The organism is Bacillus sp. NPDC094064 (genome assembly GCF_050279585.1).
In the GTDB taxonomy this organism is placed as follows: Bacteria; Bacillota; Bacilli; order Bacillales; family Bacillaceae_G; genus Bacillus_A.
Window position 1 is genome coordinate 1 of record NZ_JBNNUI010000012.1, and the last position, 57,671, is coordinate 57,671.

The 57,671-nt window shown below is 35.2% G+C and carries 53 protein-coding genes, 4 tRNA genes and 1 pseudogene (1 of these 58 running past the window's edge); 42 read left to right on the plus strand and 16 right to left on the minus strand.

All coding sequences use genetic code 11. The annotated features are described in order from the left end of the window. Window positions 1–281: 281 nt before the first annotated feature. The 6 genes from gyrA to dnaA form a co-directional block, all read right to left on the minus strand. Window positions 282–2,753: a DNA gyrase subunit A gene (gene gyrA / locus ACQKNI_RS22515; RefSeq protein ID WP_427282695.1), complete on the minus strand. Its 2,472-nt coding sequence runs from the start codon at window positions 2,751–2,753 to the stop codon at window positions 282–284. 88 nt (window positions 2,754–2,841) lie between these two features. Next, entirely contained in the window at window positions 2,842–4,764 is a 1,923-nt protein-coding gene (gyrB, locus tag ACQKNI_RS22520; RefSeq protein WP_088233051.1) for a DNA topoisomerase (ATP-hydrolyzing) subunit B, read from the minus strand. A gap of 39 nt (window positions 4,765–4,803) precedes the next feature. After that, window positions 4,804–5,931: a DNA replication/repair protein RecF gene (gene recF / locus ACQKNI_RS22525; RefSeq protein ID WP_088233052.1), complete on the minus strand. Its 1,128-nt coding sequence runs from the start codon at window positions 5,929–5,931 to the stop codon at window positions 4,804–4,806. A 12-nt stretch (window positions 5,932–5,943) separates the two neighbouring features. Next, window positions 5,944–6,156, minus strand: a complete 213-nt coding sequence (yaaA, locus tag ACQKNI_RS22530) for a S4 domain-containing protein YaaA (protein WP_000821367.1) — start codon at window positions 6,154–6,156, stop codon at window positions 5,944–5,946. 128 nt (window positions 6,157–6,284) lie between these two features. Next, entirely contained in the window at window positions 6,285–7,430 is a 1,146-nt protein-coding gene (dnaN, locus tag ACQKNI_RS22535; protein WP_088233053.1) for a DNA polymerase III subunit beta, read from the minus strand. 178 nt (window positions 7,431–7,608) lie between these two features. Beyond that, a complete protein-coding gene (dnaA, locus tag ACQKNI_RS22540; protein ID WP_000428019.1) occupies window positions 7,609–8,949 on the minus strand; it encodes a chromosomal replication initiator protein DnaA in 1,341 nt (446 codons plus the stop codon). Between the two features lie 563 nt (window positions 8,950–9,512). On the opposite strand from dnaA, the gene rpmH reads away from it, so the two are divergent. The 10 genes from rpmH to spo0J all read left to right on the plus strand — a co-directional run bounded on the left by rpmH (window position 9,513) and on the right by spo0J (window position 18,557). After that, complete coding sequence (gene rpmH, locus ACQKNI_RS22545; RefSeq protein ID WP_000831901.1) at window positions 9,513–9,647, plus strand: 50S ribosomal protein L34; 135 nt, start codon at window positions 9,513–9,515, stop codon at window positions 9,645–9,647. A gap of 76 nt (window positions 9,648–9,723) precedes the next feature. Continuing rightward, entirely contained in the window at window positions 9,724–10,071 is a 348-nt protein-coding gene (gene rnpA / locus ACQKNI_RS22550) for a ribonuclease P protein component (RefSeq protein WP_088233054.1), read from the plus strand. A gap of 52 nt (window positions 10,072–10,123) precedes the next feature. Further along, window positions 10,124–10,891 carry a YidC family membrane integrase SpoIIIJ gene (gene spoIIIJ / locus ACQKNI_RS22555; RefSeq protein ID WP_088233055.1) on the plus strand — a complete coding sequence of 256 codons (768 nt, stop codon included), beginning with the start codon at window positions 10,124–10,126 and terminating at the stop codon, window positions 10,889–10,891. After that, complete coding sequence (gene jag / locus ACQKNI_RS22560; protein WP_088233056.1) at window positions 10,888–11,505, plus strand: RNA-binding cell elongation regulator Jag/EloR; 618 nt, start codon at window positions 10,888–10,890, stop codon at window positions 11,503–11,505. Before spoIIIJ ends, jag begins: the two co-directional genes overlap by 4 nt. A 226-nt stretch (window positions 11,506–11,731) precedes the next feature. Beyond that, window positions 11,732–13,108 carry a tRNA uridine-5-carboxymethylaminomethyl(34) synthesis GTPase MnmE gene (gene mnmE, locus ACQKNI_RS22565; protein WP_088233057.1) on the plus strand — a complete coding sequence of 459 codons (1,377 nt, stop codon included), beginning with the start codon at window positions 11,732–11,734 and terminating at the stop codon, window positions 13,106–13,108. Between the two features lie 46 nt (window positions 13,109–13,154). After that, complete coding sequence (mnmG, locus tag ACQKNI_RS22570) at window positions 13,155–15,044, plus strand: tRNA uridine-5-carboxymethylaminomethyl(34) synthesis enzyme MnmG (RefSeq protein WP_088233058.1); 1,890 nt, start codon at window positions 13,155–13,157, stop codon at window positions 15,042–15,044. 21 nt (window positions 15,045–15,065) lie between these two features. Beyond that, complete coding sequence (gene rsmG, locus ACQKNI_RS22575) at window positions 15,066–15,785, plus strand: 16S rRNA (guanine(527)-N(7))-methyltransferase RsmG (protein WP_088233059.1); 720 nt, start codon at window positions 15,066–15,068, stop codon at window positions 15,783–15,785. Window positions 15,786–15,889: 104 nt separating this feature from the next. After that, window positions 15,890–16,762, plus strand: coding sequence for a nucleoid occlusion protein (gene noc / locus ACQKNI_RS22580; RefSeq protein WP_000799026.1), 873 nt, complete (start codon window positions 15,890–15,892; stop codon window positions 16,760–16,762). A 189-nt stretch (window positions 16,763–16,951) separates the two neighbouring features. Beyond that, the gene (soj, locus tag ACQKNI_RS22585; RefSeq protein ID WP_000516111.1) at window positions 16,952–17,713 is read left to right on the plus strand and encodes a sporulation initiation inhibitor protein Soj; all 762 of its coding nucleotides are present in this window, start codon (window positions 16,952–16,954) and stop codon (window positions 17,711–17,713) included. Beyond that, entirely contained in the window at window positions 17,706–18,557 is an 852-nt protein-coding gene (gene spo0J, locus ACQKNI_RS22590) for a stage 0 sporulation protein Spo0J (RefSeq protein WP_088233060.1), read from the plus strand. Before soj ends, spo0J begins: the two co-directional genes overlap by 8 nt. Window positions 18,558–18,577: 20 nt before the next feature. Here the strand turns inward: spo0J and yyaC are convergent, their stop codons facing one another. Continuing rightward, entirely contained in the window at window positions 18,578–19,174 is a 597-nt protein-coding gene (gene yyaC / locus ACQKNI_RS22595) for a spore protease YyaC (protein WP_088233061.1), read from the minus strand. Between the two features lie 253 nt (window positions 19,175–19,427). On the opposite strand from yyaC, the gene ACQKNI_RS22600 reads away from it, so the two are divergent. From ACQKNI_RS22600 to ACQKNI_RS22715, 24 genes are all read left to right on the plus strand, one after another. After that, entirely contained in the window at window positions 19,428–20,285 is an 858-nt protein-coding gene (locus ACQKNI_RS22600; protein WP_088233062.1) for a mechanosensitive ion channel family protein, read from the plus strand. Between the two features lie 20 nt (window positions 20,286–20,305). After that, the gene (locus tag ACQKNI_RS22605) at window positions 20,306–20,503 is read left to right on the plus strand and encodes a DUF951 domain-containing protein (protein ID WP_000436051.1); all 198 of its coding nucleotides are present in this window, start codon (window positions 20,306–20,308) and stop codon (window positions 20,501–20,503) included. A 115-nt stretch (window positions 20,504–20,618) separates the two neighbouring features. Then, a complete protein-coding gene (gene ychF / locus ACQKNI_RS22610; protein ID WP_000524667.1) occupies window positions 20,619–21,719 on the plus strand; it encodes a redox-regulated ATPase YchF in 1,101 nt (366 codons plus the stop codon). 191 nt (window positions 21,720–21,910) lie between these two features. After that, the gene (gene rpsF / locus ACQKNI_RS22615; RefSeq protein ID WP_001233781.1) at window positions 21,911–22,201 is read left to right on the plus strand and encodes a 30S ribosomal protein S6; all 291 of its coding nucleotides are present in this window, start codon (window positions 21,911–21,913) and stop codon (window positions 22,199–22,201) included. 25 nt (window positions 22,202–22,226) lie between these two features. Continuing rightward, on the plus strand, window positions 22,227–22,739 hold the full coding sequence (ssb, locus tag ACQKNI_RS22620; RefSeq protein ID WP_088233063.1) for a single-stranded DNA-binding protein: 513 nt from the start codon (window positions 22,227–22,229) through the stop codon (window positions 22,737–22,739). Window positions 22,740–22,783: 44 nt separating this feature from the next. Continuing rightward, a complete protein-coding gene (gene rpsR, locus ACQKNI_RS22625; protein ID WP_000918873.1) occupies window positions 22,784–23,017 on the plus strand; it encodes a 30S ribosomal protein S18 in 234 nt (77 codons plus the stop codon). 79 nt (window positions 23,018–23,096) lie between these two features. After that, window positions 23,097–24,032 (plus strand): YybS family protein, encoded by a 936-nt coding sequence (locus ACQKNI_RS22630; protein WP_088233064.1) that lies wholly within the window; start codon window positions 23,097–23,099, stop codon window positions 24,030–24,032. Window positions 24,033–24,110: 78 nt separating this feature from the next. Further along, the gene (locus tag ACQKNI_RS22635; protein ID WP_088233065.1) at window positions 24,111–26,084 is read left to right on the plus strand and encodes a DHH family phosphoesterase; all 1,974 of its coding nucleotides are present in this window, start codon (window positions 24,111–24,113) and stop codon (window positions 26,082–26,084) included. Next, complete coding sequence (gene rplI, locus ACQKNI_RS22640; RefSeq protein ID WP_000864228.1) at window positions 26,081–26,527, plus strand: 50S ribosomal protein L9; 447 nt, start codon at window positions 26,081–26,083, stop codon at window positions 26,525–26,527. Before ACQKNI_RS22635 ends, rplI begins: the two co-directional genes overlap by 4 nt. Window positions 26,528–26,554: 27 nt before the next feature. Next, window positions 26,555–27,916, plus strand: a complete 1,362-nt coding sequence (gene dnaB, locus ACQKNI_RS22645) for a replicative DNA helicase (protein WP_001286148.1) — start codon at window positions 26,555–26,557, stop codon at window positions 27,914–27,916. Between the two features lie 215 nt (window positions 27,917–28,131). Then, the gene (locus tag ACQKNI_RS22650) at window positions 28,132–29,421 is read left to right on the plus strand and encodes an adenylosuccinate synthase (RefSeq protein ID WP_088233066.1); all 1,290 of its coding nucleotides are present in this window, start codon (window positions 28,132–28,134) and stop codon (window positions 29,419–29,421) included. Between the two features lie 141 nt (window positions 29,422–29,562). Further along, a tRNA-Lys gene (locus tag ACQKNI_RS22655) sits at window positions 29,563–29,638 on the plus strand. A 13-nt stretch (window positions 29,639–29,651) separates the two neighbouring features. After that, window positions 29,652–29,723: transfer RNA gene (locus ACQKNI_RS22660), tRNA-Glu, on the plus strand. Between the two features lie 22 nt (window positions 29,724–29,745). Beyond that, window positions 29,746–29,821 (plus strand) — tRNA-Asp (locus ACQKNI_RS22665). Window positions 29,822–29,862: 41 nt separating this feature from the next. Further along, window positions 29,863–29,935, plus strand: a tRNA-Phe gene (locus ACQKNI_RS22670). Window positions 29,936–30,372: 437 nt separating this feature from the next. After that, complete coding sequence (gene walR / locus ACQKNI_RS22675; protein ID WP_000971865.1) at window positions 30,373–31,080, plus strand: cell wall metabolism DNA-binding response regulator WalR; 708 nt, start codon at window positions 30,373–30,375, stop codon at window positions 31,078–31,080. Between the two features lie 3 nt (window positions 31,081–31,083). Continuing rightward, window positions 31,084–32,925: a cell wall metabolism sensor histidine kinase WalK gene (walK, locus tag ACQKNI_RS22680; protein ID WP_088233067.1), complete on the plus strand. Its 1,842-nt coding sequence runs from the start codon at window positions 31,084–31,086 to the stop codon at window positions 32,923–32,925. Then, window positions 32,922–34,238: a YycH family regulatory protein gene (locus ACQKNI_RS22685; protein WP_088233068.1), complete on the plus strand. Its 1,317-nt coding sequence runs from the start codon at window positions 32,922–32,924 to the stop codon at window positions 34,236–34,238. Before walK ends, ACQKNI_RS22685 begins: the two co-directional genes overlap by 4 nt. Next, window positions 34,219–35,061, plus strand: coding sequence for a two-component system regulatory protein YycI (locus ACQKNI_RS22690; protein ID WP_088233069.1), 843 nt, complete (start codon window positions 34,219–34,221; stop codon window positions 35,059–35,061). Before ACQKNI_RS22685 ends, ACQKNI_RS22690 begins: the two co-directional genes overlap by 20 nt. Continuing rightward, on the plus strand, window positions 35,045–35,839 hold the full coding sequence (locus ACQKNI_RS22695; RefSeq protein WP_000522832.1) for an MBL fold metallo-hydrolase: 795 nt from the start codon (window positions 35,045–35,047) through the stop codon (window positions 35,837–35,839). Before ACQKNI_RS22690 ends, ACQKNI_RS22695 begins: the two co-directional genes overlap by 17 nt. 63 nt (window positions 35,840–35,902) lie before the next feature. Beyond that, window positions 35,903–37,090, plus strand: coding sequence for a S1C family serine protease (locus tag ACQKNI_RS22700; protein WP_088233070.1), 1,188 nt, complete (start codon window positions 35,903–35,905; stop codon window positions 37,088–37,090). Between the two features lie 53 nt (window positions 37,091–37,143). Then, the gene (locus ACQKNI_RS22705; protein WP_098253418.1) at window positions 37,144–37,329 is read left to right on the plus strand and encodes a CxxH/CxxC protein; all 186 of its coding nucleotides are present in this window, start codon (window positions 37,144–37,146) and stop codon (window positions 37,327–37,329) included. A gap of 59 nt (window positions 37,330–37,388) precedes the next feature. Then, window positions 37,389–37,868: a 23S rRNA (pseudouridine(1915)-N(3))-methyltransferase RlmH gene (gene rlmH, locus ACQKNI_RS22710; protein WP_088233072.1), complete on the plus strand. Its 480-nt coding sequence runs from the start codon at window positions 37,389–37,391 to the stop codon at window positions 37,866–37,868. Between the two features lie 182 nt (window positions 37,869–38,050). Continuing rightward, window positions 38,051–38,929: a radical SAM/SPASM domain-containing protein gene (locus ACQKNI_RS22715; protein ID WP_088233073.1), complete on the plus strand. Its 879-nt coding sequence runs from the start codon at window positions 38,051–38,053 to the stop codon at window positions 38,927–38,929. A gap of 41 nt (window positions 38,930–38,970) precedes the next feature. On the opposite strand, the pseudogene ACQKNI_RS22720 reads toward ACQKNI_RS22715, so the two are convergent. After that, window positions 38,971–39,054, minus strand: a pseudogene (locus ACQKNI_RS22720) (oligoendopeptidase F); the annotation flags it as partial. Window positions 39,055–39,150: 96 nt separating this feature from the next. Next, window positions 39,151–40,134, minus strand: coding sequence for a GMP reductase (gene guaC, locus ACQKNI_RS22725; RefSeq protein ID WP_088233074.1), 984 nt, complete (start codon window positions 40,132–40,134; stop codon window positions 39,151–39,153). A 240-nt stretch (window positions 40,135–40,374) separates the two neighbouring features. On the opposite strand from guaC, the gene ACQKNI_RS22730 reads away from it, so the two are divergent. Both ACQKNI_RS22730 and dbpA read left to right on the plus strand, forming a co-directional pair. Beyond that, entirely contained in the window at window positions 40,375–41,406 is a 1,032-nt protein-coding gene (locus ACQKNI_RS22730; protein ID WP_088233075.1) for an acyltransferase, read from the plus strand. A 177-nt stretch (window positions 41,407–41,583) separates the two neighbouring features. Then, window positions 41,584–43,029, plus strand: coding sequence for an ATP-dependent RNA helicase DbpA (gene dbpA / locus ACQKNI_RS22735; protein WP_088233076.1), 1,446 nt, complete (start codon window positions 41,584–41,586; stop codon window positions 43,027–43,029). A 170-nt stretch (window positions 43,030–43,199) separates the two neighbouring features. Here dbpA and ACQKNI_RS22740 read toward each other — a convergent pair whose 3' ends face one another. Beyond that, window positions 43,200–43,763 carry a DUF1836 domain-containing protein gene (locus ACQKNI_RS22740; RefSeq protein WP_088233077.1) on the minus strand — a complete coding sequence of 188 codons (564 nt, stop codon included), beginning with the start codon at window positions 43,761–43,763 and terminating at the stop codon, window positions 43,200–43,202. 164 nt (window positions 43,764–43,927) lie between these two features. On the opposite strand from ACQKNI_RS22740, the gene trhA reads away from it, so the two are divergent. Both trhA and galE read left to right on the plus strand, forming a co-directional pair. Further along, the gene (gene trhA, locus ACQKNI_RS22745) at window positions 43,928–44,575 is read left to right on the plus strand and encodes a PAQR family membrane homeostasis protein TrhA (RefSeq protein WP_088233078.1); all 648 of its coding nucleotides are present in this window, start codon (window positions 43,928–43,930) and stop codon (window positions 44,573–44,575) included. A 171-nt stretch (window positions 44,576–44,746) separates the two neighbouring features. Then, window positions 44,747–45,763 (plus strand): UDP-glucose 4-epimerase GalE, encoded by a 1,017-nt coding sequence (galE, locus tag ACQKNI_RS22750; RefSeq protein WP_088231863.1) that lies wholly within the window; start codon window positions 44,747–44,749, stop codon window positions 45,761–45,763. 48 nt (window positions 45,764–45,811) lie between these two features. Here the strand turns inward: galE and pelG are convergent, their stop codons facing one another. The 5 genes from pelG to ACQKNI_RS22775 are packed head-to-tail and all read right to left on the minus strand — an operon-like array spanning window position 45,812 to window position 52,638. After that, window positions 45,812–47,266, minus strand: a complete 1,455-nt coding sequence (gene pelG / locus ACQKNI_RS22755; RefSeq protein WP_088231864.1) for an exopolysaccharide Pel transporter PelG — start codon at window positions 47,264–47,266, stop codon at window positions 45,812–45,814. Further along, on the minus strand, window positions 47,254–48,675 hold the full coding sequence (pelF, locus tag ACQKNI_RS22760; RefSeq protein ID WP_098840807.1) for a GT4 family glycosyltransferase PelF: 1,422 nt from the start codon (window positions 48,673–48,675) through the stop codon (window positions 47,254–47,256). The genes pelG and pelF overlap by 13 nt, the downstream gene beginning before the upstream one ends. A 3-nt stretch (window positions 48,676–48,678) precedes the next feature. After that, complete coding sequence (locus ACQKNI_RS22765) at window positions 48,679–50,511, minus strand: DUF2194 domain-containing protein (RefSeq protein WP_088231866.1); 1,833 nt, start codon at window positions 50,509–50,511, stop codon at window positions 48,679–48,681. Continuing rightward, the gene (locus tag ACQKNI_RS22770; RefSeq protein WP_088231867.1) at window positions 50,495–51,415 is read right to left on the minus strand and encodes a tetratricopeptide repeat protein; all 921 of its coding nucleotides are present in this window, start codon (window positions 51,413–51,415) and stop codon (window positions 50,495–50,497) included. Before ACQKNI_RS22770 ends, ACQKNI_RS22765 begins: the two co-directional genes overlap by 17 nt. Continuing rightward, window positions 51,415–52,638 (minus strand): GAF domain-containing protein, encoded by a 1,224-nt coding sequence (locus tag ACQKNI_RS22775; RefSeq protein ID WP_088231868.1) that lies wholly within the window; start codon window positions 52,636–52,638, stop codon window positions 51,415–51,417. Before ACQKNI_RS22775 ends, ACQKNI_RS22770 begins: the two co-directional genes overlap by 1 nt. Window positions 52,639–52,894: 256 nt before the next feature. Between ACQKNI_RS22775 and ACQKNI_RS22780 the strand changes: the two genes are divergently transcribed. After that, the gene (locus ACQKNI_RS22780; protein WP_088231869.1) at window positions 52,895–53,713 is read left to right on the plus strand and encodes an endo alpha-1,4 polygalactosaminidase; all 819 of its coding nucleotides are present in this window, start codon (window positions 52,895–52,897) and stop codon (window positions 53,711–53,713) included. Between the two features lie 90 nt (window positions 53,714–53,803). On the opposite strand, the gene ACQKNI_RS22785 is transcribed toward ACQKNI_RS22780, so the two are convergent. After that, window positions 53,804–54,235, minus strand: a complete 432-nt coding sequence (locus ACQKNI_RS22785) for a hypothetical protein (RefSeq protein WP_088231870.1) — start codon at window positions 54,233–54,235, stop codon at window positions 53,804–53,806. A 426-nt stretch (window positions 54,236–54,661) separates the two neighbouring features. On the opposite strand from ACQKNI_RS22785, the gene ACQKNI_RS22790 reads away from it, so the two are divergent. The 3 genes from ACQKNI_RS22790 to ACQKNI_RS22800 all read left to right on the plus strand — a co-directional run. Further along, complete coding sequence (locus ACQKNI_RS22790; RefSeq protein ID WP_088231871.1) at window positions 54,662–55,252, plus strand: AmiS/UreI family transporter; 591 nt, start codon at window positions 54,662–54,664, stop codon at window positions 55,250–55,252. A gap of 101 nt (window positions 55,253–55,353) precedes the next feature. Further along, a complete protein-coding gene (locus tag ACQKNI_RS22795; RefSeq protein WP_088232018.1) occupies window positions 55,354–56,235 on the plus strand; it encodes an NAD-dependent epimerase/dehydratase family protein in 882 nt (293 codons plus the stop codon). A gap of 442 nt (window positions 56,236–56,677) precedes the next feature. Continuing rightward, window positions 56,678–57,671: the 5' portion of a nitric oxide synthase oxygenase gene (locus ACQKNI_RS22800; RefSeq protein WP_088231872.1), read on the plus strand. 77 nt of this gene lie beyond the right edge of the window; only the first 994 of its 1,071 coding nucleotides appear in the window; the start codon lies at window positions 56,678–56,680; its stop codon lies off the right edge, out of view.

A 57,671-nucleotide genomic window follows, 5' to 3' on the forward strand; every position in this document is an offset into this window, starting at 1 on the left:
CAGCGTTCATCCTGAGCCAGGATCAAACTCTCCAATAAAGTTAGTTTGTCTAGCATCTAAAATAAAAATTGACGTTTCACGTTGTTTGTTTCGTTTAGTTTTCAAAGTTCAACATCGCGTTTCAGCGACTTTTATAATATATCATAGTATATTATTTTCGTCAACAAGTTTTTTTCGATAACTTGTATCTCTCATTTGCTGACTCTGCCTATTATATAAGCTTTCTCTTCTCTATGCAAGTATTATTATAAAAAAATAAAGAGGGGGGAAATCCCCCTCTCTTATTCTTCAGAAGAAACTTCTTCGCTCGTTTCTTCTTCCTCATCTTTTTGTGCTTTCGCTACCGTCGCTACCTCTTGCTCATCCTCTAATCGAATTAGACGAACACCTTGTGTATTACGTCCCATTTGAGAGATTTGATCAACTGGCATACGAATAATAACACCCGCTGCTGTAATTAACATGATATCTTCTTCACCTGTTACAGATTTAACAGCTACTAATTTACCGTTCTTATCTGTAATGTTACAAGTTTTCAGACCTTTACCACCGCGACTTTGTAGTCGGTACTCTTCAACCGGTGTACGCTTACCATACCCGTTTTTCGTTACGATTAAGACATTCGTATCTTCTTCAACAATTTCCATACCTACTACTTGGTCCTCTTCGCCTAGTGTAATAGCTTTTACACCAGCTGCATTACGACCCATAGAACGTACATCTTGTTCATTGAAGCGAATTAGCATACCGTTGCTTGTCCCTACGATAATATCTTTATCACCAGATGTTAAACGTACAGAAATCACCTCATCTTCTTCACGAAGCGAAATTGCAATTAAACCGTTTGTACGTATATTTGCAAACGATGACAGCGGCGTTCTCTTAGATATACCTTGTTTCGTCGTAAAGAATAAGAACTGATCGTCACCAAATTCACGAATTGGAATAATGGCGTTAATCCACTCACCCTTATCTACCCCTAATAGGTTAATAATCGGTAGTCCTTTTGCCGTACGACTATATTCTGGAATTTCATATCCCTTTGTACGGTATACTTTACCCTTGTTTGTAAAGAATAAAATATGATCATGAGTAGACGTTGTTAATAAGTGTTCAACAAAGTCATCATCATTCGTACCCATTCCTTGTACACCACGTCCCCCACGGTTCTGTGTTTTGTACGTAGAAGCTGGTAACCTCTTAATATAACCGTTATGAGTTAACGTAATCGCAATATTTTGCTCAGGAATTAAATCTTCATCTTCAATAAATTCCATACCACCGATTGTAATTTCTGTTCGTCTCTTATCATTGAAGCGATCTTTTACTTCTGTTAACTCTTCACGAATAATTTCAAGAACTTTTTCTTCATCTGCTAAGATTGCTTTTAATTCAGCAATTAACTTCATTAAGTCTTGATATTCCTGCTCGATTTTTTCACGCTCTAATCCCGTTAAACGTTGCAGACGCATATCTAAAATCGCTTGCGCTTGTTTCTCGCTTAAACCGAAACGTTCCATTAGGCCTTGCTTTGCAATATCCGCCGTTTTCGAACTACGAATTAACGTAATAACTTCATCCAGATGATCTAAAGCAATTCGTAACCCTTCTAAAATATGAGCACGCGCTTCTGCTTTCTCTAATTCATAAGCAGTACGTCTACGAATCACTACCTTTTGATGTTCTAAATAATAATATAGATTTTGTTTTAAATTTAGGACTTGTGGCTCTCCATTTACAAGAGACAACATATTAATACCGAAACTCGTTTGAAGTGCTGTATGTTTATATAGATTATTTAATAGTACATTGGCATTGGCATCACGACGTACTTCCATAACAATACGCATACCATTTCGATCCGATTCATCACGTAAATCTGTGATGCCTTCAATTTTCTTATCACGAACTAATTCTGCAATCTTTTCAATTAATCGCGCCTTATTCACTTGATAAGGTAGTTCTGTTACGATAATAGATTGTTTACCATTTGCTCTCTCTTCAATTTCAACTTTAGCACGAAGTATAATAGAACCGCGACCTGTTTCGTAAGCTCTTCGAATTCCACTTCGCCCTAAGATTAAACCTGATGTTGGGAAGTCTGGACCAGGAATATATTCCATTAATTCCGCGATAGTGATATCAGGGTTATGACTTAATGCCAACACACCGTCAATTACTTCTCCAAGTTGATGCGGTGGAATGTTTGTTGCCATACCAACCGCAATACCTGTCGTACCATTTACCAATAAGTTAGGAAAACGTGCTGGTAATACAACTGGTTCCCTTTCAGAGCCATCATAGTTATCTTGATAATCAATCGTATTTTTTGAAATATCGCGTATCAATTCCATAGAAATCTTAGACATTCTTGCTTCTGTATAACGCATTGCTGCCGCCGAATCTCCATCAACAGAACCAAAGTTACCATGCCCATCAACAAGCATATACCGTTGACTAAAATCTTGCGCCATACGTACCATCGTTTCATAAACCGCTAAATCACCGTGCGGGTGATACTTACCAATTACTTCGCCGACAATACGCGCTGACTTCTTATATGCTTTATCAGCTGTAATTCCTAAATCATTCATCGCATATAAAACCCTACGATGCACTGGCTTTAACCCATCACGAACATCCGGCAATGCACGAGATACGATAACACTCATTGCGTAATCTAAAAATGAGGTACGCATTTCATGACTAATATTAATTTCTCGAATTCGTGCTTGTTGTTGATTGTCTGACATCAACGAGCACCTCCTCTTACATTTCCGTTACACATACATTGATTTATATGTAGAAGACAGGAATACTTAAATTCCTGTCATTACTCACTTAAATATCAAGGTTTTTCACGTATTTTGCATTTTCTTGGATAAAGTTACGACGCGGCTCTACTTTATCTCCCATTAAAATTTCAAATGTTTCATCCGCTTCAATCGCATCTTGAAGAGAAACTTGAAGTAACGAACGTACCTCTGGATCCATTGTTGTCTCCCATAGCTGAGTTGGATTCATTTCCCCTAGACCTTTATAACGCTGAATCCCAGGCTTAGGTTGTGCCGGCAATTCAGCTAGTATTTTTTCAAGTTCTTTATCATTGTAAGCATATTGAATTTTTTTACCTTGTTGTACTTTAAACAATGGCGGCTGCGCAATATAGATATAACCACACTCAATTATTTGACGCATATAACGATAGAAGAACGTTAATAATAGGGTACGAATATGTGCACCATCTACGTCGGCGTCGGTCATAATGATAACCTTATGATAACGTGCCTTTTCAATATCGAAATCTCCACCAATGTTCGTACCAATAGCAGTAATGATTGTACGCACTTCATCATTAGATAAGATTTTATCTAATCGTGCCTTTTCAACGTTAATAATTTTACCTTTAAGTGGTAAGATCGCTTGGAAGTGACGATCACGCCCTTGTTTCGCTGATCCACCGGCAGAGTCACCCTCTACGATGTAAATTTCACTAATCGCTGGATCTTTCGAAGAGCAATCTGCTAATTTACCAGGTAAGCTTGAAACTTCTAGTGCACTCTTTCGGCGTGTCAATTCACGTGCTTTTTTCGCAGCTACACGTGCGCGTGCAGCCATTGTACCTTTTTCCACAATTTTTCGCGCAACATTTGGGTTTTCTAGTAAGAACTTTTCAAATGCCTCTGAGAATACAGACTCTGTAATCGTTCTCGCTTCACTATTCCCAAGTTTCGTCTTCGTTTGTCCTTCAAACTGTGGATTCGGATGTTTAATTGATACAATCGCAGTTAAACCTTCACGAACATCCTCACCCGTTAAATTGCTGTCCGCATCTTTTAAAATACTATTTTTACGACCATAATCGTTAATTACACGAGTTAAAGCTGTCTTAAACCCTACTTCATGTGTTCCACCTTCATACGTATGGATGTTATTCGTAAATGAGTAAATATTATTTGTATATCCTTCGTTATACTGCAAGGAAACCTCAACTTGAATACCATCTTTTGACCCTTCTACATACACAGGCTCTTCATGAATTGGTTGTTTTGAGCGATTTAAATGCTCAACATATGATTTAATTCCACCTTCATAATGGAATTCTTTCTTTTGCTTATGTTCACGCTTATCTTCAATTGTTAATTTAATATTACGATTTAAAAATGCTAATTCACGCATACGAGTCGCTAACGTATCAAATTCATATTCTGTCGTCTCTTTAAAAATCTCTGGGTCCGGCTTAAAGCGAGTTATTGTTCCCGTTTTATCTGTATCACCAATTACTTTTAAATCCGCAGCTGGAATACCTCTTTCGTACTTTTGGTAATGAATTTTACCATCACGATGTACAAATACTTCTAGTTCTGTTGATAAGGCATTTACAACAGATGCACCAACACCATGCAAACCGCCAGAAACTTTATAACCGCCGCCGCCAAATTTACCACCGGCATGAAGAACAGTCATAATAACCTCTACTGCAGGGCGTCCCATTTTTTCTTGTATACCAACTGGAATACCACGTCCATTATCAGTTACAAGAATACTATTATCTTCTTCGATGCTAACATTAATTTCATCGCAATATCCTGCTAATGCTTCATCGATACTATTATCGACAATTTCCCATACAAGGTGGTGAAGTCCTTTTCCACTTGTAGATCCAATATACATACCCGGACGTTTCCGAACTGCCTCTAGTCCCTCAAGCACCTGTATCTGGCTTTCATCATATGCATTCTCTTGCATTTGTTTTTGGTCCATTGACACAAAGATCACCTACTTTTCCATTTAAACAGGGAATTATGCCCTATCTATTTCACAATCTACCGTGCCGTTCGTTACATGAATTGTTTTCGCTTCTTTTAACGTTTCGTGTTCAATTCCGTCGACACTCGTCGTTGTCACAAATGTTTGCACTTTTCCTTGAATTGTATTTAACAGATGTGATTGACGATAATCATCTAACTCTGATAATACATCATCCAATAAAAGAATCGGATATTCCTTAACTTCTGAGTAAATCAATTCAATTTCAGCTAATTTTAGGGACAGTGCGGTCGTTCGTTGTTGTCCTTGTGAACCAAAGACTTGAACATTTTTACTATTAACGAAGAATTGTAAATCATCACGATGAGGACCAATTAAAGTCGTACCACGGAAAATTTCACGTTGTTTCACGGATTGAAAACTTTCATAGTATACTTCTTTTATTTTCGACAAATCCATTGATTCTGATACATCTACACTTGGTTTATAAACAATTTCTAATTCTTCTAAACCACGGCTTATACCGCGATGAATCGGAGCTGCCCATTCTTGTAGTAAGTGCAAAAATTCAAACCGTTTTTGCAATATTTTTGTACCATGCTCAATAAGTTGAAGTGTAAATACATCCAACATCGTTTCCTCATTCTTACTATTCCCTTGCATCTTCTTTAGCAAGTGATTTCGTTGCGTGAGCACCTTTTGATATTGACTCAATTCATACAAATAGACCGGAGCTATTTGACCTAATTCCATATCTAAAAAGCGTCTTCTTACTTGAGGGCTTCCTTTTACAAGATTTAAATCTTCTGGGGCAAACATGACAACATTCATCACGCCAATATATTGACTTAATTTCTGTTGTTCAAGTTGATTTAATTTTGCCTTTTTACCTTTTTTCGAAATATTTAATTCCAAAGACAAAGAACTATTTCTCTTTTGTAACTTCCCTTTAATTTGACCGAATTCTTCATCCCAACGGATAAGCTCACGATCATTAGAGGTTCTATGAGATTTCGCCATCGCTAAAACATAAATAGCTTCCATCAAATTCGTTTTCCCTTGCGCATTTTCGCCGATAATCACGTTTACTTTATCTTCAAAGGAAAGCTCTAACTTTTCATAATTGCGATAGTTTTTTAAATGTATTTCTGAAATAAACAAAGGGCTCCCCCTTTATGACTGAACTTGGAAACTTCCGCTTCCTGGAATTTCAATAATATCGTTCGCATATAATTTGCGACCTCTTCTATTTTCAAGTTCTTGATTCACGTACACTTCATATTCTTGTAAAAACCATTTTACAGCGCCACCTGTATCAATTACATCAGCTAACTTTAAAAATTGTCCTAGTGTAATATACTCTGTTGAAATTTTAATACGTTTCATAAAATCGCTCACTTTCTGAAAGTGTTCATTCTTTCATTGTACTAAATAAACTAACATTAGGAAAGTAATACCCAAAAATCAAATAAAGGGCTACTAGCATCTTTAAACTAGCAACCCTCAGTTCTTACTTAGTAAGTACGAACTGGTAAAATCAATTGAATAATGGACTCATCGTTTACTGTGCGAATTAAGAATGGTCTCATTGCCCCAGTAAAGCTAATTTTAATTTCTGTACTATCTAAGGCTTTTAGTGCATCCATCATATATTTTGCACTAAAAGATATTTTTAACTCTTCCCCATCTACTTTTTCACATTGAACTTCTTCTACTACTTTTCCGATTTCTGGTGAATTCGAAGAAATTTCTAGCATTTCTTGTTCTAAAGTTGATAATTTTACAACATTATTACGACCGTCTCTTGCTAACAGAGAGGCACGATCAATTGCTTGTAAGAATTCTTTTGTATTTACAAAAATATCAGTTTTACTCTCTGCTGGAATTAAACGAGTTGTATCAGGATAATTTCCTTCTAACAATCTTGAGAAGAATAATAAATGTTTCGTACGGAATAATACTTGATACTCCGTAATAACGATATCTACCATTTCTTCAGACTCATCTAGAATTTTGCTTAATTCATTTAAGCTTTTACCTGGAATAACAACATTCGCTTGAAACTCATCTGCAATATTATGTCCTTCAATTTTTGCTTTTCGAAGTGCTAGTCTGTGACTATCTGTTGCAATGCAAGTTAATTCGCTGTTATATACTTTCCAGTTTACACCTGTCAAGATTGGTCTTGTTTCAGAAGTTGAAACTGCAAATACAGTTTGCCTGATCATATGTTTAAGTAAATCTGTTGGAATCTTAAAAACATGATGTTCTTCAATTTGCGGCAATAATGGATATTCAGCGGAATCTAAACCATTTAAATTAAACTCTGATTTTCCAGATGTTATTTTTGTCATAAAATGATTTTCCACAGAAATTTCAACAGTTTCCTTCGGTAATTTTTTTACAATCTCACTGAAATACTTTGCTTGTAAAACAATACTTCCTGATTGTGCTACTTCTACAATTTCTTTTCCATCTTCTTCAACTGGGATAAAAGATTCGATAGAAATATCAGCATCGCTTCCTGTTAACGTAACTCCTTCTTCAGTAGCGACAACTTTAATTCCTGTAAGGATCGGAATTGTCGTACGAGAAGAAACTGCCTTCATTACATCTTGTACACTTCTTACAAGATAGTCTTTTTGTATTGTAAAACGCATAACGAAAAACCTCCGGTAAGTATAAGATTTTATTTAATTAATAAAGATAAAATATAGTAGTAATAGTAGTAGGGGCTGTGGATATGTGGATAACCCCATTAGAGGATGTAAAAACAGCCTATCTACATGTGGATAGACTGTGCGTAAAACAAGGGAAGTTATTCACACTATTCAGCTACTACTTTAAAATATCGTTAATTTCTTCGACTTGCTTTTGTAATTGCGTATCCGTTTTTAATAGCTTAGAAATTTTTTCATGAGCATGGATAACTGTTGTATGATCACGTCCGCCAAATTCTTCACCTATTTTAGGTAAAGAGGAGTCTGTAAGTTCGCGTGATAAATACATTGCAATTTGGCGAGGAAAGGCAACAGATTTTGTTCGCTTTTTCGCCTTAAAATCTTCCAACTTCACTTGATAAACGTCCCCAACAGCTTTTTGAATATCATAAATAGAGATAATTTTTGGTTTAGAATTTGGAATAATATCTTTAAGTGCTTCAGCTGCTAAATCAGCATTAATATCTTTGTTAATTAAAGATGAATAAGCTACAACTCGTATTAGTGCCCCTTCTAGTTCACGAATATTTGAATCAATTTGATTTGCGATATAAAGCATAACCTCATTTGGTATATCGAGCCCTTCAGCTTTTGCCTTTTTACGTAAAATTGCAATTCGTGTTTCTAAATCTGGTGGCGTAATATCTGTAATAAGTCCCCATTCAAAGCGAGAACGAAGACGATCTTCTAAAGTTGGAATTTCTTTTGGTGGCCGATCACTTGAAATTACAATTTGTTTACTTTCTTCGTGTAATGCATTAAATGTATGGAAAAACTCTTCTTGAGTTTGTTCTTTTCCAGCTAGAAATTGAATATCATCTATTAATAAAACATCTACATTGCGGTATTTATTACGAAAATCGACCGCTTTATTATCACGAATAGAGTTAATGAATTCATTTGTAAATTTTTCTGATGATAAATATACAACCTTCGCATTTGGATTGTGTTCAATTACATAATGGCCAATCGCATGCATTAAATGGGTCTTTCCAAGCCCAACTCCCCCATAAATAAAGAGGGGATTGTATGCTTTAGCGGGCGCTTCAGCCACGGCTAATGAAGCAGCGTGAGCAAAACGGTTACCAGAGCCAATAACAAACGTATCAAACGTATATTTTGGGTTTAGCATACTCTGTGGTAAATGATTCGAGTCATCTTGTGCTGCATTTGGTTTTGAAGGAGGAAAATCAATTTCCTCTTCAGCTTGACTTTGGGGAATGATAAAGCGAATAGCTAATTTTGCCCCTGTTAAATCATAAAGTGTTTCCGAAATTAGCTCTGAATAATGAGATTCTAACCAATCACGAGCGAATTCATTTGGAGCCGTAATTGTTAATACGTCCTTCTTCAAGTTATGTGCGGTTGTTGATTTTAACCATGTTTCATAACTAGGTTTACTGACCTTTTTTTCTAGTTCTTTTAAGGCACTATTCCATAAATCAGAGATGTTTTCCAAAGGTGTCCCTCCTTTACTAAGATGGTAAAAGAATAAGGTTGCGCAACAAATGTACAACCTAATAAATATAAAATGTATATTTATACGAAACGTATTTTAAAACCAAAAAACGTCGTTTGTATATGAGATAGGGTTTTCGACAAAAAAGTAAATGTGGATAATCATTTACCCACATGTGATTAAAACTGTCCACATGTTATACACAATTTGTGGATAAGATAAAGATGTGGAAAACTTATTCAAAGTGAAAACACAACTATAATATCAAAAAAAAGTAGCTATAGCAATGAAATTAAGAAAGTTATCCACAAAATCAATACCTTGTGGAATAAACTTGTCCACAACACGATATACTGTGTAAAAGTACAAAAAGAGTTTGTGGATATAAAAAACAAGAAAAAACATTTATCCACAAGAAAATATAGGGTCTGTGAAAAAGTATGTGAATAGGTTCAAAATGAATATTTGATGAAAATTTCGAGAAGCATTGACATTTTCCTATTTGATTTACTATAATTTATTAGACTGTCTTTAACAGATATTCCTCAGGGAGGTGTCATATAATGAAAAGAACTTACCAACCAAATAAACGTAAGCGCAGCAAAGTACATGGTTTCCGCAGCCGTATGAGCACAGCGAACGGACGTAAAGTGCTAGCAGCTCGTCGTCGTAAAGGAAGAAAAGTATTATCTGCGTAGACCACTGATCGTTCAGTGGTCTTTTTTTCTAATAATAATGAATTTCCGCTGATGAAATACAGGAGTGTCAATTGATATGAAGAAAAAAAATCGTATAAAAAAGAATGATGAATTTCAGGCGGTTTTTCAAAAAGGAAAATCGAATGCTAATCGTCAGTTTGTTGTATACCAATTAAATAAAGAAAAACAGCCATACTTTCGCATCGGCCTTTCTGTTAGCAAAAAAATAGGAAATGCAGTAGTTCGTAATCGTGTTAAGCGTATGATTCGCCAAGCGATTATAGAATTAAAAGATGAGATAGATTCTGGAAAAGATTTTGTTATAATAGCAAGGAAGCCTTGTGCAGAGATGACATATGAAGAAGTAAAGAAAAGCTTAATTCATGTCTTTAAACGCTCTGGTATGAAAAGAATAAAAAAGTAGCGTAAGGAAATGAATTACACTATATACATACCGAAACAAGGAGGAGCAGGATTTGAAAAAGAAACTAGGTTTACTAGCCATGGTTGTTTTATTAATGGCAATTGCTACTGGCTGTAGTGAAACGAATCAGCCGATTACACCGAAAAGTACTGGAATTTGGAATGAATATTTCGTATACCCGCTTTCTCAGTTAATCACGTATTTTGCAAAATTATTTGGTAATAATTACGGTTTAGCAATCGTGGTTACAACTCTTATCATTCGTTTTGCATTATTACCATTAATGATTAAACAAACGAAGAGCACAAAGGCAATGCAAGCGTTACAACCAGAAATGGTGAAATTGAAAGAGAAATATAGCTCAAAAGATCAAGCAACACAGCAAAAACTACAACAAGAAATGATGCAGTTATATCAAAAAAATGGTGTAAACCCATTAGCAGGTTGTTTACCAATATTTATTCAGATGCCTATTTTATTCGCGTTTTATCATGCGATTATGAGAACATCAGAAATTAGTAAACATACATTTTTATGGTTCGATTTAGGGCAGGCAGATCCGTATTATATCTTACCGGTTGTTGCGGCAATTACGACATTTATTCAGCAAAAGCTTGCAATGGCAGGAACAGCTGGTCAAAACCCGCAAATGGCAATGATGATTTGGCTTATGCCGATTATGATTTTAGTCTTTGCAATTAACTTCCCAGCTGCATTATCACTTTACTGGGTTGTTGGTAATATCTTTGGTATCGCTCAAATGTACTTGATCAAAGGGCCAGAAATTAAGGCTGGTAAGGCAGAAGGATCAAGCAAGTGAGTATAATTACTGCTAAAGGACAAACAGTCGAGCTGGCAGTACAAGATGCTTTAAGGCAGTTAAATGTTTCAAAAGACCGAGTAGATATAAAAATTATCGATGAAGGTAAAAGAGGGTTCTTAGGTTTATTTGGGAATCGTCCTGCAGTAGTAGAAGTTGTACTGAAGAAGGATCCAATTCAAGAATGTGAAGAATATTTGAAAAATGTTATTCGCAATATGGGTGTTGAGGTTGAGATTAGTAAAATTGTAAAAGGACGCGAAGTTGAATTTACAATTTTGGGTGATAATGTAGGTGTTTTGATTGGAAAAAGAGGTAATACTTTGAACTCTTTACAGTATTTAACAAAACTTGTCGCGAATCGTCATACGAAGCAGTATATTGGTATTACACTAGATGCTGAAAATTATCGTAGCAAAAGAAAAAGTACGTTAGAGTCGCTTTCTTATCGATTAGCAAAACAAGTGTCTAATACGAAAAAAAGAGTTGTTTTAGAGCCAATGCCATCTTTTGAACGAAAAATTATTCATCAAGCATTATCGAATCATCAAGGTATCAATACAACTTCTGAAGGAAATGAACCTCATCGGCATGTTGTAATATCTTCCAAATGACCGGTTACTCAAATGAGTGCCGGTTTTTTTGAGGGAAAAACGGCTGTGGATAACTAAAAAACACTAAACTTATCCACTGTGAATAAGTTTAGTGTTTTTTACATGAGGACATAATAAAATGAGTTATTATTCTTTTGTAGATAGGTTCGTTATGGTATCCTAATAATTTAGTGAAGAAAATAATCATGTTGAGATAGAGATAAATAAGCAAGTGAGGTGAAAGGACATGGAATTCGATACAATTGCCGCGATTTCCACAGCTCTTGGAGAGGGTGCAATTGCCATTGTTCGAGTAAGTGGGGATGATGCTGTTGAGAAAGTGAATCGTATTTTTAAAGGGAAGGATTTAACGGAAGTTCCTTCTCACACAATTCATTATGGTCATATTGTGGATTTAGATACAAATCAGGTTATTGAAGAAGTTATGGTATCCATTATGCGTGCACCAAGGACTTTTACACGTGAAAATATAGTAGAAATTAACTGTCACGGTGGACTTGTTTCGGTAAATAAAGTATTACAACTTATTTTAGCACAAGGAGTACGATTAGCAGAGCCTGGTGAATTTACAAAACGAGCTTTTTTAAATGGACGTATTGATTTATCACAAGCAGAAGCTGTTATGGATTTAATCCGTGCAAAAACAGATCGTGCGATGAATGTAGCAATTAATCAAATGGAAGGACGATTATCTAAATTAATCGGCCATTTGCGTCAAGAAATATTAGAAACATTAGCTCATGTTGAGGTAAATATAGATTATCCAGAATACGATGATGTGGAAGAAATGACACATAATATTTTAATTGAGAAAGCGACACATGTTCGTACTGAAATTGCAAAAATATTAGAAACGTCGAAGCAAGGAAAGATTTTGCGAGAAGGTATTGCAACTGCAATCATCGGTAGGCCTAACGTTGGGAAGTCATCGTTATTAAATAGTCTCGTTCAGGAGAAAAAAGCAATTGTAACCGATATTGCAGGAACAACTCGTGATGTTATTGAAGAGTACGTTAATGTGCGTGGTGTACCACTTAAACTTATAGATACAGCCGGAATTCGCGAAACAGAAGATGTTGTTGAACGAATTGGTGTAGAGCGTTCAAAAGAAATGATGAGCCAAGCTGATTTAGTGTTAGTTGTCGTTAATTATAGTGAAGTTTTAACGAATGAGGATGAAGATCTATTCCGTGCCGTACAAGGAAAAGATTTCATTGTTATTGTAAATAAGACAGATTTACCGCAAGCCATCGATATGGAACGTGTTACAGAATTGGCAGTAGGAAATCGTATTATTACAACGTCTTTAATTGAGGAGCAAGGAATAGATGAGCTTGAAAAGGCAATAGCTGAGTTATTCTTTGAAGGAACAATTGATTCTGCGGATATGACATATGTTTCTAACGCGAGGCATATTGGATTGCTAACACAAGCAGGAAAGACAATTGGAGATGCAATTGAGGCGATAGGAAATGGTGTTCCAATTGACATGGTGCAAATTGATTTAACAAGAACGTGGGAAATACTTGGTGAAATTACTGGTGATACCGTTCATGAAAGCTTAATTGACCAGTTGTTCTCTCAATTTTGTTTAGGAAAATAATATAAAAATGTTTTAGAAAGATAGTGATTATTAGGAGGAATAAGCAATGGGATACAATGCCGGTTCATACGATGTCATAGTAATCGGTGCAGGTCATGCAGGATGTGAAGCTGGTCTTGCGGCAGCACGAATGGGCTCCAAAACATTAATGTTAACAATTAACTTAGATATGGTAGCGTTTATGCCATGTAACCCTTCTGTTGGTGGACCAGCAAAAGGGATTGTTGTTCGTGAAATTGATGCATTAGGCGGAGAAATGGGACGCAACATTGATAAAACGCATATTCAAATGCGTATGTTAAATACAGGTAAAGGACCGGCTGTACGTGCACTTCGAGCACAAGCAGATAAGTTTTCTTACCAACATGAATTAAAGAAAACAATTGAAGAAACACCCAACTTAACGTTGTTCCAAGGAATGGTAGAACGCTTAATCGTTGAAGATGGCGAATGTAAAGGGGTAATTACGCAAGCTGGTGCTGAATATACAGCAAAAACAGTTGTAATTACGACTGGAACGTTTTTACGCGGTGAGATTATTATGGGAGATTTAAAATATTCGAGCGGTCCGAATAATCAACAACCATCTATTACTTTATCAGAACATTTAGAGGAGCTTGGATTTGATCTTGTTAGATTTAAAACAGGTACACCTCCTCGTGTAAATAGTAATACGATTGATTACAGTAAAACAGAAATTCAGCCAGGTGATGATAAACCACGTGCGTTTTCTTTTGAAACGACAAAATTTATTATGGATCAAATTCCATGTTGGTTGACGTATACAAGTACGGAAACACATCGTTTAATAGATGAAAACCTGCATCGTTCAGCTATGTATTCTGGTATGATTAAAGGAACAGGGCCTAGATATTGTCCTTCAATTGAAGACAAAGTAGTAAGGTTTAATGATAAGCCACGTCACCAAATTTTCTTAGAGCCAGAAGGACGTAATACACAAGAAGTGTATGTACAAGGTTTATCCACAAGCTTACCAGAAGACGTACAGCGTGATATGCTTAGAACAATTCCTGGTCTAGAAAACGTTGAAATGATGCGTACAGGTTATGCAATTGAATACGATGCAATCGTGCCAACACAACTATGGCCAACACTTGAAACGAAAAAAATTAAAAATTTATATACAGCAGGACAAATTAACGGAACTTCTGGTTACGAAGAGGCGGCAGGACAAGGACTTATGGCTGGAATTAATGCAGCATGTCGTTCTTTAGGCAAAAAAGAAGTTATTTTAGGTCGCGAGGATGCTTATATTGGTGTCTTAATTGATGATCTTGTAACGAAAGGTACAAATGAACCATATCGTTTACTAACGTCTCGTGCAGAATATCGTCTATTATTACGCCACGACAATGCAGATCTTCGTTTAACTGAAGTTGGTCGTGAAATTGGATTAATTAAAGAAGAGCGCTATGAGCGATTTACAAATAAAAAATTACAAATTGAACAGGAAAAGGAACGTTTAAGTAGCATTATTATTAAACCACGTCCTGAAGTTCAAGAATTAATTCGCGGTATTGGTGGAAGTGAATTGAAAGATGGAATACGTGCAAGTGACTTATTACGTCGTCCAGAGATGACATATGAGCATATTCACCTTTTAGTACCAAGTGAAGTAGAATTAAGTGATGAAGTTACAGAACAAGTTGAAATTCAGATTAAGTACGAAGGATATATCGAAAAATCGTTACAGCAAGTAGAGCGTATGAAGAAAATGGAAGGTAAAAAAATCCCTGTGGATATTGATTATGATGCGATTTCTAGCCTTGCCTCAGAAGCTAGACAGAAATTGAAAGATGTTCGTCCACTTTCAATGGGGCAGGCTTCACGTATTTCTGGCGTAAATCCAGCGGATATTTCCATCTTACTTGTTTATATTGAACAAGGAAAAATTGCGCGCGTATCGAACCAATAAATAGTAAGGAGCTATTGCTAGATGAACATAGAACAATTTCAATCTATGCTAGAAGAGAAGGGTATCATCCTCTCTTCTAGACAGTTAGAGCAGTTCAAAATCTACTTTGAAACATTAGTAGAGTGGAATGAAAAAATGAATTTAACGGCTATTACAGAGAAAGAAGAAGTATATTTAAAACACTTTTTTGATTCTATTACAGCTGCTTTTTATTATGATTTTTCAAAACCATTCTCAATTTGCGATGTTGGTGCAGGAGCTGGATTCCCAAGTATCCCTTTGAAAATCTGTTTCCCGCACCTAAAAGTAACAATTGTAGATTCATTGCAAAAACGTATTAATTTCTTAAATCACTTAGCACAAAAGTTAGAATTGAGTGATGTTGCATTTTGTCATGATCGTGCTGAAACATTTGGGAAAAAAGAAGGTGTACGTGAATCATACGATATTGTAATGGCACGGGCAGTTGCACGTCTTTCTGTATTAAGCGAGCTATGTTTACCGCTTGTAAAAGTTGGAGGAACATTCATTGCAATGAAAGGTGCAGCGGCGAATGAAGAAATCGAAAATGGCAAGTATGCTTTAGAGGTGCTAGGCGGGAATTTAAAAGAAATGTCTACATTCCAATTACCGTTTGAAGAAAGTGAACGTAATATTTTATTAATCGAGAAAAAGCGCAAGACACCAAAGAAATATCCACGCAAACCGGGAACACCCAATAAATTACCTATTGAAAAATAAATCTTATTAGACGTAAGATTAATTATATAAATGAAAACGTAAATGTTTCATAGGAAACATTTTATGGAGAACAGTCAATAGGCCCAAAAGGTGGTGGAATATGTATGAAAAATACGTTTTCTCGTTTATTTGGCTTTGGAGATAAAGAGAGCGAATTCGAATTACAAGACGAAAGCCATGAAGAAATAGATAAAAAGGTATATGAAGAAATACAAGAAATTCCGATAGTGAATATTACACCTAATCGTTATCAACCACGCACAGTTTTTGATGATGCGCGTATTGAGGAGCTAGCGTTAACGATCCGCACACATGGACTTATTCAACCAATTGTTGTGAGACAATATGAGGATGATAAGTACGAGATTATTGCTGGAGAAAGACGCTTCCGTGCGGCAACAAAGTTAGGATGGGAAAAAGTTCCGGCAATTATTAAGAACTTAAATGATACAGAGACGGCTTCTGTAGCTTTAATTGAAAACTTACAACGTGAGGAACTAACAGCGATCGAGGAAGCTGTGGCATATCAAAAGCTAATTGAGTTACATAATTTAACACAAGAAGCATTGGCACAACGACTTGGAAAAGGACAATCTACAATCGCAAATAAGTTGCGATTGTTAAAGTTGCCTGAAGAAATAAAAAGTGCATTATTAGAAAAGAGTATTACAGAGCGTCATGCCCGCGCCCTTATTCCTTTAAAAAATGAGGAATTACAGCTGAAGGTTTTACAGGAAATTGTGGAAAAACAACTGAATGTAAAGCAAACAGAAGAACGAATTGCAAAATTATTAGAGGAAGCAAAACCGAAGCGTAAGGCAAAGCAAAAAGCAGTAAGTCGAGATACGAGAATTGCCATGAATACAATTAGACAGTCATTACAAATGGTTGCTGACAGTGGTTTAAATGTCAATTCTGAGGAAGAAGAATTTGATGAATACTATCAAATTACAATTAAAATTCCAAAAAAGAAATAATAGTGGCGTGTTAGAGACCTTATCCTATCGGGGAGGTCTCTTTTGCTATATTTTCTTGTTAAATGAAGAAGGAGTTTAGAAATAAATTTTGAAGTTTAATAAGGACGTAAAAGAAAAACTTTTATTTCATGTTACAATAAACGTAATTATTACTAGAATAAGATAGAAAGGTTGAAAGTAGGTGACATCATGGGAAAAATCATTGCTATTGCCAATCAAAAAGGTGGTGTTGGTAAAACAACAACATCTGTTAATTTAGGGGCTGGATTGGCACAAGCAGGTAAAAAGGTCCTTCTTGTAGATATTGACGCTCAAGGAAATGCAACGACTGGTGTGGGAATTGAAAAATCCGAATTAGATCAATGTATTTACAACGTTCTTGTGGAAGATGCAGATGTTCAAGGGGTTATACGGAAAACCGCAACTGAAAACTTAGATGTTCTACCCGCTACAATTCAATTAGCAGGTGCTGAAATTGAATTGGTACCGACTATTTCCCGGGAAGTACGTTTGCAAAGGGCATTACAGCCAGTTCGTGATGAATATGATTATATTATTATCGACTGTCCACCGTCCTTAGGGTTATTAACGATTAATGCATTAACAGCAGCAGATTCTGTTATTATTCCTGTTCAATGCGAATATTACGCACTAGAAGGGTTAAGCCAGCTATTAAATACAGTTCGACTTGTGCAAAAGCACTTAAATAAAAATCTAGCAATTCAAGGTGTATTGCTAACAATGTTGGATGCCCGTACAAATTTAGGGATTCAAGTGATAGATGAAGTGAAAAAATACTTTAGAGATAAAGTATACCGCTCGATTATTCCTCGTAACGTGCGCTTAAGTGAGGCACCAAGTCATGGGAAACCGATTATGCAGTATGACGCTAAATCAAGAGGAGCAGAAGTGTATATAGATTTAGCAGAGGAAGTGATTGCAGGTGGCTAAGGGATTAGGAAGAGGAATTAATGTGTTTTTTCCTGATTTAGATGTGAAAGAAGAAGAAAAGATTCAGGAGATTATAGTAACCGAATTAAGGCCGAATCCATATCAACCACGTAAACACTTTAATAAAGAAGCGATTCAGGAATTAGCGACTTCTATTAAAGAACACGGCATATTACAACCGTTAATTGCTAGAAAGAGTATTAAAGGATATGAAATTGTTGCAGGTGAAAGAAGGTATCGTGCTGCCAAAGAGGCTGGGCTCGAAAAAGTACCTGCAGTTGTAAGGCAATTAAGTGAGCAGCAAATGATGGAGTTTGCATTGCTAGAAAACTTGCAACGGGAAGATTTAAATCCTATGGAAGAGGCAATGGCATATCAGATGTTAATGAATGAGTTGAATATAACACAAGAACAATTAGCAAAACGTCTTGGTAAAAGCCGGCCTTATATCGCAAATTATACTCGGTTACTAAGCCTCCCTTCGTTCGTGCAAGATATGATTGCAAATGGTCAACTTTCAATGGCTCATGGAAGAACTTTGCTTACAATAAAAGATGAAGAGCAATTGAAATCTTTATTGAAACGAATCGAAAAAGAAGGATTAAATGTTCGTCAATTAGAGAAAATTGTTCAGGAGATTAATCAAAGCGTTTCACGTGAAACAAAACAAGTAAAAAAAGAGAGAAATATATTTTTTGTAGAACGCGAAACGTTCTTAAGAGAAAAATTTGGTACAGATGTGAAAATTAAAGAAACGAAAAAAGAAAAAGGTAAGATTGAAATTGAATTTTTTAATAAAGAAGATTTAAATCGTATCTTAGAATTGTTATCGCAGGAAAATTAAAAAGCAAACCATCTTATTATTTATAGATGGTTTGCTTTTTTTAACACAGATAATTTTTGATCCGTTTCCTTTACGCTTTGTGCGATGACATCAGCCATTTTCATAACTAAACTTAACCTTGTATTTTGAAGCACGAAAAATTCCATGAAACCATTTAAATTTACGATGCCATGTATATGCAAATCGCCAACTGCAGGTAAATTTTTATTCATCGCAGCCCCAGGCTTACTTGGGCCCTTTCCGGTAGTGATTGAACCGATGCTTTGGGATTTTCCTAAGCATGCGTCAACAGCAATGATAAATGAAGCAGGATCACTTTTCTGTATATTCTGAATTTTCTCCTCTAAATTTAACGCATGTATTGGGTCATCTAGTGTGCCGAACACTTGGAAGTTTTTGATTTCTACTTGCTCTAGTTTTGAGCCAACTAAAGGACCTAGTGCATCGCCAGTGGAACGATCTGTTCCGATACAAACGAGAGTGAGTGGTATATTAGTTTTAATAGGAATGTGGGAAAGTAAGAAATTACTGATTGTCTCGGAGGCCTCTAAGTCTTGATGCATAACATTTAGGGTTTCTTTTTCAAAAAAAGGTAAGCGAAAACTTCTAATATTCATGAAGCACCCATCCTTTTAATAAATTTTCACAATACGTTAAGTGAAATGGAAAATTATAAGTGCATGCTTTTACAAACTATGAATGAAAACGGAAATAATAGTACTAGTATATATATATTCGCTCCATTTTATACCTGGATGGAAGTTAACAAATGGAATTAAAGTTATAAATTTTTTTTTAGCAATCAGAGAGACTTCTGATACAATAAAAAAGATAACTAAAAAGAAATTTTGGCTGGAGAGGTAGAGGTACATGGATTTAGCATTGAAATGGTTTGAGTCCATTGATTGGACAAATATAGGTGTGAAATCACTAAAAATAGTCGTTATTTTAATACTTGGTGCCATCGTTGTGCGAGTTGCAAGAGCGGTTGTACGAAATGCGTTTCGAATGGGAAGTCGTTCACCGATTCAAATTTCAGAACGTCGTACAGTTACAGTAGCGAAATTGCTTGAAAATATTGTGGCATATGTTGTTATGTTTATCATGTTAATAGCAATTTTAGGTGTATTTGAAATTAATGCATCGGGCTTATTAGCAGGTGCTGGGGTAGTTGGTTTAGCAGTCGGATTTGGTGCACAGAGTTTAGTGAAAGATGTCATTACAGGATTATTTATTTTACTAGAAGACCAGTTTTCAGTTGGAGACTATGTTAAAATTGGTCAATTTGAAGGAGTCGTTTTAGAAATTGGACTTCGTACAACAAAAATAAAGAGTTGGACAGGTGAAATTCATACCTTACCAAACGGAAGTATCATTCAAGTTACTAACTTCTCAGTAAGTAACAGTGTAGCATTTGTTGATGTATCTATTTCGTATGAGGCTGACATTGCAAAAGCTGAGCAAGTTATTGAAGATTTATTAGTAGAATTACCTGCAAAGTATGAGAAGATGGTAACAACGCCTCAATTGTTAGGTGTACAAACATTAGCTGCATCAGAAGTTATATTACGCGTTATTGCTGAAGTAGAGCCAATGCAACATGCAGTTATTGCAAGAGCCCTTCGTAAAGAAATTAAAAACCGTCTCGATTTACATGGAATTGAGATTCCATATCCACGTATGGTTTTATATAATCGTGAAGAGTTGGTTAGTGGAAAAGCAATTTAGTATGGAGAGGAGTTTGGAGAATGGAGCAAAAGCAATATAACTTGTACGATGTTGTGGAAATGAAGAAAGCCCACCCATGTGGTGAGAATCGATGGAAGATTATTCGTATGGGAATGGATATCCGCATTAAGTGCGAGGGATGTGACCATTCAGTAATGATTCCTCGAAGAGAGTTTGATCGTAAGGTGAAAAAAATACTTGTGAAGCATGAAGAATAGAGCGAAAGTAGCAGTTGCAGCGGGTAACTGTTACTTTTTTTCGTTTGGAGGAAACTTGTCATTTTTTTCGTTACTATCTATAATGATGAAAGATTGAGACATAGGAGTGAAAAATATGGGATTAACGGCTGGGATTGTTGGATTACCTAACGTAGGGAAGTCCACTTTATTTAATGCAATTACACAAGCAGGAGCAGAATCTGCGAACTATCCATTCTGTACAATTGATCCAAACGTAGGGATCGTAGAGGTACCAGATGAGCGTTTAAATAAATTAACGGAATTAGTAGAACCGAAAAAAACTGTTCCGACTGTATTTGAATTTACTGACATTGCAGGTATCGTAAAAGGCGCAAGTAAAGGTGAAGGATTAGGAAATAAATTCTTATCTCACATTCGCCAAGTAGATGCAATTTGCCAAGTTGTTCGTTGTTTTGAAGATGAAAATATTACGCACGTTTCAGGAAAAGTAGATCCAATTGATGATATCGAAACAATCAACTTAGAGCTAATCTTAGCAGATTTAGAATCTGTTGATAAACGTATCGAGCGTGTTGCAAAGTTAGCAAGACAAAAAGATAAAGAAGCAGTATATGAGCATGAAATTTTAGTACGTTTAAAAGAAGCGTTTGAAGAGGGAAAACCGGCTCGTACTGTTGAATTTACAGAAGAGCAAATGAAGATTGTTAAAGGCCTTCATTTACTTACAACGAAAGAAATGCTATATGTAGCGAACGTAAGTGAAGACGATGTTATTGACCCTTCTGAAAATAAATATGTACAAATGGTAAAAGAATTTGCTGCAAATGAAAATTCTCAAGTAATCGTTGTATGTGCAAAAATCGAATCAGAAATCGCTGAGTTAGATGAGGAAGAGAAAAAAGTATTCCTTGAAGAACTAGGTATTGAAGAATCTGGCTTAGATCAATTAATTCGTGCAGCATACGATTTATTAGGACTTGCTACTTACTTCACAGCTGGTGTGCAAGAAGTACGTGCATGGACGTTTAAACAAGGTATGAAAGCACCACAATGTGCTGGTGTTATTCATACAGACTTTGAGCGTGGATTTATTCGTGCGGAAACAGTGTCTTACGATGACTTAATGACAAATGGTTCTATGACAGCTGCAAAAGAAGCTGGTAAAGTACGTTTAGAAGGAAAAGAGTACATCGTAAAAGACGGAGATGTTATGCACTTCCGTTTTAATGTTTAATTTAATATTTCCTAGGAAAAATAAAGATATGAGCTTGGCAAATATATTATGTGTTTGCCAAGTTTTTTATGTATTGGTGAGTTGATTCATATAACTTACTATGATATAATCTAAACTCGTGAGTAATTACTATAAATTAATTGCTCCTTGCCCATTATGGGCCGTTTAGACCAAAAGGAGGTGAAAGTGTAATGAGAAAGTACGAAATTATGTACATCATTCGTCCTGGCGTTGAAGAAGAAGCTCAAAAAGCTTTAGTTGAACGTTTTGCAGGTGTTTTAACAAACAATGGTGCAGAAATCATTAACACGAAAGAGTGGGGTAAGCGTCGTCTAGCTTACGAAATCAACGACTTACGTGAAGGTTTCTACATGATCTTAAACGTGAACTCTAACGCAGAAGCGATTAACGAATTCGACCGTTTAGCTAAGATCAACGAAGACATCCTTCGTCATATCGTTGTTAAAGAAGAAGAAAAATAATTGATATATAGGGAGAGTGGTTCGATTGATGAATCGTGTTATCCTCGTTGGTCGTTTAACTAAGGACCCTGACTTACGTTACACGCCCAATGGTGTTGCAGTAGCTACTTTTACGTTAGCTGTGAATCGCGCATTTGCGAATCAACAAGGTGAGCGTGAAGCTGACTTTATTAATTGTGTAATATGGCGTAAACAAGCAGAAAACGTAGCAAATTATTTGAAAAAAGGTAGCTTAGCAGGCGTAGATGGACGTCTTCAAACTCGTAATTACGATGGACAAGATGGTAAACGTGTATATGTAACAGAAGTTCTTGCGGAGAGCGTACAATTTTTAGAGCCGCGTAATGGCGGTGGGGAGCAACGTGGTTCATTCAATCAGCAACCATCGGGAGCTGGTTTCGGTAACCAAAGCTCTAACCCATTTGGTCAATCTAGTAATCCGGGTAACTCAGGTAACTCTGGCTTTACGAAGAATGACGATCCATTTTCAAATGTAGGTCAACCGATCGACATTTCCGACGACGATTTACCGTTCTAATACAGTAAATTTGTTAGTTTTAACAAAGAATGGAGGGAATAGACATGGCAGGACGCAAAGGTGGACGTGCGAAACGTCGTAAGGTGTGTTTCTTCACAGCTAACGGCATCACTCGCATCGATTATAAAGATGTTGATTTATTAAAACGTTTCGTTTCTGAGCGTGGTAAAATTTTACCTCGTCGTGTAACAGGAACAAGCGCAAAATACCAACGCAAACTTACAGTTGCAATTAAACGTGCTCGTCAAATGGCACTTTTACCATATGTTGGTGAATAATAGCGTATGAAATGCACAGTAGAGTCGGACTCTACTGTGCATTTTGCTATGCTTTTCTTTTTGAAAGAGAGGTTAAACGATGAAACAAACAAAGTTTATTACTGAAGGTGCAGCATTGTTAGCGATATATGCAATTTTATTGCTTATATCTATGTATGTTCCTATTTTAGGTACTGTTGTAACGTTTGCGTTGCCGTTACCATTTATATTATTAGCGCTAAGACATAGACTATCCAATGTACTTGTAATTTTTGTAGCAGCACTTTTTATTACAGTTATCGTGAGTCAGCCACTTAGTCTCATAAAGACGGTCATGTTCGGATTAATAGGTGTTGTATTAGGGTACATGTATAAAAAAGGGAAAAAACCAGTGGAAATATTGATAGCTGGGACAATGGGATATTTAATCGGTATGATGCTTATTTATGTCGGAAGTATAAAGTTTTTTGACATAGATCTAATAAAGCAAATGCAAAAAATGTTTAGTGAAAGTATTGCACAAAGCGAGAAAATAGTAAGTGCAGCAGGTATGCCGATTAGTAAGGAACAAAAAGAGTTATTTGGGCAATTTAATGATATATTACAAACTTTATTCCCAAGTTTGCTTGTAATGGTTTCGGTATGTTTTTCTTGGATTACAGTTATGGTATCGGGTAGTGTTTTAAAAAAGTTAAAGTATGATGTTACACCTTGGCCTAAATTTAAGGATATACAATTGCCTAAGAGTATTGTCTGGTATTACGTTATATTTATTTTGTTAGCAACTTTTATAAAAGTAGAACCAACATCATATTTACATATGGTATTTTCTAACCTAAATGTCATATTTGCTCTACTACTCGTACTGCAAGGTCTGACATTTATCACCTTTTTAGCACATAGAAAAGGTTTTACTAAAGGGGTTCCTATTATTAGTTTTATTGCCTGTATGTTTATCCCGATGCTGTTTCCTCTTGTAACAATCTTAGGTATAATTGATTTAGGGATTTCATTACGTTCTAAAATAGGAGGATAAAATAATATTCCTTATACTATTTTAATCTGTTTAACTAACTGGAAGGTGAGTTAGTTTTACTTTATAGGAGTTGTATACATGCCTGAATTTTATAAGAAACAGTGGTTTTTATATCCTGTTTATGTATTGGCATTTTTCGTGTTTGTGCTGATTTCAATCCTCTGTTATTTTCATTTAATTATGGGGATATCTTCCTTTTTTATTTTTTGTATTGTGCTTTTTGTTGTTGTACGATTTGAACTTACCTTTCAAAGGAATTTCGAAAAAAATACGACAGATATGATTACAAGGGTAAAGAAAGTGAGTAATGAAGCATTTAACCAAATGCCTATTGGTATTTTGTTATACAATAAGGATTATGGGATTGATTGGGCGAATCCTTATTTATCGTCATGTCTGGGGCAACACGCATTAGCTGGATGGCACCTTTACGATGTATCAGAAACGTTACTTCTTTTTATTAAGGGGGAAACATCTGATGATATAGTCTCTTTGAATAATCGAAAGTTTCGTGTTTTTGTAAGAAAAGAAGAAAAGTTAATTTATTTCTTTGATGTAACGGAACAAACGGAGATCGAAAAGATGTATGAGGATCAACGTACTGTGTTAGCTGTCATTTATTTAGATAATTATGATGAGGTTACGCAAGGATTAGATGATCAATTACGTACGAATATAACAAGTCTTGTGACATCTAGATTAAATGAATGGGCTCTTAAGTATGGGGCGTATTTAAAACGTGCATCTTCAGAAAGATTCTTCGTTGTACTAAATGAAAGTATTTTAGCGCAAATGGAGAAAGGGAAATTTAGCATTTTAGATCAAGTACGTGAAGAAACATCCAAAAGGAATATTCCCCTTACATTAAGTGTAGGTGTCGGATCAGGTGATTTACCTTTATCAGAGCTTGGGGCAATGGCTCAATCTGGTTTAGACCTTGCGCTTGGCCGTGGTGGAGATCAAGTAGCTATTAAACAAGCGACAGGTAAAGTTAAATTTTATGGCGGTAAGACAAATCCGGTTGAAAAACGTACTCGTGTACGTGCTAGAGTTATTTCGCACGCATTAAAGGATTTAGTATTAGAAAGTAGTAATGTCATTATAATGGGGCATAGAGCTCCTGATATGGATGCAATTGGTGCTGCGATTGGTATTTTAAAGGTAGCTCAATTAAATGAGCGTAAAGGATATATTGTATTAGATGAAAATGATTCGGATAAGGGAATTAAGCGTTTGATGGATAAAGTGAAACAAAACGAAGAGTTATGGTCTCACTTTATTACACCAGTACAAGCGATGGAATTTGCAAATGAGGATTCCTTACTTGTTGTTGTTGATACGCATAAACCTTCCATGGTGATGGAGGAAAAACTGTTACATAAAATTGAAAATGTAGTGGTTATTGACCATCACCGCCGAGGGGAAGACTTTATTGAAGATCCATTGCTTGTTTATATGGAGCCATATGCTTCTTCGACGGCAGAACTTGTTACGGAACTACTTGAGTATCAACCAAAAAGTTTAAAAATGACAATGTTAGAAGCGACAGCGTTGTTAGCAGGTATTATTGTTGATACGAAAAGCTTTACATTCCGGACGGGAGCTCGTACATTTGATGCTGCTTCTTATTTACGCTCACATGGCGCAGACACTGTACTTGTACAAGAATTGTTAAAAGAAGATATGGATCAGTATTTACGAGTTGCAAAAGCTATTAAAAATGCGTACATTTATAAAAATGGAATTGCAATTGCAAAAGTTGATAGTAATGATTACTACGACCAAGTGCTTATTGCGCAATCAGCGGACACGTTATTAACAATGACGGGTATTATCGCATCATTTGTTATTGCGAAACGCGGAGAGAATTTCATTGGGATTAGCGGCAGGTCTTTAGGTGAAGTGAATGTGCAGCTAGTCATGGAAAATTTAGGAGGTGGCGGGCATTTGACGAATGCAGCCACACAAATGAAAAATGTTACAGTAGATGAAGCTGAGGAGAAGCTTCGATTTATTATTGATGACTATTTACAGGGAGGCACACAATCATGAAAGTAATTTTTCTAAAAGACGTAAAAGGTAAAGGTAAAAAAGGAGAAGTAAAAAACGTACCAGATGGCTATGCAAATAACTTCTTACTAAAACAAGGTTTAGCTGCTGAAGCGACAAATAGCAGTATGAAAACTTTAGAAGCTCAAAAGCGCAAAGAAGAAAAAGATGCGGCAGCAGAGCTTGAAAATGCAAAAGAATTAAAAGAAACATTAGAGAAACTAACTGTAGAATTAAAGGCTAAGTCTGGAGAAGGCGGCCGTTTATTCGGTTCTATCACAAGCAAACAAATCGTAGATGCTATGCAAAAATCACACAAGATTAAACTTGATAAACGTAAATTTGAAATGGATGATGCAATTCGTGCATTAGGCTATACAAACGTTACTGTGAAATTGCATCCGCAAGTAACAGCAACAGTAAAAGTTCATGTTAGTGAACAATAAAAATAAGTTAAGTAAGGAGGATTGCGTATGAGTGATGTACTTGCTGATCGTACCCCTCCGCATAATATAGAGGCTGAGCAGGCGGTTTTAGGGGCCATATTGATTGATCAAGATGCGTTAACATCAGCATCAGAGTTATTGGTACCTGATTCATTCTATCGAACGAAACATCAAAAGATTTTTGAAGTTATGCTTGGGCTGTCTGATAAGGGGGAACCAATCGACTTAGTAATGATGACGTCAGCAATGGCTGATCAAGGGTTACTAGAAGAAGTTGGCGGGGTTTCTTACTTAGCAGAGTTAGCGGAAGTTGTTCCAACTGCTGCTAACGTAGAATATTACGCACGCATCATCGCTGAAAAAGCGCTGTTACGTCGTTTAATTCGTACAGCGACTCATATCGTTTCTGATGGATATGAGAGAGAAGACGATGTGGATGGTCTTTTAAATGAGGCTGAGAAAAAAATACTAGAAGTATCACATCAAACGAATGCGAAAGCATTCCAAAATATTAAAGACGTTCTTGTAGATGCTTACGATAAAATTGAACTTTTGCATAATCAAAAAGGTGAAGTTACCGGGATACCAACTGGATTTACTGAATTAGATAAGATGACGGCGGGGTTCCAGCGAAATGATTTAATCATCGTGGCGGCACGTCCATCGGTAGGGAAAACGGCATTTTCATTAAATATCGCACAAAACGTAGCGACGAAAACAGATGAAAATGTAGCGATTTTTAGTCTAGAGATGGGTGCTGATCAGCTTGTTATGCGTATGCTTTGTGCAGAAGGAAATATTGATGCACAAAGACTTCGTACTGGATCATTAACTTCTGATGATTGGGCGAAATTAACAATGGCAATGGGTAGCCTTTCTAACGCCGGTATCTATATTGATGATACGCCAGGGATTAAAGTAAATGAGATTCGAGCAAAATGTCGTAGATTAAAACAAGAACAGGGTCTTGGTATGATCTTGATTGACTACTTGCAGCTTATTCAAGGGAGCGGAAAATCAGGAGAAAACCGTCAGCAGGAAGTATCTGAGATTTCACGTACATTAAAAGGAATCGCACGTGAATTGCAAGTGCCTGTTATTGCCTTATCGCAGTTATCTCGTGGTGTAGAATCTCGTCAAGATAAACGCCCGATGATGTCTGACATTCGTGAATCAGGAAGTATCGAGCAGGATGCTGATATTGTAGCCTTCTTATATCGTGAGGATTACTATGATCGCGAAACAGAAAACAAAAATACAATTGAGATTATTATTGCAAAGCAGCGTAACGGTCCCGTAGGCTCAGTAGAGCTTGCATTCGTTAAAGAGTTCAATAAGTTCGTTAACTTAGAACGTCGCTTCGAGGATGGACATGCGCCACCTGCATAAAGATAGTATAAAAAAGAAACGCATTTCTTATAATAAGATGTGTTTCTTTTTTTTTATAGTAAAGATAAGGCTTTCACAAGGGAAATTCATATTTCTTACGAACGAAAATGTTTTTTGATAAAAAAATGTTCGCTTTTTGGTTGACTTCTCTTTCGGTTTTGGTACAATTATATTGTTTGAATAGATCGTTTGAAAATTGCGGAGGTGCTTGAATAATGTCTTCAGTAGTAGTTGTAGGAACACAATGGGGCGATGAAGGAAAAGGTAAAATTACTGACTTTCTTTCTGAGCATGCGGAAGTAGTTGCAAGATATCAAGGTGGAAATAACGCGGGACATACAATTGTTTTCGGCGGAGTTAAATATAAATTACACTTAATCCCATCTGGTATTTTCTATAAAGAAAAAATTTGTGTAATCGGAAACGGCTTAGTAGTAGATCCGAAAGCATTACTTGAAGAGTTAAAATACTTACACGATCGTGGTGTAAGTACTGATAATTTACGCGTAAGTAACCGTGCGCACGTTATTTTACCTTATCACTTAAAACAAGATGAGTTAGAAGAAGCTAGCAAAGGTGATGACAAAATCGGTACAACGAAAAAAGGTATCGGTCCTGCATATATGGATAAAGCTGCTCGTATTGGTATTCGTATGGCTGATCTTTTAGACCGTGAAGCATTTAAAGAGAAGCTTGAGCGCAACTTAGCACAAAAAAATCGTTTATTTGAAAAAATGTACGATACAGAAGGTTTCAGTGTAGAGGAAATCTTCGAAGAGTACTTCGAGTACGGACAGCAAATCGCACAATATGTATGTGATACGTCTGTTGTATTAAATGATGCATTAGATAACAATCACCGTGTACTATTTGAAGGTGCACAAGGTGTTATGCTTGATATTGACCACGGTACGTACCCATTTGTTACATCTTCTAACCCGATTGCTGGTGGTGTAACAGTTGGAACTGGAGTTGGTCCTGCGAAAGTCACTCGCGTTGTAGGTGTATGTAAAGCATATACAAGCCGCGTTGGTGATGGCCCGTTCCCTACTGAGCTTCATGATGAAATTGGTCATCAAATTCGTGAAGTTGGTCGTGAGTATGGAACGACAACTGGTCGTCCTCGCCGTGTAGGTTGGTTCGATAGCGTTGTTGTAAGACATGCACGTCGTGTTAGTGGTTTAACGGATCTATCATTAAATTCTATCGACGTTCTAACAGGTATTCCAACTCTTAAAATCTGTGTTGGTTACAAATACAATGGCGAAGTTATTGATGAAGTTCCAGCAAACTTAAACATTTTAGCGAAATGTGAGCCTGTATATGAAGAGCTTCCAGGTTGGGAAGAAGATATTACTAGTGTAAGATCATTAGACGAACTTCCTGAAAATGCACGAAAATACGTAGAACGTGTTTCTGAGTTAACAGGAATTCAATTATCTATGTTCTCAGTTGGACCGGATCGTAACCAAACAAATATCGTTCGTAACGTATACGAAGCTTAATTGATATTTTTAAGAAAAAACTCATGTTTTCATGGGTTTTTTCTTATCTTTTATAAAAAAATAAAAAAAGGTATTGCAAAAATAAAAGATAATATGTTATGATACATCTTGTCGTCACGAAAATATGACGTTGGTGAGTATGAGCCATTAGCTCAGTTGGTAGAGCATCTGACTTTTAATCAGAGGGTCGAAGGTTCGAGTCCTTCATGGCTCACCATTTTATTTTTCGTGGCCCGTTGGTCAAGTGGTTAAGACACCGCCCTTTCACGGCGGTAACACGGGTTCGAATCCCGTACGGGTCATGTTTTTTTTATGTTCATTTTTGGTCCCGTGGTGTAGTGGTTAACATGCCTGCCTGTCACGCAGGAGATCGCCGGTTCGACCCCGGTCGGGACCGCCACTTTTGTTTATACCACCATTAGTGGTTTTATATATAGTTTTGGCTCGGTAGCTCAGTCGGTAGAGCAGAGGACTGAAAATCCTCGTGTCGGCGGTTCGATTCCGTCCCGAGCCACTCTCAGGATATTAAGTGGGCCCACTTAATATCCTTTTTATTTGTGTAATTTTACAAAAGTGAGTAGTTATTTTAAAATAGAACGAGGAGCCTCTAGCAGTTGAAGCTAGAGGTTTTTCTATAGATCGTATAGGATTCCGTGTAAAAGTGGATCATACGTGAGTCTGTGAGAATAGAGGAGAAGTACTTAAACAAGGGATGCGGTCATATAGGGGACATACTATGTAGACATCAATGTGTTTAGGGATTATTGACCATATTTTTACCCCGCTATTTACCGGGCAGTAAGACCCTACCTCAAAATTCAGCGGAGGTAAAGAAGTTAGCTGCGGGATCAACTGCCCGTAAATGCCCGATTGGTGCTGGCTAATAATCGGTGGGAGATGAAGAACCTCCCCGACCGATTAAAGTTTCACTTTATAAGGAGGAAATAGACGATGATGGGAAAGAAAATTTTAGTAGTTGATGATGAAAAGCCGATTGCGGATATTTTGAAGTTCAACCTAGAAAAAGAAGGCTTTGAAATTGTAATGGCGCATGATGGTGATGAAGCAATTGAGAAAGCAAATGAAGAACAGCCAGATATGGTTTTATTAGATATTATGCTACCAGGTAAAGATGGCTTAGAGGTTTGCCGTGAAATACGAAAAAGCTCAGAAATGCCGATTATTATGCTTACAGCAAAGGACTCTGAAATTGATAAAGTATTAGGGCTTGAGCTTGGAGCTGATGATTACGTAACAAAGCCATTTAGTACAAGGGAATTACTTGCTCGTGTTAAGGCGAATTTACGCCGTCATCAGCAAGGTGGTGCTGCAGAAAAAGAAGAAAATACGGAAATGGTTATTGGGCCAATTGTTATTAATCCAAATGCCTATAGTGTAACAAAGCGTGAAGAAAATATTGAGCTTACACATCGTGAATTTGAATTACTACATTATTTAGCCAAACATTTAGGACAAGTTATGACACGTGAACATTTATTACAAACAGTTTGGGGTTATGACTATTTTGGAGATGTTCGTACAGTAGACGTAACAGTACGTCGTTTACGTGAAAAAATTGAAGATAATCCAAGCCATCCTACTTTAATTGTAACTAGACGTGGAGTAGGGTATTACTTGCGTGACCCAGAGCAGGAATAGTATATGAAGAAAGTTGGTTTTTTTCAATCTATTCATTTAAAATTTGTGCTCATATATATGTTATTAATATTGATAGCTATGCAAGTTATTGGGGTATACTTCGTGAGGGAGTTAGAAAAGAGCCTTGTACAAGGTTTTAGGGATTCTTTAACACAGCAAACAAACTTATTAGCATATAACTTGAAACAAGAGTTTAAAAAAAGTTATACAAAAGGAGAAACAGAATCAACAGACGAAACGATAAAAACTTCCATTCGAAAATTTGCCTCTGATCGAAAGAAAGATATTCAAGAGGTAAGTGTATTTGATTCGAATAGGAAGTTAATAGCTATTTCAGATGAGTCGAAGCAAAATAAGGTGAATAGAACATCAACTGATATAGCTGTTCAGCGAGTATTGGTACAAAAAAAGCCGGAAGTGAAAATTGAGAAGGATGGTCGTACAGGTCATCGTGTACAAGTGATGATTACGCCTATTCTGGATGATAACGGCAAGGATGCACTTGGTGTTATTTACGTTGTTGCATCTATGGAAGATGTTTATAAACAAATGAAGGATATTAATCAAATTTTTGCAACTGGAACAGTTATTGCATTACTCGTAACAGCTGTACTTGGAATTTTGTTAGCTCAAACTATTACGAGACCAATTTCAGATATGCGAAGACAAGCAATTGAAATGGCAAAAGGAAACTATTCAAGAAAAGTAAAAGTGCATAGCCATGATGAAATTGGACAACTAGCATTATCTTTTAATAATTTATCAAAAAAACTACAACAAGCTCGCTCTTCAACAGAAAGCGAAAGACGTAAATTATCATCCGTTTTATCACATATGACAGATGGAGTAATTGCTACTGACCGAAAAGGAGATATTATTTTATTAAATGACCCTGCGGAAAAGATGCTAAATGTTTCGCGTGAAACAGCGCTCGACCAATCTGTTTTAGAGGTATTAGGGATACAGGAAGAATTTACGCTTGATCATTTATATGAAGAACCAGACTCTGTTTTATTAGATTTTAGTACAAGAAATGAACCATATATTTTACGTGCTAGTTTCTCTGTTATTCAAAAAGAGACAGGAAAGGCAAATGGTTTAATTGCTGTATTATATGATGTAACAGAGCAGGAGCGTATAGAGCGAGAACGCCGTGAATTTGTGGCGAACGTCTCTCATGAATTAAGAACGCCATTAACAACAATGCGTAGTTACTTAGAGGCGCTTACGGATGGCGCATGGCAAGATCCAAATATTGCGCCACAATTTTTAACAGTTACACAAGAAGAAACAGAAAGAATGATTAGACTTGTAAATGCGTTGTTGCAACTATCTAAACTCGATAGTACAGAACATCGTTTAATGAAAGAGTGGGTCGACTTTACTGACTTCTTTAATAACATTATTGATCGATTTGAAATGTCTAAAGAGCAAAATGTAAGTTTCAAACGATCTTTCTCTAAGAAATCCCGATTTATTGATATGGATACGGACAAAATTACCCAAGTTTTGTATAACATTATTTCTAATGCATTAAAGTATTCACCAGAAGGTGGAACGGTAACATATCGTTTGCGTGATCGCGGGGATTTATTAGAAATTAGTATAAGTGACCAAGGGATGGGTATTCCGAAAGAAAACGTTGATAAAATCTTTGAGCGCTTTTATCGCGTAGATAAAGCGCGCTCAAGGCAAATGGGTGGTACAGGACTTGGATTAGCAATTGCGAAAGAAATGATTGAGGCGCACGGTGGTTCGATTTGGGCGAAAAGTGAGGAAGGAAAAGGGACAACTATTTACTTCACATTGCCGATGGCAGCGGATGAAGAGGACGATTGGGAATGAGTATGGAAAACTTTAAAACGATAGTTTTAATTAATTTAGTTGTAATTAGTCTATTCCTTACCTTTAACTTATGGACATATGTGCCGGATTCCACGTCTATGCAAAATACAAAATTTGTGCAGGGGAATGAAGGAACTAGTCAAACGAAAATTTCTGATGTAATCCGTCCCAGTTCTATCATCGTGCATAAAGATAAAAATCATTATGGAAGCAGAAGAGAGGAAGATATAGAATCAATCTATAGACCCTTGGAAACAGGGGAGTTACATGATTTTAGAGAAATCTCGATCGCTAAGGGTGATTTCCTTTCTTATGTACATGGTGAAGGGAAAATTGAGCTTATTTTCCCTACCAATATCCCATTTGATGCAGTTAAATCTATGTTTAATCTGAAAGAAAAAAGTATAGATAGGCCTAAACATTTTAATCGCATTATTCTCGACCCTTCTAGAAGTAGGGATCAAGAAATTAAAATTAACTTTGTGTCTTATGACGATAACTTTAGAATATATGAAGCAAAATTAAGTGGTGTGTATTTAAAAGATATTGTTAATGCGCAAAATCAATTTATAGTATCAGCAAAACCATATTTTGATTATCAAATTAATGATACGAAAAAGATATTTTTACCAGATGGAACGACAGAATTAAACAATATCACATATATTTCATCTAATTTGGCAGTGGATACATTTAAGAATTCTCTTTTTAGTGATCCACGTTATTTAAGCCCTATTACCGAGGGATCGAAAGAAACATTTACAGATGGTATTAGGTCCATGGAGATTGAAAACGATCATCACATGCTAAAGTATAAAAACTCTTCTGTCTCAAGCGAGAAAGCTATAGATAATTTAATGCTTTTACAAAAAAGTTTTGAATTTGTGAGTGGTCACAGTGGGAGCTTGGATTCCTATCGTTTGGACTATGTGAATAAAGGCCATTCAGTATTTCGTTTGCATGAAGATGGATATTCCGTATTCAATACAGAGGGGTTAGCTGAATTGAAACAAGTATGGGGATCAGAAGAAGTGATGGAATATGAAAGACCATTGCTGTCTTTAAATACGAAGGGCATAGAACAAAATGTTACTCTTCCATCAGGGCATGTTGTAATAGCATCCTTAGAAAAGAATGCAGAGATAGATAAACGATTAATTAAAGACATTGGTATTGGATATAAGTTATCACTAGATGGGCAAGTAGTTCGACTACAGCCAATTTGGTATGTAAAGCTTGCTGAAGATGAAGCTGGTAAACAAAAAATATATGAGTGGAGTGAGGGAGGACTAAATGGATTGGGATCGGATTAAAACTATATTTATTGTGACCTTTTTTGTTTTGGACCTCTTTCTCATTTTTCAATTCATTCAAAAGCAAGATAGTAATCAATTGGAGCTTATTGCAGAAACAAAAATAGATCAAGAATTAAAAGCAAACAAAATTACAATGGGTAATTTCCCTAAAGAACCGAAAAAAGAGTCGTTTATTAGGGCGGAGAACAAGGCCTTTAAAGAAGAAGATATACAGTCTTTAAAAAATCAAACGGCGCATCTACAAAATATGTACAAGATAGAAAGTAAGTTAAAAGAACCGTTTTTAAATACAAAATCAGTATCAAAAGATAAGTATAATGAATTTTTGAAGAACTATGTATTGGATGGACAAAAGTATGAGTTTGGAGCGATGAAAGACTCTAAAATTTACTTCTTCCAGAAATATAAAGATAAGCCTATTTTCTATAATGATCAGGCAATGATTGTTGTGGAATTAAATGAAAAAAATGAGCTTGTTTCGTACACCCAGACGATGCTAACGGATTTAAAAGAAATGGGCGAGAGTGAGAAAACGAAACAGCAAGAAATTATTCCTGCTCAAACGGCTTTAGAAAATTTGTATTTAAAAAATAAAATTCATGGAAATACGCATGTAAAAGAAGCGCAAATTGGTTATGCCACACTTACCGCTTCTACTTCTAATAACCAAGTGCTCGCTCCAACATGGAATTTAAAAACGGATCAGAAGCAGGATTTCTTTGTGAATGCGATTGAAGGACAGGTTATGGAATTAGGAGAAAAGGAAAATCAAGTGGTTGATGAACATACTGGAGTGAGAAAGAATGGGGTTGCATTTTAGTGTACTTGCAAGTGGAAGTACAGGGAATATGTTATATGTAGGAACAGATGAAAAAAAATTACTCGTCGATGCAGGTTTAAGTGGTAAAGCTACAGAGGCTTTATTTAAGCAAGCTGAACTGAATATAAATGACATATCAGGCATCCTCGTGACACATGAGCATAGTGATCATATTAAGGGATTAGGTGTATTGGCGCGTAAATATGATTTACCGGTTTATGCGAACGAGAAAACATGGAATGCAATGGAACATTTAATAGGAAATATCCCAACTGAGCAAAAGTTTATTTTCTCAGTTGGAGATGTGAAAACATTTGGGGATATTGAGGTTGAATCATTTGGGGTCTCTCATGATGCGGCAGAACCGATGTTTTATGCTTTTCATAACAACAATAGAAAGTTAGCCCTTATTACAGATACAGGATACGTAAGTGACCGTATGAAAGGTGTTATTAAGGGAGCGAATGCTTTCGTATTTGAAAGTAATCATGATGTGGAAATGCTTCGTATGGGGCGTTACCCGTGGAGTATTAAACGACGTATTTTAAGCGATGTGGGACACGTTTGTAATGAGGATGCTGCATTGGCGATGGCAGATGTAATTACAGATGAAACAAAACATATTTATTTAGCCCATTTAAGCTTAGATAACAATATGAAAGAATTAGCACGTATGTCTGTATCACAAGTATTAGAGGAAAAGGGATTTGGAGTAGGAGAATCCTTTGAAATACATGATACAGATCCAAAAATGCCTACGAAAATTCAATACGTATAATTCTTCATTTTAGTAAACAATAAAGGTGAATATAGTTGTTTTCAGGAAGATAGGTGAACAAATATGTCCTTTATTGATGAAGAAAAATATCGTATTAAACGTGCAGGGAAAAAGAAACATAAAGGTATTGTTATTTCTAGTATAGCCGGAACAATTGTAGGGGCTTCATTGTTTGCATTTGGAGCTCCTTTATTTTCAAATGATGCAGGTAAGCTTCCGCAAGCTGAAGCAAGTGAAAAAAATATGGCTGAAGCTCAAAATGGAAATGTACCTGTTAAACAAGTTAGCTTTGTAGACGCTGTTGATCGTGCCTCGGAGGCTGTTGTTGGTGTTATTAATATTCAACGAGACGATTTTTCGGAGGCTGATTCGGAAGCCGGTACAGGCTCTGGTGTGATTTATAAGAAAACAGGTGGACATGCGTATATTGTAACAAATAACCACGTTGTTGCTGGGGCGAATCGCATTGAAGTGAGCTTAAGTGACGGTAAGAAAGTTCCAGGTAAAGTATTAGGAACTGATGTAGTCACGGACTTAGCAGTACTAGAAATAGATGCGAAGTATGTGAAAAAGGTAATTGAAATTGGCGATTCTAATACTGTTCGTAGAGGGGAACCAGTCATTGCGATTGGAAACCCGCTTGGACTGCAATTTTCTGGGACTGTTACACAAGGTATTATTTCAGCTAGTGAACGCATTGTTCCTGTAGATCTAGATCAAGATGGGCATTATGATTGGCAAGTAGAAGTATTGCAAACAGATGCAGCGATTAATCCAGGTAATAGTGGTGGTGCGCTTGTAAATGCAGCAGGACAATTAATCGGTATTAACTCAATGAAAATTGCTGCAAAGGAAGTAGAAGGAATTGGACTAGCAATTCCGGTTACTAGAGCGGTTCCGATTATGAATGAACTTGAGAAGTACGGAAAAGTAAGAAGACCTTATGTTGGCATTGAACTTAGGTCATTAAATGAAATTCCGAATTATTATTGGTCAAAAACATTACAGTTACCAGGAAATGTGACGGAGGGCGTTTGTATTTTAGATGTGAAAAGCCCTTCTCCAGGTGCAGAAGCTGGTTTACGAGAACATGATGTTATTGTGGCGGTAGATGGAAAACCGATCCGCGATATTATTGGGTTCCGCACGGCCTTATATGATAAGAAAATTAATGATAAAATGACTTTGACATTTTATCGTGGTACAAAACGAGCAACAACAACGGTGAAATTAGGCATTCAAAAGTATTAAAAACAGGAGGGCCTACCTCCTGTTTTCTATTGTAGAAAAGTGAGGTGAAGAATATGAATTTACCTTGTTGTTTAGAACACGTGGAATTAGCGCTAGATATTATTGTGGATGAATGTGAAGTCGCGCCGGTTATCAACAATGTGGATAACTCTGAAAATGAGAAAAAAACATGTGAATTTTGTCAAAATGAGGCGACATATGTTGTATCGAACACAGATTCCCACACAATATGTGGGTAACAATTGTGGATATGTGGATAAGTTGTGTGGATAACATGTTTGTAAGGTGGGGAATACGTGTGAATATCTCGATTATTTCAATTGGGAAATTAAAAGAAAAATATTTAAAACAAGGTATAGCAGAATACTTAAAACGATTATCTGCATACGCAAAAGTAGAAGTAATTGAATTGCCAGATGAAAAAGCACCAGAAAATTTAAGTGAAGCTGAAATGCTAATTGTAAAGGAAAAAGAAGGTATACGTATACTGGATAAAATTTCTGATGATACGCATGTGATTGCGTTAGCGATAGAAGGAAAACAAAAATCATCAGAAGAATTTGCGGTAAGTCTAGATCGTCTTGCTACATATGGAAAGAGTAAAGTGGCATTTGTAATTGGTGGATCACTTGGACTAAGTTCAGAAGTAATGAAGCGTTCAAATGAGTCACTTTCTTTTTCAAAGATGACATTGCCACACCAATTAATGCGATTAGTATTGCTTGAGCAAGTGTATAGAGCATATCGTATTAATCGCGGTGAACCGTATCATAAATAAAATTACTTTTTGTATATAAAAAGAGTAAAAAAGACCATTGGACAAAAATCACCGATGGTCTTTTACACATTAATAGGTGGTATATCGATTTCCTAAAATAAGTATGTTTCTATTTCTAAAAAAGTATGCTGTAATATGAAGAGGAAAAAATTATAAGTAGTCAGAGAAGTGAGGAATTAAAGGTGAAGAAGTTTAAAAAGTTTTACTTGGAGATTACGAGCGTATGTAATCTTGCGTGCAGCTTTTGTCCGCCGACGGAAAGGCAGAAGCAGTTCATTTCTGTGGAGGATTTTGCTAAAAGATTAGACCAAATTAAACCTCATACAGACTACATTTATTTGCACGTGAAGGGTGAGCCGTTGCTACATCCGAAAATAGATCAACTGTTAGATTTAAGCCATGAAAAAGGGTTTAAAGTTAATATTACAACGAACGGAACGTTAATTAATAAGAGAAGGCATAGACTGTTAAATAAGCCTGCTTTAAGACAAATGAATTTTTCACTGCACAGTTTTGATGGGCACCCAGGATCACAAGACAAAGAAGGATATGTAAGAAGTATACTTTCTTTCATTAGAGAGGCGACTAGCCAATCGGATTTAATTGTTTCATTAAGGTTATGGAATTTAACTCAGGATAATAAAACAAATGCCGAAATTCAGAAAAATAGAGAGTTATTATCCATAATTGAAAATGAGTTTGATTTGTCTTATCAAATTGAAGAGAAGCTTACTCCGGGAAAAGGTATAAAAATTGCGGAACGCGTTTTTATTAATCAGGACTATGAATTCCAGTGGCCAGCATTACATGAGGAAGAGGATGATGGAAAAGGATTCTGTCATGGTCTTCGAAATCAAGCAGGTATTTTAGCGAATGGAACAGTTATTCCTTGTTGCTTAGATGGTGAGGGGATTATCAACCTTGGAAATATTAATAGTGATTCATTTTCTAATATTATAGAAGGTGAAAGAGCGCAAAATATTGTTGATGGATTTTCGAAAAGAGTTGCAGTTGAAGAACTCTGTAGAAAATGTGGATACCGTAAAAGATTTGGGAAGTAAATATAGGATAAGCCCTCGTAAAGCGAGGGCTTATTTTTATTTTCTAATTCATCAATGAAGGAACCGACGTAAGAAATGGCTTTACGGAACGCATCTAGTTTGGACATATCTACTCCAGTATATCTCCCCTATTTCTCATATTTAAAAATCCTCAACGTATGAATACATGAAAAAGAAGGACAAGCATTTTGTGTGCTTGTCCTTCGAGTTAAATTTGAAAATTAGTATACTTTGTCACCGTTGAAAATAGAGTTTTTCACGACAACATAATCTACAGTACGAATCGAGTCTAATTTTGTTCCGCCAGCGTAAGAGATAGAAGATTGAAGATCTTGTTCCATTTCGATTAACGTATCTTCTAAAGAACCTTTATGCTCAACGAACATTTTCTTACCTTCAACGTTTTTCTTCTCGCCTTTTTGGAATTCAGAAGCAGAACCGAAGTACTCTTTATAAAGTTTGCCGTCTTTTTCGATTGTTTCCCCTGGAGACTCTTCGTGACCAGCGAATAAAGAACCGATCATAACCATAGTCGCCCCAAATCGAATAGATTTAGCTACGTCGCCATGTGTACGAATACCACCGTCAGCGATAATTGGTTTACTTGCAGCTTTTGCACACCAGCGAAGTGCAGCTAGCTGCCAACCACCAGTTCCAAAGCCAGTTTTAATTTTAGTAATACACACCTTACCAGGTCCGATACCAACTTTTGTTGCGTCAGCACCAGCATGTTCTAATTCTCTTACCGCTTCTGGAGTTCCAACGTTTCCAGCGATAACGAAGCTTTCTGGTAAGTGTTTTTTTATATGTTGAATCATGTTGATTACAGCATTAGAATGACCGTGTGCGATATCAATCGTGATGTATTCAGGTGTTAGTTGCTCAGCAGCTAATTGTTGTACGAATTCATACTCGTCCTCTTTCACACCAACGCTGATAGAAGCGATTAATCCACGTGATTGCATATCTCTAATGAATGAGATTCGTTTCTCTGGTTGGAAACGGTGCATGATATAGAAGTAATTGTTTTCAGCTAAATAAGTTGCAATTCTCTCATCAATAATCGTTTGCATATTTGCAGGTACGACAGGTAATTTAAATTTATGTTTTCCTAAAGTGACAGTTGTATCACATTCAGAGCGGCTATTTACAATACATTTTGCAGGAATTAATTGAATATCTTCATAGTCGAATACGTTTTCCATCATTTACACCCCTAAAATACGAATATTTTATTCATTTCATTTAAAAATGTTCGTCCAAAGGATAATTTACATTATTTTCACGCATAAGTCAAAGGTTTTCATGTTTATATTTAAAAATTTAATTTTATATACGTATGTTATAGGTCCATATGATGAAAATGTGTTTTAACATAACATCATTTCATGTAAAATTATGTTTGGAAAAGAAAAGTTAAATAGGTAAATTTAGGAGGGGCATTAATGAAACGTTTAGTATATATGGATTGGTTGCGTGTATTAGCGACAATAGCAGTTGTTACAATTCACGTTACTGCTGGTTATGTTTCCGTGTTAGATACAAATAACGTGTCGCGCTGGCTGGCTGGTAACTTTTTTGAATCTATTTCACGTGCCAGTGTTCCAATCTTCGTGATGATTAGTGGAGCGTTATTATTAAAGGGAACGAAAGATATTGCTATCGGGGAATTTTTACAGAAGCGTGCAAGTAAAGTGATTATACCTTTTATCGCTTGGAGTGCTATATTTTATGCATATGGAGCATATGCAGGATATTTTCCAGCATCTTTAAAGCAAGGGATAAAACACTTTTTAACAGATACGATCGGGGGACATTTATGGTTCCTATACATGATTGTAGGTATATATTTAATTACACCTCTACTAAAAATCTTTGTGAAGAACGCTAAAAAACGAGAGATAGAATACTTTTTAATTTTATGGCTATATGCATCTGTTGTAGTCAATTTAGTGAAATATTATTATCCTATCAATTTTAATATTGAATTATTTTACGTTACAAATTATGTAGGATACTTTTTACTTGGTTATTATTTATCTAATTATGATATTTCGAAAAAATGGAGAAATATTTCTTATATTGGAGGACTTGTAGGATTTATTAGTACATTCTTTATTACATATCACTATACAGTAAAAGCGAATGGACAGTTAGATCAGTTCTGGTACGGATATTTTGCGCCAGGTGTTGTACTTATGGCGATTGGATTATTTGTATTTTTCAAATATGCTTTCCAAAACTCAGAACGAGAATTACCATTCGTATTACGTTTTATAAATCAAGCAAGCCTTGGAATCTATATTCTCCACTTCTTCTTATTAAATAACTATCTGTACATCATTTTTCCTAAGGTAAATGAACGTGTGCACGCAATATTAGCAATACCGATCAATGTAACAATTACACTTGTTCTTAGCATGGTGATTACATTAGTATTGCAAAGGATACCTGTTGTAAAAAGATTAGTTCCGTAAAAATTAATACGGTTTAGATGGGGCAGACTTATTATTAAGACTGCCCTTTACTATTTGTAAAGTATACTTAGATAAATTGCGACTGAAATGAATTAAAAACAATAGTATTGCGGTATAATTCAACGTGAGGCATGAAGAATATAATTATTTAAATTTAAAATCAAATGAGGTTAATATATGAGTAAAAAGAACTTTAGTAATTATGCATTAAGTAAAGAAATAGTACAAGCATTGACTGGCTTAGGATACGAGCATCCAACAGAAGTGCAAGGAGAGGTTATTCCAGTTGCATTGCAAAAGAAGGACCTTGTTGTAAAATCGCAGACTGGAAGTGGAAAAACAGCTTCGTTCGGTATACCACTTTGTGAAATGGTAGAGTGGGAAGAAAATAAACCACAAGCATTAGTTTTAACGCCAACGAGAGAACTTGCTGTTCAAGTAAAAGAAGATATTACAAATATAGGTCGATTCAAAAGAATTAAGGCTGCAGCAGTTTATGGAAAATCTCCATTTGCGCGTCAAAAATTAGAATTAAAGCAAAAAACACATATTGTAGTGGGTACTCCTGGTCGTGTATTAGATCATATTGAAAAAGGCACGCTTTCTTTAGAGCGTCTAAAGTACTTAGTTATCGATGAAGCCGATGAAATGCTAAATATGGGTTTTATCGATCAAGTAGAAGCAATTATTGATGAGTTACCTACAAAGCGAATGACAATGCTATTTTCAGCAACGCTTCCAGAAGATGTTGAAAAGTTATCTCGTACATATATGAATTCACCAACGCATATTGAAATTAAGGCGGCTGGGATTACAACAGATAAAATTGAACATACCCTTTTTGAAGTGAGAGAAGAAGAAAAGCTTTCACTTCTTAAAGATGTAACAACAATTGAAAATCCAGACAGTTGCATTATTTTTTGCCGTACACAAGAAAACGTAGATCATGTATATAGACAGTTAAAACGAGTGAATTACCCTTGTGACAAAATACATGGTGGCATGGTGCAAGAAGATCGTTTTGAGGTAATGGATGATTTTAGAAAAGGAAAGTTCCGTTATTTAGTAGCAACGGATGTAGCTGCGAGAGGTATTGATATTGATAATATTACACATGTTATTAATTATGATATTCCATTAGAAAAAGAAAGTTATGTGCATCGTACTGGAAGAACAGGACGAGCTGGTAAGAAAGGAAAAGCCATTACATTTATTACGCCGTATGAAAATAGATTTTTAGAAGAAATTGAGACGTACATCGGATTTGCAATTCCGAAGGCACAAGCACCTTCAAAAGAAGAAGTGATGAATGGTAAGGCTGTATTTGAAGAAAAAATACATGCTAAACCAATGATAAAGAAAGATAAAAATGCTGATATAAATAAAGGAATTATGAAATTGTACTTTAATGGCGGGAAGAAAAAGAAAATTAGGGCTGTAGATTTCGTCGGTACAATTGCTAAAATTCAAGGTGTTTCGGCTGAAGATATAGGTATTATTACAATCCAAGATAATGTTTCGTACGTTGAGATATTAAATGGAAAAGGATCACTTGTTTTAAAGGTCATGAAGAATACAACAATAAAAGGTAAACAATTAAAAGTTCATGAGGCGATTAAATAGGAGAAACTATCCACTGTAAAGGTGGATAGTTTTTTTGAAACGTCGTTAGAGAGAACGTAAAAGCATAATACTTGGAATAGCTACATGTGTTAGTTATTAAAACCTAATCATTACTCCAATAGATAGTGCGGGATAAAAATGCTACCTAACAATTAGGTAGCATTTTATCGTTAGTAAGATCCTTTTAAATCATCAATTAACTTCTCAGCTAAACGTCTATACATATTACTCATAGTGACGAAAGATGTTAGTAATAAAAATTTCTCTAAGTTTGGATCTTCTAAGGAAGAGATATCGCTTACTTCTGAAACGCGGTTATTTACGTCTTGCTTAAAGCCTTCAACATTGATTTTAGTAAGAGCAAGATAATCTTTATATAGTGTATCTAATGCAAAGGTATCATCAGTTAATAACGATTCATTTATATTTTCTAAGGAGCTTTTAATGTCGTTAATAGAGAGGGCTCCTTTTAATTGATAAATTAAGCTGATTAAAATCATATGCTCTTTTGAGTATTTTTTATTTTTGATTGGAATGAATAATTTCCCTTTTGCGTAATTGTTAATCATTGTTTTCGTTAATACTTTTTCATCATCGGTTCTTGTTGTATCCGCATAAGTATTCTCAAATAGTTGAACAACTTGGTCTACATATAAGTCGACATTTGGGATATCCTCAAGTTTAATATTTTTTTCTAAATGTAATGATTCAAGTAATTTATTTATATTTTCCACGTAGAACCCCTCACTTTTATAACTTAGTGGAACTTAATGTTTAGTATATCTTTAAATATGGTATTACGAAACAAATGAATTGTAAATGTTGACCCACATGAATAATGTGTATATAATTACATGTAGTTATCAAAACTACATGTAATTATATGAGGGGTGTTTATATGAATGCTTATGTAAGAGAACCGGTTAATGCATTAACGCACTTAGGAGGAGCAGTATTATCATTTGTTGCATTATTAGCTATGCTTGTAAAGGTTTCTGTTAAGATGCCATCTTTTGCGGCAATTACAGCAGTTATTTTATTTGGTATCGGGATGATGGTACTTTATATGGCGTCAGCTGTGTATCATAGTGTTGTAGCCAGTGAACGTGTTATTTATTTCTTTAGGAAATTAGATCATTCTATGATCTTTATATTAATTGCAGGTACATATGCACCCTTTTGTTTAATTACATTACATTCGGCAAATGGTTTGCTATTATTTTGTTTAGTTTATGCAACCGCGATTTGTGGTATTGTTTTTAAAATGTTTTGGTTTAATTGCCCGAGATGGTTATCAACTGCAATTTATCTTTTGATGGGTTGGTTAATTGTTCTATTCTTTGCACCGCTAGCTGAGAATTTAAGTACAGGAGGTATTTTTTTCTTAGTACTTGGAGGTATTTTTTATACAATTGGTGGTTTTATTTACGGTGCGAAGCCAAAATGGTTGGAGTTTAAATATATGGGACACCATGAAATTTTTCATGTTTTTGTATTGTTAGGTAGTCTTGCGCATTTTCTAAGTGTATATTGTTACGTAATTTAATATAAAAACGCCACATAACAAAGATTATGTGGCGTTTTTGATTGTTGGAGTAGAATGGTGTGTTGTACAAAATAAATGTGAGCTTCTGTGTTCACATAATAAACATGTGATAAGAAATACATGGTATAATTTGGTGAATTCATATTAAATATGATATGGGGGACTAGAATTATGGCAATACTTGTAACAGGTGGAGCAGGATATATTGGTAGTCATACATGTGTTGAATTATTGAATAACGGTTATGAAATTATAGTAGTAGACAACCTTTCAAATAGCTCGGTAGAATCAATCAACCGAGTGAGAGAGATAACAGGAAAACAATTTAAATTTTATAAAGAGGATCTTGTAAATTATGAGGCACTGAGTCAAATTTTCGAGGAAAATACAATTGAAGCTGTCATTCACTTTGCAGGTTTGAAGGCTGTAGGAGAATCGGTAGCAAAGCCATTAACATATTATCAGAACAACATTATTAGCACATTAGTATTATGTGAAGTGATGCAAAAACGTAATGTGAAGAAGATGATTTTTAGTTCATCGGCAACGGTATATGGTGTTCCAGAAACATCACCAATTACGGAAGAATTTCCATTAAGTGCAACAAATCCATATGGTCAAACAAAATTAATGATTGAACAAATGATGCGTGATGTAGCATTTGCAGATAAGGAATGGAGCATTGCATTACTTCGCTATTTCAATCCATTTGGTGCCCATGAAAGTGGACGAATTGGAGAAGATCCAAATGGGATTCCAAATAACTTAATGCCATATGTAACACAAGTAGCGGTAGGGAAGTTAAAAGAACTAAGTGTATTTGGAAACGACTATCCAACGAAAGATGGAACAGGCATCCGTGATTACATACATGTTGTAGACTTAGCGAATGGCCATGTAAAAGCACTTGAGAAAGTACTACATACAACAGGAGTAGATGCTTATAATCTAGGCACAGGTACAGGTTATAGTGTGCTAGAGATGGTTGAGGCATTTGAAAGAGTTTCGCATAAGAACATTCCTTATAAAATCACAGATCGTCGTCCTGGTGATGTAGCGGTATGTTTTGCAGACGCATCAAAAGCAAAACGTGAACTAGGATGGGAAGCAAAACGTGGATTAGAAGAAATGTGTGCAGATTCTTGGGAATGGCAATCAAATAATAAATATGGTTACGTAGAAGTTTAAGGGATATAAAAAATGACCTTTGCATAAGTAAAAGGTCATTTTTTATGTTTATTTTCCATTAAGTTTATTCGCCAATGTAGTAAAGAAATTTCGCTGCTTTATAGGAATATTTGACTGGCAAAATGTATAATAATCAATATCTTTAATGTAAGTAAAGAGTCTGGAAATCGCATATAAGAACGTAATAGAAGACCCGAGTGCAAAACTAATACCGTAACCATTAAATCCAAACGGAAGTAGAAGGAGACTTAATACTAGGTTTGCAAAAAAGAATAAGGCTGATGTTCGAAAGGCACCTTTACGATCCTCAAAGTATAAAAGTAGTAACGTAATAACAAGGACCATCCCATTTGCATAAGCCCCAACTATAGTTAGCTGTAAAATAGAGTATTCAAGTGCCGATTTTCCAGATTGTGAACTAAACATCCATATTATAAAAATAATAAGCAAAGAAAAAATACCTTGATTACGAAGTATACGTTCCATTTCTTGTTTTAAGACAAAGTTCATGGAATCTTTTAATTGTAAAATTGTATTTAACGTTCCTCCATTGTTCACCGAACCGAAGAACTTTTTATATCTTTCATAAAATCTTGTTTCAATGGATACTACAAAGAAAATGTAAGTTGGAATAATGCTTAAATATGCCCAGAAAACAGAAGTATCATAAATTTGATGATAAATAAATGTATCTTCAATATTTCCTCGTCCTTCTCCAAACCAAATAACAAAGTTACATACCCAAATACCGATATTGTAAAATAGGCTAGACCAAAACAATTCTGGATATTTATCTAGATAAGAAAGGAAAGTAAATTGCTCAGTAGCATCACTATTTGGAAACATTCGTACAATAACGATACTTAACCATACTAATGTAATGAAAGTACCGATTGTAAAAGAAATTAAAAGCAATAGGGCTAATCCGTGTTCTAATCCGAGTGTGGGATGCCAGTAAGCAATTAGTGCAATTCCAGATAAGGAAAAAATGGAACCAATTAAAAAAGCAAGGGCGATTGATTGATAATCTTTAGCTGCTGTTAAATAAATGGATTGAATCCAAATGATATTTAAAGATAAAAATAAAAATAACATCACAACTTTATAATAAAAGGCCAATGGTGTGAAAAATGCAAACAACATCCATAAAATAAGAGCTAACAAAAGTGTAATCTTCGTCATTCCTAAAAATGAAGAGAATACTTTATCAGCTTTTTGCTCGTATAAGAGGTCTGCCACATATCTAGTTACGATGAGTTGCAATGCCCCATATATAATTTGCGAAAAAATAAAGCAATATGAAATTGAAATGGTGAAAAGACGCTGTTCTTCAATTGAAATTGAATGGAACAGACTTAAAATATATCGAATAGCTGTTACTGCTAAAATAACAACTAACCAAGGCCCCGCTGTAACAAACAACGAAAATCCATAAGCTTTCACCCTTGAAGAATAGTAGTCTTCTTGAAATAATTTTTGTAATCGAAATCCTATGCCTGCCACATTTTTTCACCTCTTTCTAAGTAAAGCTTACGATAACTTTCAACGACACCTGATAATTGATAGTACGCTTCAATACGATTTCGTCCATTGTCTCCGAACTGTTGAATAGATTCCGGATGATGGTAATACCATTCTAAATAAGTAGCAACTTGTTCAGGAGATACAGGTGGTACGACAAATCCACATTGCCCATATGAATCACCATCTTGTCCGTAAATTAATTCTTTACAAGAACCAACATCCGTAACAACCCATGGTAATCCTGCGGCCATACCTTCTAACATAGCTAAAGGTTGTCCTTCAGATATGCTTGTTAATACAAGGATATCCGTTTGCTTTAAGTAATCTTTAATATTCACCCTGCCAGTCATTATGACATAATCTGTTAATCCTAATTGCTGAATTAAATCTCGACATTCTTGAGCGTATTCTGGCTCTTCCGTATCGGGTCCTAATAGATAAAATACAAAAGGAATACCTTTTTCTACTAATAGTTTAGCTGCATAAATCATCGTTTTTACATCTTTAATCGGTACGACACGTATAATAGCGGAAATAATGAGCCTTTCCGGGTTATACTTTGATTTACGAAGCCCTTTATAATCAGATAGAGTAACTCCGTTTGGAATGATTTTTAGTTTATGGGATGGAGCACCTAATTCTTTTTGATATATACTATTTCGGCCGAACAAAGTAATTACATCATCAGCCTGTTCGTATGCCTGATGAGATAAATGATGGAAGAAGGAAACCCATCTTTTTTTATATTCAATTGGTATCCAAGTTGATTGTAATATTTCTTCTTCACGTTCCCGAGAATAGATACCATGCTCAGTTAGCAGAAACGGTATATCAGAATTAGCACTGATTGCTGCGCCAAGTAATCCACCATAACCAGTTGATACGGAATGAATAAGGTCTAGTTTTGGGAAATCAATTTGTAAAATTTGAATGATTGGTGTGAACATAGACCGCCACATCCAAAAATAATTTAAGAAAGAACCACTACTTTTTTCATATACATAGCTTTCTTTAACAATTTCATAGAACTCACGGCTTTCGAAGAAAGAGTGGAGCGTTCCTAACTTTTGCTTATTCCCTAATATGCGTAATGCCGCTGTATCGTTCGCTTGAAATGTAAACCATTTTTGAAGTGTTTGTACTTCATCAGTAGTTAAATGGGTTTTTACATGTTTTGAGTCACTTTTTGATTGTAAGGGAATCATAATGATATCTTTTACATTGCTGGGAATTTCATATTGATACTCTTCTTCTGTTTTTATTTGCGGTACGATCGCAAAAATGGTGAATTCATGTTCTTTAAATTGTTGGATGATCATTTGTACCCAGCTTGCTACTCCGCCACTGACAAAAGGGTAACTTCCTTCAACGACTAAACCTATTCTCATCTGCTATGCTCCTTTAATTGGAATTGTAGCGTTGGCTTTCTTTAATGTAACGCTATAAATTTGTGAATCTAGTTTTGTAACTGTACCGTACGGGAATGAACCAGTTTCCAATTTCTTTCCTTCTTCCACACGTATAATTGTTGAAGTGTGGTTTGGTAATCCTTTATATGCGAGATGAACAGCATCATCTTCATAAGAAACAGCTAAATCACCAGTTTGATAAATTTTCATGGAAGCAGTTGCTTCACTTTGTGTCATACTTTTCATATATGGATATCTTTCACGTATTTCAATGATTGTTTTTTTATAAGCTTTAAATAACTCTTCCCAAGTTAAGTTACCTGAACGTTTTTCATCAAGAATATCATCAGGATGGACAAAGTGTGAAATAACACCTAAATTTGCAGTAACATCGGTTAAGATGAACTGTTCTTCGTCTGTCATATGATAACCACTCGTAATGCGCGGGAAGTGATAAATGTTTTTGTTCTGTTTATCTGGCTCGAATTCTTGAATCAAGCTACCGTTACTACTACTTCCTATATATAGGGAGGAAACAGTTTCTAGTGTGGGAACACTCTCATTTAATACATTTAATCCAGTAGTATTTATAATATTTGATGGTGGTACATAAGTTTTTAATTTCTCATTTGGAAAGAAGTTATATACGAGCTTTTGTAGGGCATCTAACGCGGTAGCCATGTCCTCTTTTGAATGCCATGGAATGTATTCCAGTGATTCGTCTACCGGATCCTTTGGTAATAATAAAGGTTGATGATTATAGCCGTGTATTCCAATTTCTCCGCCTTGAGATAGCAATTCTCTTCCAAATAATAAATAGGTATTTCTATTTTTATTAGCGAAATCCTCAAAAGGAGGCGTTACTTTATTTTGGTATGTTCCAATTGCAACCCCTGTGTATTTAATATGAAGTTCGTCAGAGATGTCTTTCATATTCTTCCACCAATGTTTTTTATAAAATTCTTCAACAGAAATTTTTTCGGTCGTTAAGTTTTTTAACTCGCCACTTGGTATTGGTGATGGGAAATCATCGATATACATAATCTCTGCACCAAGTTGTGCTGTAGCAAAAGTAGGGAAAATGGTACCAAGTGACTGGACAAACATTCCTCTACCTAATTTATTATTTAGTGCCGTTGTATTCCAATATAAGACTTTTCCTTCACCATATTCATTCGTCCAAAGGATCGGAAGGTCTTCAGCTGTTATCCAAGGATCGGTTGTGTTCTCATCTAATGCAATGTCCATTGAGCTATGTGTAAATAGAGAAGAAGAGCTTGAGAGATCTGGATAACCAGGGAATAAAACTTGTTCAAAAGTTAATCCTTTTGCATCTGTGAACCCTCCTTTTTGTTTAATCCCAAATAAGGAGTTCCAGGAAGGATCCGAATCGAGTCGGTTGGCAACAATGAGTTTTCCACCCATCTGTACAAAATTTTGAATATCGGCTTGTGGGAGTTGTGCCATTTCTTCACCTGTAATAATGATCCCTGTATAAGGAGAGGGAGTAAGTGCCTTAATCTCATTAGCTGTAATATCTTTATAATGTAGGTGGGCGTAATCCATTGCCTTTTTTGTATGAAATGTAACTTGTTCCCCTAAGTTATTATCCGTCGTTAAAACGTAGAATTGCATTTCTTGACCATGTGGAGTTACATCTTTCGCTGTTACTGTTTTAACGGTGTCTGTTTCTTTAGTTTTAGGAACAGAAAAAATTTGATAAAAATTATTTGTTCGATATATAAGGATAGAGAAAATTAAGAGAAGTAAAGTAATACTGATGATGCCAATATATATATTAATGCTCTTCTTCAATGTGTATGCCTCCAAACTGCCCTACAAATAATTGATATTTCCGTGGGAGAATATGAACTTTTTTTGTAGATGTTAGATTATCAATTAATTTATAAAGTTTGTCCCATAATTGTTGTTCGTAGTATAGTTCCAGTAATCCGACATAACCGTAATATGATTCAGGATTAAGGTGGATAAGGTGTGAAAATTGTCCTTCGGATTCTACATATTGTTTTTTGTATAGAAGTAGGTTTCCGAGCTGGAAAGAGTAGAGCAATTCGTTAGGGAAAAGTTCTATACTTTGTATAATGAAACTCATAAATTCATTAATTGTTTTCTCTTTCTGTTGATTGGAAAGCAGGCCACTTTCTATATACCTTAAATAATTAGAAACCAATTCTTTTGCAATGTCGTTTTGGGGATGTTGCAGAAATTGTTTATTTAAGTATCCAATCTGTTTTTCATAACGTTCGTTTAGTAAATTAATCGTAGTGGCGGCATAATGTACAGTTTCGGGATCTTTATGATGAATTGCTTCTTTCAATAATCCGCCTTCATTAGAAATAGTAGAAGAACTTAATTGTACAATGAGTTGTTTATGTAACTCTGGCTTATCGATTTCTAATCCAGAAGAAAATGAAATAAGATCCATATCTTGTTTAGCTGATTCTAAAATATCCTCATAATTATCAACTTGAAAGGAAACATAATCAGAATACTGTTGTAACCACTCTGTTTTGGAACGTTTTATATTAAGTAATAACATAATTACTGATACAATAAGTCCAAGGAGTGGGAACAAAAGAGAGATAATTAAGCAAAATTCAACAATTCCCTTTTTATTTTCTGTAATTAAACCTCTCGTAAATCGAAATAAGAGAAAAATTAAAATAGCATATATAATATAAAGAAGGAGGAAAATCATTAGAATATCACTCCTTCAGCAGAGAGCGCATTTTGTATACGAGTTTTAACTTGTAATAAAAACTTTTCTTCGGTACCAGGTAATAAAATCATGATTTTTTGATGAGTTGTGCTATAACTGAAGATATCAATATCGCGCAAATGCGTTTTTAAGACTGCATTTATTACCTGTAAAGAATCTTGTGATGCATGGAACTCAAAATACGAATATGGATATGATAATGTTTCGTAACGTTTTTGTTCGATTTTTAATAAATGTTCAAATTCATCCTCATAGTAAATACTCGTTTTAGGGAATGTACGCTCTTCTTGGGTAGATATCCAAATATTAGAAGCATTTTGTAAACGGTCACCCATCCAGCGTAAATACCATGTGAAAAGTTCAAATTGTTCAGAAGTTATTTTGGAGAATTCAATTTCATCTAAAATAATGATGTATTGCACATTATCCTGGAATAAGACAGGACCAACTAAAAGTGGTGCATCTTGAAAATCTTCTTCTGTACGGAAAAAAGGTCGATTATGCGCTAAAGCATTTTTGATGACTGATGAAGCATTTTTAACAAAAATTGATTGAGATAAAGTATGTTTACCAGTTTCCGATCTTAATTTGATACGAAGAGATTGTTTATTGTTATCTACGTGATAGATACCAATTTTTTTCGCACCAAAATATGTTTTTAATACATTCATGCCTTCATCTAATACAATTTCAGGATGTGTATGATTTAGGGCTTTAAACATATGGTACATTTTTGATAAATGATTGTTTGATTCAAGCACACGAGAACGAAGTGTAATACGTGTTTCATCCAATTGTTTAATAACATATTTTAGTTCTTTATTTTCAGACTGGAGTTCAGTATTTACCATATGTATATCTTCATAGCGTTCTTTTTGTGAAGTACTCATTAATCCGCAATATAAACTAACAACAAGCAAGAAAATCCAGCTTATCCAATGATCTGATGAATAGAAGTAAAGTAGTATATCATCACCTTTATATATACCGCTTATAAAAATATAAACTATTGATTCCAGAAATGTGAAAAGTGCAATTGATATACCGTATCGGCTAGAAATAATTAATGTAATAAATAAAATTATGAAATATTCATGTGTAGACGTAAAAAAATCAGTGAATATTGAGAGAATAAATAGAGCAATAAAGAGAATAGTAGGTTCAATCAATTTCATAAATAAATTGGATTGTTTATAGTGCATAAATAGATCCCTTCTTTCGTTTACCAATTTAGCTCCGAGGAATAATACATGAAGTAAAATAAACAGTTATTTTTAAATATATATTTTCTGCAGAATACCAATTATTTTATCAATAGGGATGTAGTAAATTCAAGAGAAATAAATGCAAATTTTTGTTAATCCATTGTGTTTTTGAGGTTTTTTTACAAAATAACGACACTGTACTAAAGCTTTAAGATACAAATATTACTATATTAGCATGGGAGGTATTATGATTATGAGTTGGAAACGTTCCATCTGTTTTTTTTCTATATTTTCTTTTGTTTTTTCTTCAAATACAGCAGCACAAGTAAATGCTGTGAATCCAGTTTTAAAAAATGTACAAAGCTATAAAATTTATTATGGAGAAGCAAATGAGCAAGTAATTGAAAGACTTTCAAAGTATGACATGGTTATTATCGAGCCGTATGCATTTACGAGAGAACAGGTTCAACAATTAAAAAAATCAGGAACTGTGGTTCTCGGCTATGTTAGTGTTTTAGAATTAGAAAGTTGGCATAAATCACAAGTATTAGAGTCGGATTATTATTATAAAGATGGCGAGAAAATGAAAATTGAACAGTGGGATACATATATTATGGATTTAGCTGACAAGCATTATCGAAGTATTGTCATTAACAAGGTAAAACAGCAAATTAGTGGGAAAGGTATAGATGGGGTATTTTTAGACACTGCAGGTGATATTGATGATTATTTTTATAATCAGGCAGACGTACAAGAAAAGTTTAGATTGGCATATGTAAATTTATTAAAAGAAATTAAAAGTGTCGATTCTAATTTGTTGCTTGTACAGAATTGGGGATTTGAAACAATTAAAAGTGCAACTCTAAATTTAATCCATGGTGTACTATGGGAAGATTTTAATAAAAGCGTTATTGCAAAAGACCAATGGAGCCAAAATTGGATGCGTTATTTTAAACAACAAAGTAATAAAATTGTAACGTTTACTGTTACGCCAGATGATATATCAAAAAAATATAGTACTGTAAATGGATTTATTTCTACAATAAATCCAAATGACATTTATGATAATTAAAATAGTATGGAATATGTCCTTTTGGATCAGTAATACTCTTTTTTCTAGAGAGGGGAAAAGAGTATTACTGGTTAGAAGTTATCGGATTTATTATGACTGATAATATGGAAGTGTAATACTTTCATGAATTTTAACGAGTTGTTTATGGTATACGGTATTACCTTCTTGGCTTGTATAAGGCGGGAGGCTTCGTCCAAAACAATTTGCAACAACATTAGCGTGCTTACGATAAGAAATGCGAATTTCATACAAATTAACAGATTCCTTTAAAGCTGCATAAAAGACCGATAAATGATTTCCAGCTAAAGGATAAGGAAAGTTTGCTTCCGTATTTTCACCAATTGATACAGGTAATTTCACGGGATTAGAATAATTAGACCAATCCCAAACTTCTATACTTATGGGGTGTTCGTAATGTGCATCTAGATTTACAATGTTTACTACTGCAGAAACTGTAGCTGGTTCTCTTGTTAAAACACCAGTTGAGTAAATAAGAGAGTGAGTTGGATAATGAAGATTCATACATATCAAACCTTTCTAAATTAATATGAATTTACAATATTCTATGCGGATAATTAATAGAGTGAGATAGGGAAAATATATCATTCATCATATTTTTTATAGAAATAAAAAATGTGATATTGAAAAGTATTCCAATACTTGTATCATTACTAGAGTACGTTTATAATCAAATAATCCTATTAGCTTTTTGATTGAAATACGTATTATTGAAAGCGTTTTTAATCCATGTTGCATGCAGACTAATATTGTTACTGTGTAACATGTATTGAATGGATTTTTATGTCATTTTTCAAGGTAGGAAGTCTGACTTATTTTACAAAAAACTTTGTATGTAGTTGTAAGTAAGAAGGAAAATAAGGATTAATATCATTTTTACAAGATGGGGAGGTTACAGTGTGAAAATGTAAGGTTTTCACATGAGGATATATGGGTTATATAGGATTATTGCTTTCAGGTGCAGCTTTATTTTTAAATAGTCTTGTTATATTAGGCAAAGCAGAGATGAAAAGTGCAGGTGTTTTTAATCTATTTGTGGGAGCGTTACAAATTATTATTCCGTTCTATTTGCTTATGATTTCTGATCAAAGTAATTGGACGGTTTATTCATACGCAGCTACTTTTTTATTTGGATTAACCTATTTATATGTAGGAGTTACTTTTATTAAAGGAATGGATAGTAGCGGCCTAGGGTGGTTTTGTATATGGGTAGCAATTATTGCATTATTCTATATGGTTGTTTCATTTGTTCAATTTCACGATGTTGTTAATGCGTTAACATGGTTTATGTGGGCATTACTTTGGTATTTATTCTTTGTATTAAATACGCAAAAAAAGAATATTAATCAATATCTCGGTAGGATAGCCTTCGTACAATCGTGGGTAACGTTGACGTTGCCTTCGCTCTTTTATTTTATGGGGGTATGGGGAGAGGGATTCGTATATGAACTTTGGGTTTATGTATCAGTAATTTCTATCTTATACTTCTGTTATTGTATTTTTAAATATAGAGTACGTTAATATATTATCTATAGAAAAGCATGGAATCGTTAAACCGATTCCATGCTTTTTATATTAGCGCTTATAATAGAGGTAGTATTTTACAAATCATTGTAATGGGGATGATGAAATTGAAAAAGGTACTAGTGCTAGGGGGAACAAGATTTTTTGGGAAACATTTAGTAGAAGCACTTTTGCAGGCTGGACACGATGTAACGATTGCGACGAGAGGAATTACGGAAGATCCTTTTGGAAGTACAGTAAAAAGACTTATTGTAGATAGAGAAGACGAGAAACAACTAGCAGAGCGTCTAGAAGATAAAAATTATGATATTGTATACGACAATTTATGCTATAGCTCGAATGCAGCGAAGATAGTATGTAAAGTTTTGAAAGGGAAAACGAAGAAGTATATTATGACATCTTCAATGGCCGTCTATAAACCTGCACTAAACTTATCAGAAGAGGACTTTAATCCGTACGAGTATGAAGTCGCGTATGGAGATAGGAATAACTTCAGTTATAGTGAGGGAAAGAGATTAGCAGAAGCAGTTTTATTCCAAAAAGCAACTTTCCCAGTCGTTGCAGTACGTTTTCCAGTTGTTATTGGAGAAAACGATTATACGAAAAGGTTACAATTTTACGTTGAACATATTGTGAGACAAGAACCTGTCGCTGTGAATCATCTTGAAGGGGAGTTGTCGTTTATACATGAAAAAGAAGCAGGAGAATTTTTAGCTTGGTGTGGGATGGAAAACATAGAAGGACCAATTAATGCTTGTAGCAACGGAGTAGTTTCTACTAGAGAAATTATTCGTTTTATAGAAGAAAATATGGGAATAAAAGCACTCGTTCAAGAAGTAGGAGATAATGTAGCGCCTTATAATGAAGTGATTAATTGTACATTACATAATGGGAAGGCCAATGAATTAGGATTCTCGTTCCGCGATTTGAAAATAGAAATAGAAAAGGTATTACATTATTACATATATGCAATGAAATAATCATAACCCCCCCGGTGGCAATCCGGGGGATTCTGGAGGATGTTGGCAATACTACTTTTACACTACCAAATTTTCCTTATACGTATGACTAATATTTTTCGGGATTGAATTGCTTGTAAATACTTTTCATTTACTTTGGCCCAGTTTCCTGTGCCATCAGTTGCTATCCATATATGGCTCTAGTTCATCATAGTCATATAGTAGCGTTGGCAAATGAAATGAAATAACATACCCTCCTTTCTAACTAAAAAGTTGGTCTAGGTAAAAAAAATTTACTTTAGTCAAAAATACATCTATTTTACATGTAAGTCAATAGTAATCCGTTTAATTTTCTGAAAAATATTACAATATAAGTAACACTCTCACTTTCATTTGTGACCCGTATCTTTTTTGCTTATACTGTAAAGTAGTAGCGTTTTGTTGAAATAGAAGGAGATCGTTTATGAGTAAAACGAAGCAATTAATAGAAGAAGCAAGTAATTTTATTACGATTTGTTATCAAGAGCTTCAGAAAGAGCAATTGATAGAAGCACGTATAAAAGAAATTCAAATTGAGATAGAGAAGACGGGGACATATGAGCATACATTCGAAGAACTTGTTCATGGTTCGCGAATGGCATGGCGTAATAGTAATAGATGTATTGGAAGATTATTTTGGAGCAAGATGCACATATTAGATGCGCGTGAAGTAAATGATGAAGAGGGTGTATATAATGCATTAATTCATCATATTAAATATGCAACGAACGATGGGAAAGTGAAACCGACCATTACAATTTTTAAGCAATATCAAGGTGAAGAAAATAATATACGGATTTATAACCACCAGTTAATTCGATATGCAGGATATAAAACGGAAATAGGAGTGATAGGTGATTCTCATTCCGCCACATTTACGGATTTTTGTCAGGAACTTGGTTGGCAAGGAGAAGGTACCAACTTCGATGTATTACCGCTTGTGTTTTCTGTGGATGGAAAAGCACCTGTATATAAAGAAATTCCGAAAAAAGAAGTAAAAGAAGTATCAATTGAGCATCCAGAATACCCTGTATCGTCACTCGGAGTAAAGTGGTATGGAGTACCGATGATTTCAGATATGCGTTTAGAGATAGGTGGTATTTCTTATACTGCTGCTCCGTTCAACGGATGGTATATGGGAACGGAAATTGGAGCTCGTAACTTAGCGGATCATGATCGTTATAATTTACTCCCAGCCGTTGCGGAGATGATGGATTTAGATACATCAAGAAATGGTACGTTATGGCAAGATAAAGCATTAGTTGAATTAAATGTGGCTGTTTTACACTCTTTTAAAAAACAAGGAGTTAGTATTGTTGATCATCATACTGCGGCACAACAATTTCAACAGTTTGAGAAGCAGGAAGCTGCGTGTGGTCGTGTTGTAACAGGGAATTGGGTATGGTTAATTCCGCCAT

Bases quoted from the DNA above. Each gene is read 5' to 3' on its own strand.
- dbpA (WP_088233076.1), top strand. From the start codon at position 41,584: ATGAGTAAAAAGAACTTTAGTAATTATGCATTAAGTAAAGAAATAGTA.
- ACQKNI_RS22705 (WP_098253418.1), top strand. From the start codon at position 37,144: ATGAATTTACCTTGTTGTTTAGAACACGTGGAATTAGCGCTAGATATT.
- ACQKNI_RS22770 (WP_088231867.1), bottom strand. From the start codon at position 51,415: ATGATTTTCCTCCTTCTTTATATTATATATGCTATTTTAATTTTTCTC.
- ACQKNI_RS22650 (WP_088233066.1), top strand. From the start codon at position 28,132: ATGTCTTCAGTAGTAGTTGTAGGAACACAATGGGGCGATGAAGGAAAA.
- guaC (WP_088233074.1), bottom strand. From the start codon at position 40,134: ATGGAAAACGTATTCGACTATGAAGATATTCAATTAATTCCTGCAAAA.
- ACQKNI_RS22700 (WP_088233070.1), top strand. From the start codon at position 35,903: ATGTCCTTTATTGATGAAGAAAAATATCGTATTAAACGTGCAGGGAAA.
- yaaA (WP_000821367.1), bottom strand. From the start codon at position 6,156: ATGAAACGTATTAAAATTTCAACAGAGTATATTACACTAGGACAATTT.
- ACQKNI_RS22695 (WP_000522832.1), top strand. From the start codon at position 35,045: ATGGGGTTGCATTTTAGTGTACTTGCAAGTGGAAGTACAGGGAATATG.
- mnmG (WP_088233058.1), top strand. From the start codon at position 13,155: ATGGGATACAATGCCGGTTCATACGATGTCATAGTAATCGGTGCAGGT.
- walK (WP_088233067.1), top strand. From the start codon at position 31,084: ATGAAGAAAGTTGGTTTTTTTCAATCTATTCATTTAAAATTTGTGCTC.
- ACQKNI_RS22785 (WP_088231870.1), bottom strand. From the start codon at position 54,235: ATGAATCTTCATTATCCAACTCACTCTCTTATTTACTCAACTGGTGTT.
- rpsF (WP_001233781.1), top strand. From the start codon at position 21,911: ATGAGAAAGTACGAAATTATGTACATCATTCGTCCTGGCGTTGAAGAA.
- ACQKNI_RS22690 (WP_088233069.1), top strand. From the start codon at position 34,219: ATGGATTGGGATCGGATTAAAACTATATTTATTGTGACCTTTTTTGTT.
- pelF (WP_098840807.1), bottom strand. From the start codon at position 48,675: ATGAGAATAGGTTTAGTCGTTGAAGGAAGTTACCCTTTTGTCAGTGGC.
- trhA (WP_088233078.1), top strand. From the start codon at position 43,928: ATGAATGCTTATGTAAGAGAACCGGTTAATGCATTAACGCACTTAGGA.
- ACQKNI_RS22730 (WP_088233075.1), top strand. From the start codon at position 40,375: ATGAAACGTTTAGTATATATGGATTGGTTGCGTGTATTAGCGACAATA.
- yyaC (WP_088233061.1), bottom strand. From the start codon at position 19,174: ATGAATATTAGAAGTTTTCGCTTACCTTTTTTTGAAAAAGAAACCCTA.
- galE (WP_088231863.1), top strand. From the start codon at position 44,747: ATGGCAATACTTGTAACAGGTGGAGCAGGATATATTGGTAGTCATACA.
- rpmH (WP_000831901.1), top strand. From the start codon at position 9,513: ATGAAAAGAACTTACCAACCAAATAAACGTAAGCGCAGCAAAGTACAT.
- noc (WP_000799026.1), top strand. From the start codon at position 15,890: ATGAAAAATACGTTTTCTCGTTTATTTGGCTTTGGAGATAAAGAGAGC.
- ACQKNI_RS22605 (WP_000436051.1), top strand. From the start codon at position 20,306: ATGGAGCAAAAGCAATATAACTTGTACGATGTTGTGGAAATGAAGAAA.
- gyrB (WP_088233051.1), bottom strand. From the start codon at position 4,764: ATGGACCAAAAACAAATGCAAGAGAATGCATATGATGAAAGCCAGATA.
- ACQKNI_RS22780 (WP_088231869.1), top strand. From the start codon at position 52,895: ATGAGTTGGAAACGTTCCATCTGTTTTTTTTCTATATTTTCTTTTGTT.
- ACQKNI_RS22795 (WP_088232018.1), top strand. From the start codon at position 55,354: ATGATGAAATTGAAAAAGGTACTAGTGCTAGGGGGAACAAGATTTTTT.
- ACQKNI_RS22790 (WP_088231871.1), top strand. From the start codon at position 54,662: ATGGGTTATATAGGATTATTGCTTTCAGGTGCAGCTTTATTTTTAAAT.
- walR (WP_000971865.1), top strand. From the start codon at position 30,373: ATGATGGGAAAGAAAATTTTAGTAGTTGATGATGAAAAGCCGATTGCG.
- ACQKNI_RS22635 (WP_088233065.1), top strand. From the start codon at position 24,111: ATGCCTGAATTTTATAAGAAACAGTGGTTTTTATATCCTGTTTATGTA.
- mnmE (WP_088233057.1), top strand. From the start codon at position 11,732: ATGGAATTCGATACAATTGCCGCGATTTCCACAGCTCTTGGAGAGGGT.
- ACQKNI_RS22685 (WP_088233068.1), top strand. From the start codon at position 32,922: ATGAGTATGGAAAACTTTAAAACGATAGTTTTAATTAATTTAGTTGTA.
- rplI (WP_000864228.1), top strand. From the start codon at position 26,081: ATGAAAGTAATTTTTCTAAAAGACGTAAAAGGTAAAGGTAAAAAAGGA.
- ychF (WP_000524667.1), top strand. From the start codon at position 20,619: ATGGGATTAACGGCTGGGATTGTTGGATTACCTAACGTAGGGAAGTCC.
- ACQKNI_RS22630 (WP_088233064.1), top strand. From the start codon at position 23,097: ATGAAACAAACAAAGTTTATTACTGAAGGTGCAGCATTGTTAGCGATA.
- rpsR (WP_000918873.1), top strand. From the start codon at position 22,784: ATGGCAGGACGCAAAGGTGGACGTGCGAAACGTCGTAAGGTGTGTTTC.
- ACQKNI_RS22600 (WP_088233062.1), top strand. From the start codon at position 19,428: ATGGATTTAGCATTGAAATGGTTTGAGTCCATTGATTGGACAAATATA.
- ACQKNI_RS22775 (WP_088231868.1), bottom strand. From the start codon at position 52,638: ATGCACTATAAACAATCCAATTTATTTATGAAATTGATTGAACCTACT.
- soj (WP_000516111.1), top strand. From the start codon at position 16,952: ATGGGAAAAATCATTGCTATTGCCAATCAAAAAGGTGGTGTTGGTAAA.
- gyrA (WP_427282695.1), bottom strand. From the start codon at position 2,753: ATGTCAGACAATCAACAACAAGCACGAATTCGAGAAATTAATATTAGT.
- rsmG (WP_088233059.1), top strand. From the start codon at position 15,066: ATGAACATAGAACAATTTCAATCTATGCTAGAAGAGAAGGGTATCATC.
- dnaN (WP_088233053.1), bottom strand. From the start codon at position 7,430: ATGCGTTTTACAATACAAAAAGACTATCTTGTAAGAAGTGTACAAGAT.
- rnpA (WP_088233054.1), top strand. From the start codon at position 9,724: ATGAAGAAAAAAAATCGTATAAAAAAGAATGATGAATTTCAGGCGGTT.
- dnaB (WP_001286148.1), top strand. From the start codon at position 26,555: ATGAGTGATGTACTTGCTGATCGTACCCCTCCGCATAATATAGAGGCT.